The 57,671-nt window shown below is 43.2% G+C and carries 50 protein-coding genes, 1 tRNA gene and 1 riboswitch (2 of these 52 running past the window's edge); of the genes, 29 read left to right on the top strand and 22 right to left on the bottom strand.

Annotation, left to right across the window (positions count from 1 at the left end; genetic code table 11):
* From lolA to lrp, 3 genes are all read right to left on the bottom strand, one after another.
* Positions 1-546: the 5' portion of an outer membrane lipoprotein periplasmic chaperone LolA gene (lolA, locus tag M0C34_RS08490; protein WP_248715200.1), read on the bottom strand. 60 nt of this gene lie to the left of the window's left edge; only the first 546 of its 606 coding nucleotides appear in the window; it begins with the start codon at positions 544-546; its stop codon lies beyond the left edge, outside the window.
* 10 nt (positions 547-556) lie between these two features.
* A complete protein-coding gene (locus M0C34_RS08485) occupies positions 557-3,037 on the bottom strand; it encodes a DNA translocase FtsK (RefSeq protein WP_248715615.1) in 2,481 nt (826 codons plus the stop codon).
* 187 nt (positions 3,038-3,224) lie between these two features.
* A complete protein-coding gene (gene lrp, locus M0C34_RS08480; RefSeq protein ID WP_248715199.1) occupies positions 3,225-3,713 on the bottom strand; it encodes a leucine-responsive transcriptional regulator Lrp in 489 nt (162 codons plus the stop codon).
* A gap of 421 nt (positions 3,714-4,134) precedes the next feature.
* Here lrp and trxB point away from each other — a divergent pair, with 421 nt between their 5' ends.
* From trxB to infA, 4 genes are all read left to right on the top strand, one after another.
* On the top strand, positions 4,135-5,091 hold the full coding sequence (trxB, locus tag M0C34_RS08475; protein ID WP_248715198.1) for a thioredoxin-disulfide reductase: 957 nt from the start codon (positions 4,135-4,137) through the stop codon (positions 5,089-5,091).
* A 105-nt stretch (positions 5,092-5,196) separates the two neighbouring features.
* Positions 5,197-5,904: a leucyl/phenylalanyl-tRNA--protein transferase gene (gene aat, locus M0C34_RS08470; protein WP_248715614.1), complete on the top strand. Its 708-nt coding sequence runs from the start codon at positions 5,197-5,199 to the stop codon at positions 5,902-5,904.
* Positions 5,889-6,572, top strand: coding sequence for an arginyltransferase (locus M0C34_RS08465; protein ID WP_248715197.1), 684 nt, complete (start codon positions 5,889-5,891; stop codon positions 6,570-6,572). Before aat ends, M0C34_RS08465 begins: the two co-directional genes overlap by 16 nt.
* An 83-nt stretch (positions 6,573-6,655) precedes the next feature.
* Positions 6,656-6,874, top strand: coding sequence for a translation initiation factor IF-1 (gene infA / locus M0C34_RS08460; protein ID WP_016401030.1), 219 nt, complete (start codon positions 6,656-6,658; stop codon positions 6,872-6,874).
* Positions 6,875-6,939: 65 nt separating this feature from the next.
* On the opposite strand, the gene clpA is transcribed toward infA, so the two are convergent.
* Positions 6,940-9,189 carry an ATP-dependent Clp protease ATP-binding subunit ClpA gene (gene clpA / locus M0C34_RS08455; RefSeq protein ID WP_248715196.1) on the bottom strand — a complete coding sequence of 750 codons (2,250 nt, stop codon included), beginning with the start codon at positions 9,187-9,189 and terminating at the stop codon, positions 6,940-6,942.
* A 35-nt stretch (positions 9,190-9,224) separates the two neighbouring features.
* Positions 9,225-9,542: an ATP-dependent Clp protease adapter ClpS gene (gene clpS / locus M0C34_RS08450; RefSeq protein ID WP_248715195.1), complete on the bottom strand. Its 318-nt coding sequence runs from the start codon at positions 9,540-9,542 to the stop codon at positions 9,225-9,227.
* Between the two features lie 194 nt (positions 9,543-9,736).
* Between clpS and cspD the strand changes: the two genes are divergently transcribed.
* The gene (gene cspD, locus M0C34_RS08445) at positions 9,737-9,952 is read left to right on the top strand and encodes a cold shock domain-containing protein CspD (protein WP_137674740.1); all 216 of its coding nucleotides are present in this window, start codon (positions 9,737-9,739) and stop codon (positions 9,950-9,952) included.
* A gap of 153 nt (positions 9,953-10,105) precedes the next feature.
* Here cspD and M0C34_RS08440 read toward each other — a convergent pair whose 3' ends face one another.
* A complete protein-coding gene (locus tag M0C34_RS08440; RefSeq protein ID WP_248715194.1) occupies positions 10,106-12,328 on the bottom strand; it encodes an NADP-dependent isocitrate dehydrogenase in 2,223 nt (740 codons plus the stop codon).
* A 212-nt stretch (positions 12,329-12,540) separates the two neighbouring features.
* On the opposite strand from M0C34_RS08440, the gene M0C34_RS08435 reads away from it, so the two are divergent.
* From M0C34_RS08435 to M0C34_RS08410, 6 genes are all read left to right on the top strand, one after another.
* A complete protein-coding gene (locus tag M0C34_RS08435) occupies positions 12,541-13,173 on the top strand; it encodes a pseudouridine synthase (protein WP_248715193.1) in 633 nt (210 codons plus the stop codon).
* 76 nt (positions 13,174-13,249) lie between these two features.
* Positions 13,250-14,353 (top strand): tRNA 2-thiouridine(34) synthase MnmA, encoded by a 1,104-nt coding sequence (gene mnmA, locus M0C34_RS08430; protein ID WP_248715192.1) that lies wholly within the window; start codon positions 13,250-13,252, stop codon positions 14,351-14,353.
* A 5-nt stretch (positions 14,354-14,358) separates the two neighbouring features.
* Positions 14,359-14,985: a high frequency lysogenization protein HflD gene (hflD, locus tag M0C34_RS08425; protein WP_248715191.1), complete on the top strand. Its 627-nt coding sequence runs from the start codon at positions 14,359-14,361 to the stop codon at positions 14,983-14,985.
* A gap of 18 nt (positions 14,986-15,003) precedes the next feature.
* Complete coding sequence (purB, locus tag M0C34_RS08420) at positions 15,004-16,371, top strand: adenylosuccinate lyase (RefSeq protein ID WP_248715190.1); 1,368 nt, start codon at positions 15,004-15,006, stop codon at positions 16,369-16,371.
* Positions 16,372-16,673: 302 nt separating this feature from the next.
* Complete coding sequence (rhtB, locus tag M0C34_RS08415) at positions 16,674-17,291, top strand: homoserine/homoserine lactone efflux protein (RefSeq protein WP_248715189.1); 618 nt, start codon at positions 16,674-16,676, stop codon at positions 17,289-17,291.
* Positions 17,292-17,394: 103 nt separating this feature from the next.
* On the top strand, positions 17,395-17,865 hold the full coding sequence (locus tag M0C34_RS08410) for a CreA family protein (protein ID WP_248715188.1): 471 nt from the start codon (positions 17,395-17,397) through the stop codon (positions 17,863-17,865).
* A gap of 95 nt (positions 17,866-17,960) precedes the next feature.
* Here M0C34_RS08410 and nagE read toward each other — a convergent pair whose 3' ends face one another.
* The gene (gene nagE / locus M0C34_RS08405) at positions 17,961-19,403 is read right to left on the bottom strand and encodes an N-acetylglucosamine-specific PTS transporter subunit IIBC (protein WP_248715187.1); all 1,443 of its coding nucleotides are present in this window, start codon (positions 19,401-19,403) and stop codon (positions 17,961-17,963) included.
* 286 nt (positions 19,404-19,689) lie between these two features.
* Between nagE and nagB the strand changes: the two genes are divergently transcribed.
* The 4 genes from nagB to M0C34_RS08385 all read left to right on the top strand — a co-directional run bounded on the left by nagB (position 19,690) and on the right by M0C34_RS08385 (position 24,526).
* Positions 19,690-20,487 (top strand): glucosamine-6-phosphate deaminase, encoded by a 798-nt coding sequence (gene nagB / locus M0C34_RS08400; RefSeq protein ID WP_248715186.1) that lies wholly within the window; start codon positions 19,690-19,692, stop codon positions 20,485-20,487.
* A gap of 10 nt (positions 20,488-20,497) precedes the next feature.
* Complete coding sequence (nagA, locus tag M0C34_RS08395; protein ID WP_248715185.1) at positions 20,498-21,634, top strand: N-acetylglucosamine-6-phosphate deacetylase; 1,137 nt, start codon at positions 20,498-20,500, stop codon at positions 21,632-21,634.
* Positions 21,635-21,645: 11 nt separating this feature from the next.
* Positions 21,646-22,869, top strand: coding sequence for an ROK family protein (locus tag M0C34_RS08390; RefSeq protein WP_248715184.1), 1,224 nt, complete (start codon positions 21,646-21,648; stop codon positions 22,867-22,869).
* Positions 22,870-22,981: 112 nt separating this feature from the next.
* Positions 22,982-24,526 (top strand): EAL domain-containing protein, encoded by a 1,545-nt coding sequence (locus tag M0C34_RS08385; RefSeq protein WP_248715183.1) that lies wholly within the window; start codon positions 22,982-22,984, stop codon positions 24,524-24,526.
* Positions 24,527-24,578: 52 nt separating this feature from the next.
* Here M0C34_RS08385 and M0C34_RS08380 read toward each other — a convergent pair whose 3' ends face one another.
* The 3 genes from M0C34_RS08380 to M0C34_RS08370 are packed head-to-tail and all read right to left on the bottom strand — an operon-like array spanning position 24,579 to position 27,287.
* Positions 24,579-24,824, bottom strand: a complete 246-nt coding sequence (locus M0C34_RS08380) for a FeoC-like transcriptional regulator (RefSeq protein WP_248715182.1) — start codon at positions 24,822-24,824, stop codon at positions 24,579-24,581.
* On the bottom strand, positions 24,805-27,063 hold the full coding sequence (gene feoB / locus M0C34_RS08375) for a Fe(2+) transporter permease subunit FeoB (RefSeq protein WP_248715181.1): 2,259 nt from the start codon (positions 27,061-27,063) through the stop codon (positions 24,805-24,807). The genes M0C34_RS08380 and feoB overlap by 20 nt, the downstream gene beginning before the upstream one ends.
* Positions 27,060-27,287, bottom strand: coding sequence for a FeoA family protein (locus tag M0C34_RS08370; RefSeq protein ID WP_248715180.1), 228 nt, complete (start codon positions 27,285-27,287; stop codon positions 27,060-27,062). The genes feoB and M0C34_RS08370 overlap by 4 nt, the downstream gene beginning before the upstream one ends.
* A gap of 189 nt (positions 27,288-27,476) precedes the next feature.
* Between M0C34_RS08370 and yciH the strand changes: the two genes are divergently transcribed.
* From yciH to M0C34_RS08355, 3 genes are all read left to right on the top strand, one after another.
* Positions 27,477-27,809 carry a stress response translation initiation inhibitor YciH gene (gene yciH, locus M0C34_RS08365; protein ID WP_248715179.1) on the top strand — a complete coding sequence of 111 codons (333 nt, stop codon included), beginning with the start codon at positions 27,477-27,479 and terminating at the stop codon, positions 27,807-27,809.
* A gap of 44 nt (positions 27,810-27,853) precedes the next feature.
* Positions 27,854-28,030, top strand: a riboswitch (yybP-ykoY riboswitch).
* 4 nt (positions 28,031-28,034) lie between these two features.
* Positions 28,035-28,589 (top strand): TMEM165/GDT1 family protein, encoded by a 555-nt coding sequence (locus tag M0C34_RS08360; protein WP_248715178.1) that lies wholly within the window; start codon positions 28,035-28,037, stop codon positions 28,587-28,589.
* A gap of 66 nt (positions 28,590-28,655) precedes the next feature.
* On the top strand, positions 28,656-29,015 hold the full coding sequence (locus M0C34_RS08355) for a glutaredoxin family protein (RefSeq protein WP_248715177.1): 360 nt from the start codon (positions 28,656-28,658) through the stop codon (positions 29,013-29,015).
* A 54-nt stretch (positions 29,016-29,069) separates the two neighbouring features.
* Here the strand turns inward: M0C34_RS08355 and fadR are convergent, their stop codons facing one another.
* Positions 29,070-29,786 (bottom strand): fatty acid metabolism transcriptional regulator FadR, encoded by a 717-nt coding sequence (gene fadR / locus M0C34_RS08350; protein ID WP_248715176.1) that lies wholly within the window; start codon positions 29,784-29,786, stop codon positions 29,070-29,072.
* Positions 29,787-30,031: 245 nt separating this feature from the next.
* Here fadR and nhaB point away from each other — a divergent pair, with 245 nt between their 5' ends.
* From nhaB to M0C34_RS08335, 3 genes are all read left to right on the top strand, one after another.
* On the top strand, positions 30,032-31,603 hold the full coding sequence (gene nhaB, locus M0C34_RS08345) for a sodium/proton antiporter NhaB (protein WP_248715175.1): 1,572 nt from the start codon (positions 30,032-30,034) through the stop codon (positions 31,601-31,603).
* Positions 31,604-31,656: 53 nt separating this feature from the next.
* Positions 31,657-32,175 (top strand): disulfide bond formation protein DsbB, encoded by a 519-nt coding sequence (dsbB, locus tag M0C34_RS08340; RefSeq protein ID WP_248715174.1) that lies wholly within the window; start codon positions 31,657-31,659, stop codon positions 32,173-32,175.
* 882 nt (positions 32,176-33,057) lie between these two features.
* Complete coding sequence (locus tag M0C34_RS08335) at positions 33,058-33,753, top strand: PilZ domain-containing protein (protein ID WP_248715173.1); 696 nt, start codon at positions 33,058-33,060, stop codon at positions 33,751-33,753.
* A gap of 95 nt (positions 33,754-33,848) precedes the next feature.
* Here the strand turns inward: M0C34_RS08335 and M0C34_RS08330 are convergent, their stop codons facing one another.
* The 5 genes from M0C34_RS08330 to yejK form a co-directional block, all read right to left on the bottom strand.
* Positions 33,849-34,985, bottom strand: a complete 1,137-nt coding sequence (locus M0C34_RS08330; protein WP_248715172.1) for an ABC transporter ATP-binding protein — start codon at positions 34,983-34,985, stop codon at positions 33,849-33,851.
* 87 nt (positions 34,986-35,072) lie between these two features.
* Positions 35,073-35,963 carry a maltose ABC transporter permease MalG gene (malG, locus tag M0C34_RS08325; RefSeq protein WP_248715171.1) on the bottom strand — a complete coding sequence of 297 codons (891 nt, stop codon included), beginning with the start codon at positions 35,961-35,963 and terminating at the stop codon, positions 35,073-35,075.
* Positions 35,964-35,975: 12 nt separating this feature from the next.
* Positions 35,976-37,604, bottom strand: a complete 1,629-nt coding sequence (gene malF, locus M0C34_RS08320; protein ID WP_248715170.1) for a maltose ABC transporter permease MalF — start codon at positions 37,602-37,604, stop codon at positions 35,976-35,978.
* An 86-nt stretch (positions 37,605-37,690) separates the two neighbouring features.
* On the bottom strand, positions 37,691-38,872 hold the full coding sequence (malE, locus tag M0C34_RS08315) for a maltose/maltodextrin ABC transporter substrate-binding protein MalE (RefSeq protein WP_248715169.1): 1,182 nt from the start codon (positions 38,870-38,872) through the stop codon (positions 37,691-37,693).
* 287 nt (positions 38,873-39,159) lie between these two features.
* On the bottom strand, positions 39,160-40,164 hold the full coding sequence (gene yejK / locus M0C34_RS08310; RefSeq protein WP_248715168.1) for a nucleoid-associated protein YejK: 1,005 nt from the start codon (positions 40,162-40,164) through the stop codon (positions 39,160-39,162).
* A 75-nt stretch (positions 40,165-40,239) separates the two neighbouring features.
* Between yejK and M0C34_RS08305 the strand changes: the two genes are divergently transcribed.
* From M0C34_RS08305 to M0C34_RS08295, 3 genes are all read left to right on the top strand, one after another.
* On the top strand, positions 40,240-40,458 hold the full coding sequence (locus M0C34_RS08305) for a YejL family protein (protein WP_248715167.1): 219 nt from the start codon (positions 40,240-40,242) through the stop codon (positions 40,456-40,458).
* 29 nt (positions 40,459-40,487) lie between these two features.
* Entirely contained in the window at positions 40,488-42,299 is a 1,812-nt protein-coding gene (locus tag M0C34_RS08300; RefSeq protein WP_248715166.1) for a DUF3413 domain-containing protein, read from the top strand.
* Positions 42,300-42,385: 86 nt separating this feature from the next.
* Positions 42,386-42,462 (top strand) — tRNA-Pro (locus tag M0C34_RS08295).
* A 96-nt stretch (positions 42,463-42,558) separates the two neighbouring features.
* Here M0C34_RS08295 and M0C34_RS08290 read toward each other — a convergent pair.
* Both M0C34_RS08290 and M0C34_RS08285 read right to left on the bottom strand, forming a co-directional pair.
* Positions 42,559-43,971, bottom strand: coding sequence for an esterase/lipase family protein (locus tag M0C34_RS08290; protein ID WP_248715165.1), 1,413 nt, complete (start codon positions 43,969-43,971; stop codon positions 42,559-42,561).
* A 215-nt stretch (positions 43,972-44,186) separates the two neighbouring features.
* Positions 44,187-45,872 carry a sodium:solute symporter family protein gene (locus tag M0C34_RS08285; RefSeq protein WP_248715164.1) on the bottom strand — a complete coding sequence of 562 codons (1,686 nt, stop codon included), beginning with the start codon at positions 45,870-45,872 and terminating at the stop codon, positions 44,187-44,189.
* Positions 45,873-46,631: 759 nt separating this feature from the next.
* Between M0C34_RS08285 and M0C34_RS08280 the strand changes: the two genes are divergently transcribed.
* The 3 genes from M0C34_RS08280 to M0C34_RS08270 are packed head-to-tail and all read left to right on the top strand — an operon-like array spanning position 46,632 to position 51,351.
* Positions 46,632-48,554, top strand: coding sequence for a PrkA family serine protein kinase (locus M0C34_RS08280; RefSeq protein ID WP_248715163.1), 1,923 nt, complete (start codon positions 46,632-46,634; stop codon positions 48,552-48,554).
* A gap of 18 nt (positions 48,555-48,572) precedes the next feature.
* A complete protein-coding gene (locus M0C34_RS08275) occupies positions 48,573-49,844 on the top strand; it encodes a YeaH/YhbH family protein (protein ID WP_248715162.1) in 1,272 nt (423 codons plus the stop codon).
* A gap of 7 nt (positions 49,845-49,851) precedes the next feature.
* Positions 49,852-51,351: a SpoVR family protein gene (locus tag M0C34_RS08270; protein WP_248715161.1), complete on the top strand. Its 1,500-nt coding sequence runs from the start codon at positions 49,852-49,854 to the stop codon at positions 51,349-51,351.
* Positions 51,352-51,408: 57 nt separating this feature from the next.
* Here the strand turns inward: M0C34_RS08270 and nhaD are convergent, their stop codons facing one another.
* Together nhaD and M0C34_RS08260 are read right to left on the bottom strand one after the other, a co-directional pair.
* Positions 51,409-52,824 carry a sodium:proton antiporter NhaD gene (gene nhaD / locus M0C34_RS08265; protein ID WP_248715160.1) on the bottom strand — a complete coding sequence of 472 codons (1,416 nt, stop codon included), beginning with the start codon at positions 52,822-52,824 and terminating at the stop codon, positions 51,409-51,411.
* A 55-nt stretch (positions 52,825-52,879) separates the two neighbouring features.
* Positions 52,880-54,040, bottom strand: coding sequence for a GGDEF domain-containing protein (locus M0C34_RS08260; RefSeq protein WP_248715159.1), 1,161 nt, complete (start codon positions 54,038-54,040; stop codon positions 52,880-52,882).
* Between the two features lie 105 nt (positions 54,041-54,145).
* Between M0C34_RS08260 and M0C34_RS08255 the strand changes: the two genes are divergently transcribed.
* Both M0C34_RS08255 and M0C34_RS08250 read left to right on the top strand, forming a co-directional pair.
* Positions 54,146-55,360 carry an aminotransferase class V-fold PLP-dependent enzyme gene (locus M0C34_RS08255; RefSeq protein ID WP_248715158.1) on the top strand — a complete coding sequence of 405 codons (1,215 nt, stop codon included), beginning with the start codon at positions 54,146-54,148 and terminating at the stop codon, positions 55,358-55,360.
* Positions 55,353-55,760 carry a SufE family protein gene (locus M0C34_RS08250; RefSeq protein ID WP_248715157.1) on the top strand — a complete coding sequence of 136 codons (408 nt, stop codon included), beginning with the start codon at positions 55,353-55,355 and terminating at the stop codon, positions 55,758-55,760. The genes M0C34_RS08255 and M0C34_RS08250 overlap by 8 nt, the downstream gene beginning before the upstream one ends.
* A gap of 491 nt (positions 55,761-56,251) precedes the next feature.
* Here the strand turns inward: M0C34_RS08250 and M0C34_RS08245 are convergent, their stop codons facing one another.
* Both M0C34_RS08245 and M0C34_RS08240 read right to left on the bottom strand, forming a co-directional pair.
* Positions 56,252-56,692 (bottom strand): hypothetical protein, encoded by a 441-nt coding sequence (locus M0C34_RS08245; protein WP_248715156.1) that lies wholly within the window; start codon positions 56,690-56,692, stop codon positions 56,252-56,254.
* A gap of 160 nt (positions 56,693-56,852) precedes the next feature.
* Positions 56,853-57,671 carry the 3' portion of a sodium:solute symporter family protein gene (locus M0C34_RS08240; RefSeq protein WP_248715155.1) on the bottom strand. It continues 918 nt past the right edge of the window, so 819 of the gene's 1,737 nt are visible here — the last part of the coding sequence; its start codon lies beyond the right edge, outside the window; it ends in the stop codon at positions 56,853-56,855.

Here is a 57,671-nt window from a genome sequence, read left to right as displayed (position 1 = left end):
TAACTTAGGGTTGGCTTTAAAGGCTTGCAAACTAAATTCACTGCGTTGGCCTGTACTCTCAATAATATCGAAACGAGAAATACTATTGTCAGCATCGAGTTTCACCCAAAATGCCGCTTGTAAGGGGTCAGTTTTAGATTTAACCAAGTAGCCTTGTTGTACTTTTTCAACCTGATACTGAGCCCAGCTTTCAGCTCTGTCGTCGGCTAATAAAATGATCGGCGACTGGCTGGTCGCTTCTGCCGCATTCATAATAGTGACTTGTTCAACAAACGGACTGTAGTACCAAATAGTGGTGCCGTCTGACACCATCATATCTTGCTCAGGTGCAACCTGCTGCCAATTTAATTTTGCTGGTCGAGCTAAGCTAAGCTTGCCTTCAGCTTCATGAATGTTTACTCCATCGGCATCTACTACCACCTGTTTAAACTCGGCTTGGAAACTATTTAGCTTGGCTAAATGTTGCTTCAATTCGCTGGCGGCATCATTTGCAAAAGCACTGAACGATACTAATAGCAGCGTCGCTATTTTTATTATTGTTTTCATAATCAACTCTTTAATCAATTCGCACTGGCGGCGGCGCAATAACCTCACGGTTACCATTATGTCCCGGTGAACTAACAATACCTTGGACTTCCATCTGTTCAACAATTCGAGCAGCTCGGTTATAACCAATTTTAAATTTGCGCTGTACGCCAGATACCGAGCCACGGCGAGTTTCGGTGACATGCATAACAGCTTGGTCGAATAAAGCGTCGAGTTCTTCATCTGATTCGGCCACCTCACCGGGTAGCATTGCGTCTGGCCCTGCTTCTCCATTTAAAATTTCGTCAATGTAATCAGGTTCACCACGCTCCTTCCATGCGGATACAACAGCATGGACTTCATGGTCATCAACAAAAGCTCCGTGAACCCGGGTAGGCACCCCCGTACCCGCAGGAAGGTATAACATATCTCCCATACCTAACAGGGTCTCCGCACCTTGTTGATCCAAAATAGTTCTAGAATCGATACGACTAGATACCTGGAAGGCCATTCGGGTTGGAATGTTAGCTTTAATCAAACCGGTTATCACATCAACCGAAGGACGCTGAGTGGCTAATACTAAATGTATCCCTGCAGCACGCGCTTTTTGGGCAATCCTGGCAATCAGCTCTTCTACTTTCTTACCAACAATCATCATCATGTCGGCGAATTCATCGATAACTACCACGATATGTGGGAGTTTATCCAACGTTGGCGCTATCTCCGCCATGCTATCTTCGGGTTTCCACAAGGGGTCTACTATCGGGTTACCAGACTCAATGGCATCGAGTACCTTTTGGTTGTAACCCTTTAGGTTACGAACCCCTAACGCCGACATCAATTTATAACGACGCTCCATTTCTCCGACACACCAACGCAAAGCGTTGGCCGCTTCTTTCATATCGGTCACCACCTCTGACAACAAATGTGGAATCCCCTCGTAAACCGATAGCTCCAACATTTTGGGGTCAATCATGATTAACCGAACATCTTCTGGCGTTGATTTATAAAGCAGGCTCACGATCATGACATTTACGCCAACTGACTTACCAGAACCGGTGGTACCGGCGACAAGCAGGTGAGGCATTTTAGCCAAATCAACCACCACAGGCTGGCCAGCAATATCTTTCCCCAAAACCATTGTTAATGGTGATTTAGCTTGATGGAAAACCGGACTGTCTACCACTTCACTTAAGTAAACAATCTCTCTAAATCGATTAGGCAACTCTAAACCAATCACCGACTTCCCAGGAATAACCTCTACCACTCGTACGCTGATTGCAGATAGTGCTCTGGCTAAGTCTTTTGAAAGGTTAGTAATTTTACTCACCTTCACACCCGGCGCTAAATCTAATTCAAAGCGGGTAATGACGGGGCCAGGGTGCACCGCGACCACAGAAGCTTGAATATTAAAATCGAGTAACTTGGCTTCAACCAAACGAGACACTTGTTCTAACTCTTCGGCTGAAATAGGATTTTCTTTTTTGTTCGGCCTGTCTAATAAATTCATGTCGGGCAAGCGGCTTAACGTCGGTTGAACAGCCTTAGCGGGGGTAACAGCAGGCTTTACCACTGGCTTATGCGCCACCGGTACCGATTCGCTATCAAAAGGAATGTCGGGCATGGGTTCGGGGGGTGTTTGATCGATAATAACACTGGGAGGGTCTATCGCTTCATCTTCAAACGCAAAGTCAACCTCATCTTTGGCATTGGCTAACTCTTGCTCGAAATCAGACTCCACTGAAAAGTGCGGCTCTTGAGGCTGGTAACTTGCAATATCACTATCAAGAGGCTTAGCGTCGATAACACTTTCTGAATAATCTTGGTACTGACTAAGGTCGGTGTCTGGTTCACGCAACTCTTCAGGCGCTGACTCAGCGCTAATGCTAGGTTCACGCTGAGAGCCAACTGCTGTATCGGCATCAAAGTCACGCATTAATACGTCTTTTTCGATCTCAGCTTGTTTATTCTGTTTGATACTTTGTGGCAAAGATATCAATGAGTTGAACATTGAGTTCAAGGTAGCGCCTAACTTTTCGACGATTTGAACCCAAGAAACGCCGGTGAATAAGGTAACCCCACCGGCAAATACCGCTAACAAAATGATACTAGTGCCTAACAGGCCAAACACTGGAATCATCAGCTGAGTGAATACATCGCCCACTAAGCCTCCTGAAGAAAAATAATAAAAGTCATCAATATGAATGCTCGACAAAGTCGTTAAACTAGCAAAAGTAAAAACAAAGCCGATAACACGCAGCCCTAAAGTAAAAAAATCTATCTGCGCAATCGGACATGGCCGCCAAAATAACGCCCAAGCGAGCAAGCCACAAATAATGGGTACGCTATAAGCGACAAAGCCAAAACTAAATAGCAGTAAATCAGCAAACCAAGCACCAGAGCTTCCTCCTGCGTTGGCTACTGTTTGCTGAACGGCTGTTTGTGACCAGCTAGGGTCACTAGGGTTAAAGGTTAATAAGGCTACCATTAGGTACACACCTAAAGCGCCCATTGCGATAGCACAGACCTCCGCAATTCGAGCAAAGCCAGACAATCTGTTGTCTGTTAAATCAGTCACAAGCGATCCCTTGAACTAGTGGTATTCCAATTAGTGTTTTATTTTGGCTAAAAACAAAACAAGCGGCACCAGCCGCTTGTTTTACTTTATCAAAAATGAATTGGAGGGGGAAACCGCTCAGTTAAGTTTTGATAACTAATCGATTACTCTGCTTCACTTCTTCCATTACTACATAGGTTCGCGTGTCATTAACACCCGGCAAACGCAGTAAGGTTTCGCCCAATAATTTACGATATGCAGACATATCGGCCACTCGGGTTTTTAATAGATAATCGAAATCACCTGAGACTAAATGACACTCTTGAATTTCTTCTAGCTGCTGAACAGCATGATTGAATTGTTCAAATACGTCAGGCGCGCCACGGTTTAGTGTAATCTCAACGAAAACCAACAATGAGGCATCTAAATACTGCGGATTTAAAATTGCAGTGTAACCGGTAATGTAACCTTGGCGCTCAAGGCGTCTAACCCTTTCTAAACATGGCGTAGGGCTAAGACCTACCCGTTTCGAAAGTTCCACATTTGATATGCGGCCATCTTTTTGCAACTCATTAAGTATGTTGCGATCAATACGATCCAGTTCCTTCATTGGTCGACCTTTTGCTTCCATTAATGGTGATACGTATGTTGTCCCTAATACACCAGCTTGTTACTGACTATTCATGCACAAAAATCAACGCAAATTGCATAATTTTTATGGTAATCCTTTCCATCACAAATAAGTCATTCCAAGCAAGATGCAGAGCTAAAACCCAAGTGAACAAACTTTTTTAAACTTTTGTTTTATCCCTGAGCATTATTTATTCCACAAAATCCACGTACTATCAAGTAAAAAGCCGAATTAATGGCTAGATAAATACGCATATCCATATAAAGTTTTAGTATTTGGAGGGATTAAACAAGCCTATTATGCTGTAGCTAACAAAACTTCTGCTCTTGAGTAGATAACAAGTTTTTAACTACTGGGCGCTTGATATTAAGATTTATACCCTCATATACCAAGCAAGAACTGTAAAGGAATTGTAGCAATCATGAGTAACGCGAAGCACCACAAATTAGTCATTCTAGGCTCTGGGCCTGCTGGATATACTGCCGCTGTTTATGCAGCAAGAGCTAACTTAAGCCCGGTATTAATTACCGGAATTCAGCAAGGTGGCCAGCTGACCACCACCACTGAAGTTGAAAACTGGCCAGGTGATGCTGAAGGCCTCACAGGGCCTGCACTAATGGAGCGCATGCTCGCTCATGCAGAAAAATTTGAAACAGAAATTATCTTCGACCATATCAATGAAGTAGATTTCAAACAAAAACCGTATCGCTTAAAAGGGGATAGTGGTGAATACACCTGTGATGCACTCATCATTGCGACCGGAGCTTCAGCAAAATACCTAGGTTTACCCTCAGAAGAAGCCTTTAAAGGCAAAGGGGTATCGGCATGTGCTACCTGTGATGGTTTTTTCTATCGCAATCAAAAGGTGGCCGTTGTTGGTGGTGGCAACACCGCCGTTGAAGAAGCCTTGTATTTGTCCAATATTGCTTCCGAAGTCCATTTAATTCATCGCCGCGAAGAATTCCGCAGTGAAAAAATCTTAACCAAGCGATTAATGGATAAAGTCGCTAACGGTAATATTGTTCTTCATCTAAACCAAACCTTAGATGAAGTTTTGGGCGATGAAATGGGTGTTACGCATGTGCGAACCAAAAGCACTGTAGATGGAAACACGAATGACATAGAAGTTATGGGCGCATTCATTGCTATTGGCCATCAACCCAATACCGGCATATTTGAAGGTCAATTAGAAATGAAAGATGGCTACCTAAAAGTTCAGTCAGGAACCGAAGGGAACGCCACTCAAACCAGCATACCCGGTATTTATGCGGCCGGTGATGTCGCTGACCATATTTACCGCCAAGCTATCACCTCAGCGGGTGCCGGCTGTATGGCTGCTTTAGACGCTGAACGTTACTTAGATAGCGTAAACGACTAGTTTTACTTGAATCAAGCCGGTAGCTTTATCGGCTTGATTGTTTGTTACTGTTTAAACTAAGTTTTTTGCTATAATCTAAGGCTGATTATCACTCATCATGTCGACATCGTGCAGCCAATAATAATTGAAGGCAACTCTCCCTTTCCTTCCCCTGAACGCGCCTTAAGCGAGCCCAATGGTTTATTAGCCATCGGGGGAAGTTTAAGCCCTGACAGACTAATATCAGCCTATTCAAACGGTATATTCCCTTGGTTTAGCGACCACCAGCCTATTTTATGGTGGAGCCCAGACCCTAGAATTGGTTTAGCTCTGGAAAAACACGCCATTAGTAAAAGCATGCTTAAATTCATTAAGAAAACCTCTCTCACGGTTACTCTTAATCACAGTTTTGAGCAGGTAATCCGTCACTGTGCGGAGCTGCGAGTAGACGAAACGTGGATAACTCAAGATATGATAAGTGCCTATCTGAGATTACATCATTTAGGTCACGCCCACTCAGTCGAAGTGTGGCAAGAACAAAAGCTCGTTGGGGGCTTATACGGCGTTGCCGCAGGCAGTGTATTTTGTGGCGAGTCTATGTTTCACACTGTTAGCAATGCCTCTAAGCTGGCTTTTCACGTTTTTTGTCGGCACTTTAAACATTGGGGAGGCGACTACATTGATGGCCAAGTAGAAAACCCTCATCTATTAAGCCTTGGCATGCAGTCGCTACCCAGAGCAAGGTTTTTAAGGCTGTTAAAAGATTCGCAAGAAAAGCAGATTGATAAGGTATGCTGGCAACAACAAGGGCTAGATTTATGCGCTTATCTTTAGGCCTCAGCCCTGCCAATACTTGTCCCTATCTACCCGAACAATTTGAGCAGTTGTGCTTCACCTTGTGTACTACCGAAGAAAAGCAGCTTTATTATTCACAGTTATTAACGATGGGATTTAGACGAAGTGGTGATGAACTCTACCGCCCTCATTGTAGCCAATGCCAAGCCTGTGAATCTCTGCGCGTAAATGTGAAGGACTTTCAGCCTTCTCGTTCTCAGAAACGCATACTAAGTAAGGCAGTTGATGTACAAGTTAGCTGGGGAAACAGTTTAAGCGAACAAGATTACCAACTGTTCGCACGTTACATTGAGGCCCGCCATAAAGATGGTTCAATGTACCCAACCAGTGAAACCTCATTTCATCAATTTTTAAGCTGCCAATGGTCAAATACTCAATATCTTCGTTTGTATTTAAAAGACCGTTTAATCGCAGTGTGTGTCACCGACATTCAAAGCAGCGGTTTTAGTGCGGTATATACTTTTTTCGAACCTGAGCTAGCATCCTTGTCGATCGGTACCTTAGCGGTATTGAAACAAATTGAGCAAGCTAAGTTACAAAACACACCATGGATTTACCTAGGCTATCAAGTCGATCAATGCCAAAAAATGAACTACAAACAAAACTATACACCCCATCAACGATTTATTAACGGTAAATGGCAATAGATTTAGAGGATAAACTTTACACAAGGCACTAAATCTGGCATTCTCCCAGCGTTTTTATAAGTGCGTGTCAAACAGAGGACTCAATGGCGAAAGAAGACAATATTGAAATGCAAGGCACAGTGTTAGACACCTTGCCTAACACAATGTTCCGTGTAGAACTAGAAAACGGACACGTTGTAACTGCCCACATTTCTGGAAAAATGCGTAAGAACTACATCCGCATTCTTACCGGAGATAAAGTTACGGTACAACTAACACCGTACGACTTGTCAAAAGGGCGCATTGTTTTCCGCGCGCGCTAATTGCTAGAAAATCGCAATTAAGAAAAAGCCAGCTAAAGCTGGCTTTTTTAGTGGTTTAATAAAATCTAGGCTTCGGCGACTTCATCTTCATACTGAAATTCTAGCTTACCGTCTTTCAAGGCAATACCCACATGTCCACCTTGATTTAAACGGCCAAACAAAATTTCGTTCGCCAAGGGTTTACGCAGTTGCTCTCGGATCACTCGAGACATTGGCCTCGCGCCCATAGATCTGTCGTAACCTTGCTCAGATAACCACAATCTAGCATCCGCATCCACTTCCATTGAAACACCGTTAGCGTCCAATTGAGCTTGTAGCTCCACAATAAACTTATCAACCACTTGTTCGATGATTGTTTCGTCTAAATGGTTAAACCAAATAATGTTATCTAAACGGTTTCTAAACTCTGGAGCAAAAATCCTATTGATTTCTGCCATCGCATCAAAGCTTAAATCTTGCTCTTTAAAGCCAATCGATGAACGATGAGTCTCTTTAACACCTGCATTACTGGTCATCACCAAGATCACATTGCGAAAATCGGCGTGACGACCGTTGTTATCAGTCAGGGTGCCGTGGTCCATCACTTGAAGTAACAAGTTAAACACATCTTCGTGAGCTTTTTCTATCTCATCGAGTAATATGACGCAATGTGGGTGCTTCATGGCCGCATCAGTTAGCAAACCACCTTGATCAAATCCCACATAGCCTGGAGGTGCGCCAATCAAACGAGATACCGCATGACGCTCCATGTATTCAGACATATCAAAGCGGATTAACTCTACGCCCAAGGCTTTTGCCAACTGCTGAGTAACCTCGGTTTTACCCACTCCGGTTGGACCGGCGAATAAGAACGACCCTACCGGTTTTTGTTCAGCACCTAAGCCAGAGCGATTGAGTCGAATCGCATCAACCAGCACATCAATGGCAGGATCTTGACCAAACACCACCATTTTCAAGGTTTCGTTTAAGCCACGTAATGTTTCGCGATCTGAAGATGAAACCTTAGTTTCAGGAATTCGAGCAATCTTGGCCACAATGGCTTCGATGTCTCCAGTACCAATGGTTTTTTTCCGCTTGCTCACCGGCAACATTCGCATGCTAGCCCCCGCTTCGTCGATCACGTCAATCGCTTTGTCAGGTAGGTGCCGCTCGTTAATGTACTTAGCCGCTAGCTCAGCGGCGCTGCGCATAGCTTGCTTAGTGTAGCGTACGTCATGGTGTGCTTCATAACGGCTCTTCAAGCCCATCAAAATCTTGGTCGTGTCTTCGACGGTAGGTTCTACTACATCAATTTTTTGGAAGCGACGCGCCAACGCACGGTCTTTCTCAAAAATCTGATTATATTCTTGGTAAGTGGTTGACCCCACGCAGCGCAATAAGCCATTGCTTAATAATGGTTTGATTAAGTTTGCCGCATCAAGTTGACCGCCAGAGGCCGCACCTGCACCAATAATGGTATGGATTTCGTCAATAAATAGAATGGCGTTTTCTGCATTTTCAAGCTGCTTGAGTAAGGCTTTAAAACGTTTTTCAAAATCGCCTCGATACTTAGTACCAGCCAATAAAGAGCCGATATCTAAAGAGTAGATGGTGGCGTCTTTAATTACGTCAGGCACGTCTTCGTGAACGATACGGTAAGCAAGCCCCTCGGCGATGGCGGTTTTACCCACACCGGCCTCTCCCACCAAAAGCGGGTTGTTTTTGCGGCGGCGACATAATACCTGAATGGTACGGGATAATTCTTTATCACGACCAATTAAAGGGTCAATTTTGCCTTTAAGTACAAGGTGATTAAGGTTGCTGGCAAAGCTTTCTAGTTGCTTGGTATCTTCAGACTGAGCTTCAGTCTCTGCAGGGCCTTGCTCAGCACTTGGCTCGTCGTCTTTACGAATGCCATGGGAAATGAAATTAACCACATCTAAACGGCTAATATCCGCCTTTTTAAGGAAATAAACAGCTTGGCTTTCTTGCTCACTAAAAATAGCGACCAATACATTAGCCCCACTGACTTCACTATTACCGGATGATTGCACATGAAATACAGCGCGTTGCAGAACCCGCTGAAAACCTAAAGTAGGCTGGGTTTCTCGCTCGCCATCGTCTTCTGGAATAACAGGCGTGGTTTGTTCAATGAAACTACTCAACTCTTGATTAAGTTGATTGAGGTTAGCCCCGCAAGCCACTAGGGCTTCTTTTGCGGCGGAATTATCTAATAAACCCAGCAACAAATGTTCTACAGTCATAAATTCGTGTTGCTGCTGTCTCGCTTCTTTAAACGCTTGGTTTAAAGTTTGTTCCAACTCTTTATTTAGCATGCATAGGCCCCCTAAAGACAATCAATACTACTTAGCTATGCTTTCTCCATGGTACACATCAATGGATGGTCGTTTTGTTTGGCATAGCTATTAACTTGTGCAGCTTTTGTTTCAGCTACTTCGGCCGTAAAAACTCCGCAGACTCCTTTACCTTTGTAGTGAATGGTCAACATAATTTGAGTTGCTTGGTCTAAGTCCATATTAAAAAATAACTGCAACACCTCAATAACAAACTCCATAGGAGTATAGTCATCATTATTTAAAACCACCTTATACATCGGAGGCGGCGCAGTAAGATTCTTCGCCTCTTTGGTGATTTCTTCAACATCTAGCCAATCAGATAATTTGCTCATATAAAACTATTGTAGTGAAAACGCGTCTCTGTTCTCAACATAACCGCTTTGACTTAACAAGGCTAGTAGAAAAATGCCCTGAAAACTTGACTGTAGTAAATATTTTACTAAATTGTTAAACAGCTGACTTAAAGTTGTGTCAAAAATGACCAATCTAGTCAGTTTGGTAGATAAATTTTATAGGGAAATGTGGTATGCCAAACGGAACAGTTAAATGGTTTAACAACGCAAAAGGATTTGGTTTTATTTGCCCGGATACAGGCGGAGAAGATATTTTTGCCCATTATTCGACAATTCAAATGGAAGGGTATCGCACCCTGAAAGCAGGTCAACCTGTCCAATTTGAAACCCAGCAAGGCCCTAAAGGGAGCCATGCTGTGAGTATCGTTTTTGACGATAGTCAGCAATGACCTTTTGCTAGCAAAGCTCTGCTAAGCCAAATGCCAGTCATCACGACTGGCATTTTATTTTGTAAAGAACCGCAACTCATCTCCCCCCGATCAAAACCTTGGGCACAAAAAAACCGGTGACATGCACCGGCTTAATCGTATTTAGGCTAACGGTTAGCGTAAACCATCAACAATCTGATTAAACAGAGTGCTTGGACGCATCGCTGCTGCAGCTTTAGCTGCATTGGGTTGGTAGTAGCCATTTAGGTCAACTGCAGGGCCCTGAGCAGAGTTTAACTGCGCTACAATTTCAGCTTCGTTGGCGCTTAGCTTCTCAGCGACAGTTGTAAAAGTAGCTTTTAGCTCGGTGTCGCTATCTTGAGCGGCTAAACACTGAGCCCAGTACATACATAAGTAAAAGTGACTGCCACGGTTATCTAGCTCTTTAACTTTACGTGAAGGCGATTTGTTCTGGTCTAAAAACACCCCCGTCGCTTTATCTAAAGTACTGGCTAGCACAGCCGCCTTGGCATTATCTGTCACTTGACTTAAATGCTCTAGCGAGGCAGACAACGCTAAAAACTCACCTAAAGAATCCCAACGTAAGTGGTTTTCTTTTTCAAATTGTTGCACGTGTTTTGGGGCAGAACCACCAGCACCCGTTTCAAATAAACCGCCGCCATTCATTAAGGGAACAATCGACAACATTTTTGCTGATGTACCCAACTCAAGAATTGGGAACAAATCAGTAAGATAGTCACGTAATACATTACCGGTGACTGAAATAGTGTCCAAACCTTGCTTAACTCGTTCAAGAGAGAATTGAGTCGCATCGTTAGGTGACAAGATCTTAATTTCAAGACCCGTGGTATCGTGTTCAGCGAGATAGCTTTCAACTTTGGTAATTAACTGTGCGTCATGAGCGCGTTGGCTGTCTAACCAAAATACCGCTGGCGTATCACTTAAACGTGCACGGTTTACCGCCAGTTTCACCCAATCACGTATCGGTGCGTCTTTCACCTGACACATTCTGAAAATGTCACCCTGATTAACCGTTTGGCTTAATACAACTTGCCCATTGCCATCAATGACTTCAACAGTACCCGCAGCAGGAACCGCAAACGTCTTGTCGTGTGAACCATACTCTTCCGCTTTTTGTGCCATCAAACCCACGTTCGCGACAGACCCCATAGTGGTTGGGTTGAACGCACCGTTTTCTTTACAAAAATCGATAGTTTGTTGGTAAATACCCGCGTAGCTGCGATCAGGGATCACTGCTTTTGTATCCTGTTGCTTGCCTTCGCTATTCCACATTTGACCAGAAGCACGAATCATCGCAGGCATAGACGCATCAATAATCACGTCACTCGGTACATGTAAGTTAGTAATGCCTTTATCCGAGTCAACCATGGCCAAAGCAGGACGTTGCGCATACACCGCTTCAATAGCCGCCTTAATTTCGTCTTGCTTGGCACTGTCTAAGCTTTGGATTTTGGCATAAACATCACCTAAGCCATTGCTTACATCTACACCCAACTCGTCAAATAATTCGCCGTATTTAGCAAATACGTCTTTAAAGAATACTTTAACCACATGGCCAAAGATGATCGGATCTGACACTTTCATCATGGTGGCTTTCATATGCAATGAAAACAATACACCTTTCGCTTTAGCATCTTCAATCTCAGCGTCAATGAAACAAGCTAACTCAGCAACATTGAGTGCTGCAGCGTCGATCACCTCACCCGCGAGTACAGGAAACGCCTCTTTCAACACTTGTACTTCACCCGTATCCGTTTTCAACTGGATAGACACGGTACCGGCTTCTTTAATCGTTGCAGACACTTCGCTGCCGTAAAAGTCGCCTTGGCTCATGCTAGCAACATGGCTTAACGAATCTTTCGCCCATGCGCCCATCGAATGCGGGTTGTTGCGGGCATATTGTTTAACAGAACCAGGGGCGCGGCGATCAGAGTTACCTTCGCGTAACACGGGGTTAACCGCACTTCCTTTCACTTTGTCATATTTTGCTTTAGCGTCTCGTTCTAGATCGCTAGTAGGCTCTTCTGGGTAATCGGGTAAAGCATATCCTTGCGCCTGCAGCTCTTTAATCACGGCTTTTAGCTGCGGCACTGAAGCACTAATGTTAGGCAACTTAATGATGTTAGCTTCTGGCTTTTTAGCCAGCTCGCCGAGTTCAGCCAATGCGTCTGAGATTTGTTGTTGCTCTGTTAATAGCTCAGGAAAGCTGGAAATAATACGACCCGCTAGTGAAATATCACGAGTTTCTACGTTTACACCAGCGGCATTAGTAAATGCTTGTACAATCGGTAACAATGAATAAGTGGCTAAGGCTGGCGCTTCGTCCGTTAAGGTATAAATAATCTTTGACGTCATGTCGGTCCCTAAAGTTGTGGTTGCTCTCGCTACGGCCGCCATTTCTTGCATTAATGGTCGAGTCCGTGAGGTGGCTAGTAACAAACAAAGAATGAAACACGCTCTATTTATCTACTGGCCGTCCAATAATTCGGCCAAAATAATAAACCATTTACAAACGCATTAACATTGTTTTACTAGTGGTACATCCAATAGCTGTTACAATTGGCGCCATGAAAAAGTTAACAAACACCCCAAAGCCGCGCCGTTTTAAACGAAAGGCTGAAGCTAATCCTACAAAACCATTGAATGGCCCACGCCGTTTAGTTTTGTTCAACAAACCCTTTGATGTACTAAGCCAATTCACCGATGGACAAGGTCGCTCGACCTTAAAAGACTATATTGATATCGCCGACGTTTACGCTGCCGGCAGACTCGACCGTGATAGCGAAGGCCTACTGCTATTAACAAACGACGGTAAGTTGCAACATCAATTAGCCAACCCTAAGGCCAAAACCAGTAAAACCTATTGGGTTCAGGTTGAAGGCGTACCTAGCGATGAAGATTTAGCCCCTTTGCGTAAAGGGGTTGAGCTAAAAGATGGGCCATGTTTACCGGCTAAAGTTAAACCGATAAACCCACCCGATTTATGGCCACGCACCCCCCCCGTACGCGAGCGTAAAACTATTCCAACCAGTTGGTTAAGCATTACCATCAAAGAAGGGCGCAATCGGCAAGTAAGACGCATGACCGCAGCCATCGGCTTTCCTACTCTGCGCTTAGTACGCTACCAAATTGGCGAATACACCCTTAAAGGGATCGCAAACGGTGAATACCAGCAATTAGTCGACGACCAGATAGCATAAACTGGCCGTTTGAAATGCTGTTTTCATCACAGAATTTCTGGTAGAATTCGCCCCAAATTTTTTCCAACAAGTTAGCATGAACTCAAACAACACTAAAAAAGTGATTGTCGGTATGTCCGGCGGCGTTGATTCCTCAGTTTCAGCCTACTTGCTTATACAGCAAGGCTATCAGGTTGAAGGTCTTTTTATGAAGAATTGGGAAGAAGACGATAACAGTGAATACTGCGCAGCGGCTGAAGACTTAGCCGACGCACAAGCTGTATGTGACAAATTAGGTATTAAGCTACATACCATTAACTTCTCAGCGGAATACTGGGATAACGTATTTGAACACTTCTTAGAAGAGTACAAAGCGGGTCGCACGCCAAATCCAGACATTATGTGTAACAAGGAAATTAAGTTTAAGGCATTTTTGGAATTTGCCGCAGAAGAACTGGCAGCAGATTACATCGCAACGGGCCATTATGTGCAACGCCGCTTTCAAGACGGTCACTGGCAAATGTTACGCGGTTTAGATAGCAATAAAGACCAAAGCTATTTCTTATACACATTAGAAGAAAAGCATATTGCCCAAACCTTGTTCCCAGTAGGCGACATTGAAAAGCCAGACGTTCGCCGTATTGCCGAAGAGCAAGATTTAATTACCGCCAACAAAAAAGATTCTACCGGGATCTGTTTTATTGGTGAGCGCAAGTTTACCGACTTTTTAGCTCAGTATTTACCGGCTCAACCCGGTGATATAGAAACCTGTGAAGGCAAAGTCATTGGTCGCCACCAAGGATTGATGTATCACACTCTTGGTCAGCGTAAAGGCTTAGGCATTGGCGGCACTAAAGACGGCAATGAGACCCCTTGGTATACGGTCGATAAAGATATCGAACGTAACGTACTGATTGTTGGCCAAGGTCACGACCACCCACGGCTAAAATCTCAAGCGCTGATTGCAGGCCAATTACATTGGGTAGACCGCAAGGTGATAACCGAAGAGCTGCGCTGTAGCGTTAAGATTCGTTATCGCCAGCAAGATGTTCCGTGCACCATTATTCCGCAAGCTAACGACGAAATTAAAGTGGTATTCGACCAACCACAAATCGCCGTGACGCCCGGCCAATCAGCCGTATTTTACTTAAACGAAGTCTGTTTAGGTGGCGGTATCATTGAACAGAAAATTGGCATATAAGCGCTATGAGTAATTCACTATCTAACCGTGTCATCGCTTTCGCCGGTATTTGCCAAGCAGCGAAATTAGTCCAAGATGTAGCGCGTACTAGCACCTGCGAAGAAGCCGGCCTAAGTACTTGCCTTAACAGTATTTTGGTCACCGATCCTAAAGAAACGGTAGATGTGTTTGGCTCATTAGCCGAGCTTAAATTAGGCCTGGGCGTAATGAGCGCTCAGCTCAACAGCCAACAAGAGAAACGTAACGCCGAGATAACCCGTTACTTGGTCAGTTTACTCGCGCTTGAACGGCGTTTAAATAAACGTCCTGATCTTATGGGCATGATGGGCGAACGTATCACCCAACTAGATCGACAGTTGCAGCATTTCGAATTGTTAGACCAACAGGTACTTGGCGGCATTGCCGACATCTACAGCGATATAATTAGTCCTTTAGGTCCACGTATCCAAGTTGCAGGCAATGTTAGTCACCTGCAGCAACCGGTTGTTCAACACAAAGTTCGCGCCTTACTGTTAGCCGGAATACGCGCCTGCGTATTATGGCGACAATTAGGCGGCCAACGTAGGCAACTACTGTTTTCTCGAAAGAATTATTTACAGCAAACCACACAACTTTTAAACACCATTGATTAGTTAATTTAGGAGATCACCATGGAACTGTCGGCATTGACAGCCATTTCCCCGATAGACGGACGCTACGGGGACAAAACTTCTGAACTGCGCAGTATTTTTAGCGAATTCGGCTTAATTAAATATCGCGTAAGGGTAGAAATTCGTTGGTTACAAAAACTTGCCCAGCAGCACAACATCGCAGAAGTGCCTGCCTTCTCTCCTGAAGCCATTGCCTTTTTGGATAGCATTAACGATAACTTTAGCGAAGCTGATGCTGCCCGCGTTAAAGAAATCGAACGCACCACTAACCATGACGTAAAAGCGGTTGAATACTTCTTAAAAGAGAAAGTCGCCGGCAACGCAGAGTTAGACGCGGTTTCTGAATTTATTCACTTTGCGTGTACCTCAGAAGACATCAACAACTTGTCGCACGCCTTAATGCTAAATGAAGCGCGCAACAAGGTATTAGTGCCTTACCTACAAAAGTTGATTGACGCGATTACCGAGGTGGCAAAAGAACTACGCGATACGCCTTTGCTTTCTCGCACCCACGGCCAACCAGCATCGCCCAGTACCATGGGCAAAGAAATGGCTAACGTAGTGGCACGCTTACGTCGTCAGCTTACCCAAATTGAAGCCGTAGAAGTACTGGGTAAAATTAACGGTGCAGTAGGTAACTATAACGCCCATATATCTGCTTATCCAGAAGTTGACTGGCACACATTCTCAGAAGAGTTTGTGACTAGCTTAGGCGTTCAGTGGAACCCTTACACCACTCAAATTGAACCGCATGATTACATCGCAGAATTGTACGATGCTATCGCTCGTTTCAATACTATTTTGCTAGATTTCGACCGCGATATTTGGGGTTACATTTGCCTAGGCCACTTTAAGCAAAAAACCATTGCTGGTGAAATTGGCTCTTCAACCATGCCACATAAAGTTAACCCAATTGATTTTGAAAACTCAGAAGGTAACTTAGGCATCGCTAACGCACTATTTGGCCATTTGGCGGCTAAATTGCCTGTATCTCGTTGGCAGCGTGACCTTACTGATTCAACGGTTCTCCGTAACTTAGGTGTTGCTATGGGTTACTCACTCATTGCTTATCAGGCGACCCTAAAAGGCGTCAGTAAGTTACAGATAAACGAAGCTAACCTACTCAGTGATTTAGACAGCAACTGGGAAGTATTGGCCGAGCCAGTACAAACCGTTATGCGCCGCTACGGTATCGAGAAGCCTTACGAGAAGCTTAAAGAGTTGACCCGTGGTAAGCGGGTAGATGCTGAAGCCATGCGTGAGTTTATCGACGGTTTAGACATGCCTGAAGCAGCAAAAGTCGAACTGAAGAAAATGACCCCTGCCAATTACATTGGCGATGCGGTTAAGTTGGTAGACCAACTATAATCGACAGCCTTCCTTGCTAGGTAAATTTACCAAAGCCGACTTAATCGTCGGCTTTTTTGTGTCAGCAGTACTCTCACTATTACCCGCGCTTGCTAACGCCATGCAATAATACCGAACGGCGATCGCTTGGCCGCTGTTTTAATCGCTGACATATCCGCAACTTAATTAGCCTTGTTTTCAGCGATGGACAAAGAGCCCTAGCTTGTTCGATATTTATAGTATGAGCATTAACACCGAACTAGACAAACTCATCAGATTTCTGCGATATTGCCAATCACCGCCTTTTGTTTATGGGATTATTTATGTTGTTTAGCGTTTGGCTCACCTTTGTCGTTGCCTGTATCATTTTTAGCTTATCGCCAGGCGCGGGGGCAGTAGCCACCATCAGTCATTCTTTGAGCGGCGGCTTTCGGCAAGCTTGCAAAAACATCGCGGGCTTGCAGTTGGCGCTGATTGTTCACCTAGTAGTGGTTTCTGTAGGGCTTGGCGCTTTATTAGCCTCTTCAGCCATAGCTTTCACTTTGATTAAGTACTTAGGGGCAGCCTATCTACTCTACCTAGGCTTGAGTAAATTTTTCGACAAGCCTAAACGTTTACACACTGGGCGAGATACCATTAAATCCAGTTCGGAGTTAATCAGACAAGGTTTCATTGTTAATCTAATGAACCCTAAATCGATCATTTTCTTGGCTGCGTTTTTACCTCAATTTGTAAGCCCCAATAACGAACTAATTAGCCAGTACTTATTACTGGGATTAACCGTGGTATTGATCGATTGTGCGGTTATGTTCAGTTATGCAACCCTCGCTACAGCAGCTAAACCATGGCTAGGAAAAGCTCGCTTTATCGCCTTACAAAATCGCGTGTTTGGCTCGTTATTCATCATGATGGCTGTGGTCTTAGCCCGCGTAGAGCGATAACCTGAAGTAAATAGCGCTTTAACGCTCTAATTATTCATTGCTAATTAAGGCTAAGCACAGTAGCGTAAATCTAACAATGAGTGAACAACAGAGAAGCAACGCAATGAAAAACACCCTAGCCATTTTATTGGCCAGCAGCCTTTTAGTCGCTTGTGATAGCAGTGAAGTCGCTGACGTATCACTTGGCTTGTTTACCACCAAAGATATTAAAATTAGCGTACTCAATGATCCGTTAATACCAGGGGTGACTTGTCACATTGCAAATGTTGAGGCGGATTTAGACTTTGCCGACCCTAGCGATGCCTCTATTTCCTGCCGCCAAACAGGCGAAATAACAGCCGCTATGCTGACCAATATCGATACCTCAAAATCTGGCGAAGTCGTCTTTAAAAAGTCAAAGAGCATTCTGTTTAAATCACTAAAAATTCGCCGTATATACGATCTTGAGTCACAAACGTTGATGTACTTGTCGTACTCCACTAAAGAAACCTCGGGGAGTTACAAACACAGTTTATCAACGGTACCGCTTTGGGGAACTCAAGCCTACCAAGAGCCAAGCCTTGTCACTCCCTAATCTAGCAATACTCGGTTTTACTCTACCACCATAAAAAAGGCCCTCCAAGGAGGGCCAAACAGTACAATGGTAACAACAGTTCTTGAGCTTTGCGTTTATTTTGCAGCCAGTATTTTTAATTCACTGGCAACAAACTCAACATGTGGACCAATTACAACTTGTACCGCTGTTTTGCTCGGTACAATCACACCTGGCACATGTTTTTTGAGTTCTTTTACATTAACTTGGCCACTGTCTTTCACTTCTAAGCGAAGACGGGTTGCACAGTTATCTACCAATACAACATTATCTGTACCACCTAGCATGGTAAGCACTAAGCCTGCCACCTCTGCATGCGAACCACCAACACTTAAGGTCGTTTCGTCTTCGTCAGCTTCTTCACGGCCCGGTGTTTTCAAGTTCATTTTGATGATCATGGTTTTGAAGACGAAGTAGTAAATTGCAAAAAACACTAAACCTTGTGGGATTAACATATACCAGTTAGTGGCTAATGGGTTACGTGAAGACAGCACCATATCGACCAAACCCGCACTAAAGCCAAAGCCAGCCATCCACTGCATTGAGGCGGCAATAAATACCGACACCCCGGTAAGTAGAGCGTGCACCACATAAAGTACCGGGGCGACAAACATGAAGGCAAACTCTAGTGGCTCTGTTACACCCGTAAAGAAAGACGCCGTTGCCGCTGCAATCATAATTGACGCAACTTTACTTTTGTTTTCTGCTTTAGCTGTATGATAAATAGCCAGCGCTGCACCCGGTAGACCAAACATCATAATAGGAAAGAAACCCGCCATGTATCGGCCTGTTTCACCTGGTACGGCATCCGCAGCCACACTCAAAAATTTACCTAAATCATTAATGCCCGCCATATCAAACCAGAACACAGCGTTTAATGCATGGTGTAAACCCACCGGAATAAGGATGCGGTTGAAGAAACCATAGATGCCGGCCCCTACAGATCCTAGACCGGTAATGCTTTCACCAAAGGTGACTAAACCTCCAAAGATAAGCGGCCAAAGATACATCAGTACAAAAGCCATACCGATACCTGCCACTGAAGTAAGAATAGGCACTAAACGCTTGCCACTAAAGAATGACAACGCTTTGTGCAGCTCAACTTGGTAGAAGCGATTATATAGCTCGGCAGCCATAATACCGCTGATAATACCAACGAACTGATTATTGATTTTAGAGAAAGCCAAAGTACTAGACTCATCTAAGGCCACTAGTCCGATTTGCTCTACCGCGCCTGGCGCTAGCAAAGTAGTAATCACCATGTAACCAATGAAACCGGCCAAGGCTGCTGCGCCGTCTTTATCACGAGACATGCCGTAAGCAATACCAATAGCAAACAGTACCGACATATTGTCAATAATAGCGGCACCAGACTTAATTAAAAATGCCGCTAATGCACTGTTCCCACCCCAACCGTTGGGGTCTATCCAGTAACCAATTCCCATTAAAATGGCCGCTGCAGGTAATACTGCAACGGGTACCATTAAGGCTCGTCCAATCTTCTGTAAATAGGTAAACATAGTATCCCTCTTTATGGCTATCATTAACCAAATTCAAATTTATTAGCGGCAATTGCCAATTCGACCTTAGTGTTCCAATACACAGCGAGTCTTGCTAAACGTTCCACCAAGAACTTAATTCGCAGTGTAAATAATTAAATTCTCCACGCAAATAAAGATTGGGTAAATATGTGATCAATACGTTACTAAATTATTTTTAAACTGCTACTAATCACATTTTTAACGAAACTTATTTCTCGACGAGAATTAAACTGCTAAGATAAATCAAAACTTGCGGAGAAAAATCATGAGACTGATACCTTTACTAGACAAAGAACAAGTAGGACGCTGGTCTGCACTTTATATCGCAGAGAAAATTAAGTCCTTCAAACCTACCGCTGACAAGCCTTTTGTTCTCGGTTGCCCTACTGGTGGCACCCCGCTCACCACTTATAAACACCTTATAGAACTACACAAACAAAAACGGGTTAGTTTTGAGCATGTTGTGACTTTCAATATGGATGAATATGTCGGGATCCCTAAGCAACATCCGGAAAGCTATTACAGTTTCATGCATAACAACTTCTTCTCACATATTGATATCAAAGCTGACAACATCAACCTACTCGATGGTAACGCTGAAGATTTAGAAGCCGAATGCGCCCAATATGAAGCAAAAATTAAGCAGTACGGTAAAATTAACTTATTTATGGGTGGCGTTGGTGTAGATGGTCATATTGCATTTAATGAGCCGGCATCATCATTGGCTTCACGCACGCGAGTTAAAACCCTTACAGAAGATACTCGTATGGTTAACTCGCGCTTTTTCAACAACATCGAAGAAGTCCCAAAACTGGCCTTAACTGTTGGTGTAGGTACCCTCTTAGATGCTGAAGAAATCCTTATACTGGTGACCGGACACAATAAGGCGCAGGCCCTACAAGCAGCCGTAGAAGGGAGCGTTAACCATCTATGGACTATATCTGCGCTACAAATTCACCCTAAAGCAATGGTAGTATGCGACGAGCCTTCAACCATGGAACTGAAAGTAAAAACAGTTCGTTACTTTCAAGAACTTGAAGCCAACAACATAAAAAATATTTAGGAAAATCGGAATGATGTATGCCCTTACCAATGCTCTAGTTTTTGATGGTTGCGAATTGTTAAATGGCTATTCCGTATTAATTGAAGACGGCCAAGTCAGTTCGGTAGTTCCTAACCAACAAGTATCACCACAGATCAGTAGTATCGACCTCAATGGCGCGGTGTTATGCCCAGGTTTTGTTGACCTGCAGCTAAATGGTTGCGGAGGGGTGATGCTCAATGGCGAATTTACTGCCCACAACCTGGAGGTTATGCATAACAGTAACCTTAGAAGTGGCACCACGAATTTCATGCCGACACTTATCACTACCAATGATGAGGAAATGGAGCAAGCGGTAGAAGTATCGCGCGCACATCAACTCAGCCATGGTACGGCCAACTTGGGCTTACATTTAGAAGGCCCCTACCTCAGCGTGGATAAAAAAGGCATACATAGTGAAGCGCTTATTCGCCAACTTAACCAACAGCGCTTACGCTTCTTACTAGATAACAATGACGCGATTAAAAAAATCACCTTAGCACCCGAACATGTCAAATTAACCACCATTTCGGCATTAAAAGAAGCAGGCATATTAGTCTCATTGGGACATACCAACGCCAGTTATCAACAAGCCAGTGAAGCAATCAACGCAGGGGTAGGATTTGCCACCCATTTGTACAACGCCATGAGCCCAATGACGGGGCGTGAACCCGGCGTAGTCGGTGCAATTTATGACCATAACCTGTTCGCTGGTATTATCGTCGACGGCCACCATGTTGCCGACGCCAATGTACGCATCGCCAAGCGTTTACTTCGCCACAAATTGTGTTTGGTAACCGACGCCACTGCTGCTGCTGGAGCCGATATAAGTAGCTTTGATTTTGTGGGACGCAAAATTACCGTACAAGATGGGATTTGCTTTGGTGATGATGGTACACTCGGCGGTTCTGCTCTAACAATGATTGGGGCAGTAAAAAACTGCGTACAATCAGTCGGTTTGTCTATGAGAGACAGTTTAAGAATGGCTTCTTTGTATCCAGCAACTGCAATCTCACGAGACGATAGATTTGGCCGAATCAAAGCAGGTTATAGCGCAAACTTAACCGCATTTGACCAAGATTTTAATGTCACTTTAACGATTAGCGATGGCCAACTCACACGGTTTTAAGCAACAAAAGCATGAATAACAAACTTATTGTCAACGTAGATAAAGTTAAACAGGTAAACACTGCAGCAGTATACGGAATGATAGATCAATTAGGTCCGATTTCACGTGTCAAAGTCGCTGAAGAAAGCCAATTGGCTCCGGCCAGTGTGACTAAAATCACTCGTCAGCTGATCGCTACAGGCCTAATTAAAGAAGTGGCTCAGCAAGCGTCTACTGGCGGGCGTAGAGCTATTTCTTTAATGACAGAACAAAGCCACTATTACTTTATTTCGGTGCGTTTAGGTCGTGGAGAAATGGATATTTCGCTATTTGATTTAAGCGGAGAATCTCATGCTCACAATAAGCTTGTTATTGCAGAAGTAGAGCAGCAACCCTTAGTAGATACCCTGCTTAGCAACATTGATGCTTTTATTAAACAACAAGTGAGTGCTTCTCAAAACCTAATCGCAATTGCCATAACCCTTTCTGGTTTGGTTAATCCCGGTGAAGGCTTGGTAGTATATACGCCGCATTATCAGCTTCGTGACTACCCTCTCGCATCCATCATTGAACAACGCTTTTCACTCCCCGCTTATATCGGTAACGATACCCGAGCCATGGCGCTCGCTGAGCACTACTTTGGCTCAACCAGAGACTGCTTAGATTCAATTTTAATTACCGTTCATAACGGGGCCAGCGCAGGTATCATTGTTAACGGCCAAGTGTTTATGAGCCAAAACCGCGATGTTGGAGAAATAGGACATATTCAAGTTGATCCTTTGGGGGACCGCTGCCAATGCGGTAACGTAGGTTGCTTAGAAACTATTGTATCTAATAGTGCCATTGTAGAGCGCCTAAAGACCTTAATTAGCCAAGGCTGCCCTTCGATATTGCAAGGTGACTTTGGTATTGAAGATGTATGTTTCGCTGCCAATCAAGGGGACATGTTATGTCATCAAGTGTTGCACCGCGTAGCAAAAATGCTCGGCAACAGTATCGCTATTACCATTAACCTATTTCATCCAGAGAAGATCGTCATAGCGGGTGAAATAATGGCGGCACAGAGCATACTGTTACCGACCATCAAACAATGTATCGACCACCAAGCACTAAGCTCTTTTGCCCACGGTTTACCTATTGAAGCTGCGCATTTTCAGAAAAATCCTACTATGGGTGGCTTGGCGCTCGTGAAACGGGCCTTACTAGACGGAAGTTTATTGATCCGTTTAATCAACGAAAAGTCACAAGCGCGTTAGCCACGCCTAAAGCTAATAATGACTATAAATGTAATTAGGCGCTTGTAAATTATAGCTTTTAGTCGGTTTTTTGTGCTTTAATCAGATGATTGGAGCATAAGGAATTAGCTGGATGCGAGTCGTTACCCAACGTATTATTGTGATAGCCAGTGGACTAAGCGCCTGCTTAGCGGTGGTGATAATAGCCTTGCAACTACTCTCATCTGAAATCACTCAAGCTCAGCGACATATTGCTCACAGCACACTTAATCTTACTCAATCGGTTATTTATGATTCACTTCAATCCTTAGATGACCTCAGTCACCTCGACATCGAAGACTGTAGCGACAGCGCGTTATTAAAAATGCGCCAAGTGGTTTTTTTAAGTGATTACATCAAAGATGTAGGTTTTATTCAAAATGAACGCTTGGTATGCACCACCACCGGCGGCGCTCTGGCTAGCCCGATGGAATTGGAACCCCCCACATTTAGTACTGGCTTGGGCTTTGATTTATGGTTAAACCAGCAACTAGTAGTATTTGATAATCTGCTCTCAGGCGTGGTTTTACGCAAAGGCGATTTTAATGTTGTGGTGAACAACAATACCTTTGGAAACTTAGAATTTGGTGATAATCAATGGGAGATAGTCAATCGTTATAATAACCAAATCACCCATTTAATTGGTACCCCAGGTATTTTCAAACAAGCCCAGTTAAACGAATATGAAGAAGCCAACGATAACTTTCACTACTTTCATCGTTGTAGTGAAAACTATGAGTTTTGCGTAGCATTAAGCCTTTACAATTACACCCTTATTAGAAACAAATTGGCCTTTTTAGCCTTTTCGTTATTGTTTAGTTTTGCTTTTGGCATCATTACGAGTATCTGTTCTGAAAGCTTAATCAGGCGTCATGTTAGCGTGGGTTCACGGCTACGCCGAGGCTTGAAAAAAGGCTATTTCTCTTATCAAATACAGCCTTTGGTTGATCTAAAGACTAAACGAATTATTGGCGGCGAAGTGTTAGCTAGGTTCGAAGATCAACATGGTCGGCTGTTCCCTGATGAATTTATTCCTGAAATACGCCGTTTACGCCTCACTTGGCCCTTTACCCAACATATTATTGAAACCGCTCTGCATGAATTACAAGCCAGTAAAGTGATACAGAAAGACACCAAGATCAGCTTCAACATTTTTCCTAACGATGTTGAGAGCAATCAAATAGCGGCCCTTAGTGAGCTTGTTGAAGTGAAACAGTTCGATGGAAACATCACTTTAGAAATCACCGAAGATTTACAACTAGACAGCTTAAACGCGAACCGCAATATCAACCACATCATCCAACAGGGTTTCGAAGTCGCCATTGATGATTTTGGTACCGGATATTCAAACCTTAAACAGCTTAAAAACTTCCGTTGTCAGTACCTAAAAATCGATAAAAGTTTTGTATTCGAATTAGAAGCAGGCGCCATTCGTTCATCTTTGGTGCCGCACATGGTGGATATAGCGCATAAGTCGAACTTAAAAGTAATCGCTGAAGGTATAGAAAATGTCATGCAATCGAAGGCATTAGAGCTGCTAGGTGTTGAATATGGGCAGGGTTGGATGTTTGGCAAGCCCATGCCAATTGATGTATTCATAGAGAAGTACCTCGCATCTCAGCAAGATAACAAGTCCTGAACTGACAAAGGCTGAATACATTCAGCCTTTTCAACACCTGCAAAGCTCCCCGTTAACAGGTGATTCCAATCTTATCTTCTGTTTGCCAATAAAGTTGCCATTGTTCGTCACTCGCCGCCGCACAACCACACCCACCCGAGCATGATGCTAACTTTACCAACTTTAAACGATGGCGTTTTAACCAAGGCTGGAGCATTGCTAAGGCCGCCTCATCAGTCAGCGAAAAATGCTTGGCTACTTGGTTAAGCATCACGCCAGGGTTAGCTTCAATATATAGCTTAAGCGCTTGTAATATCATAATGCTCTGCCTTTTTCCGCTTTAAGAACAGTACCCAAACACTCAACATGACTACCATAGCAAACAACAATACGCTGGCAGACACCGGTGCTTGCTGCCAAGTAGCCAACTGATAATAAATAGTGGCGGTACTGTAGGCCAATAACGTAGACCATACCGCTATTAAGCGCGCCCATTTCATCCCTAGTTCTTTTACCAAGGCTCCCATTGCCGCCGCACAAGGCATGTACAATAAAATAAACAACATAAATGACACCGCAGATTCAGGCGTAAAGTGCTTCTCTAACTGAGACATGGTAGTTATGTCTACTTCATTCAGTTCGGCTGCGGCCGCTAAGTTATCAGCGGTTTCAATCCCAATACCTAGTGGGTCGTCGTAACTTAAGTCGTTAAAGTTGTCGATAATACTTTGCCCCGCTTCTTGGAAGCGCCCCAAGTATGTCCATTCTTCAGCGTCTTCTGACGGGTCTGCATATAAGCTATTTAATGTACCGATTACCGCTTCTTTGGCAAACAAACCAGTGACAATACCGACGGTTGCAGGCCAGTTATCTTGTTCGATTCCCATTGGACCAAATACCGGGGTAACAAACTGGCTGGCTCGACTTAGTAAAGAGTGCTCTTGGCCTTCAGCGTCGAGTTCACCGCCAGTGCCAATGTGATTTAAAACGCTTAATATTGCCACTACTAGTACAATAGTTTTACCCGCTCCAACAATGAAACCTCGCACCTTTTGCCAGGTTAACAGTAACACCCCAAATGCCGTGGGTAATTGGTAATCAGGAAGTTCTAGCACTGAATCTTGAGCGCTACCGGGTAACAATGTGTACTTAAGCAATAGCCCAGTAACAATAGCGGCAACGATACCAATTAAATACAACGCAAAAACCATGTTTTGCCCTTGATTAGGGAAAAATGCCGCAACAAATAAAGCGTATACCGGTAAACGAGCACCGCAGGACATGAACGGACTCATGGCAGAGGTTAATACCCGCTCACGGTGCTTTTCTAATACTCGAGTAGCCATGATAGCGGGAACTGTACAACCAAAGCCCATTAGCATTGGTACAAAAGCTTTGCCCGGCAAGCCAATCATTTGCATCGCTTTATCTACAACAAAAGCAGCGCGGGCCAAATAACCTGAGCTTTCTAACAAGGCTAAGAATAGATACAAACAAGCAATCACAGGGATAAAGGTCGCCACCGTTTGAATCCCTACGCCTACGCCGTCGGCTAATACTAGGCCTACCCAATCAGGCGTACCAATAAGACTCAGTAGCTGATTGACCCCGTCGACAAAAATGGTCCCTGCAGCGATGTCGAAAAAGTCGATGAATACAGCACCGCCATTAATGGCAAACATAAACATTAGGTACATTACGCCCAGAAAGGCAGGGATCCCGAACCATCGATTTAATAACACGCGGTCAATGAGGGCTGAATAGTCTCTGTTTAATTGGCCTTTTTTGGCGATACAGCTTTGAGTAAGCTCATAGATAAAATTGTAGCGACTAGCGGCTAACTCTAAATCGATGTCCACAGCTGAAAACGTCAGCAAGGCTTGTTGAAGCGCTCGTTGTTGATCGCCGTCTAGCGTTTCAGTTAACCAGGGATCTAGTTCCAGTAAGCGTAATACTTGGCCTTTATTCAAATCCAGACTTTGCTGCCATTCGGCTGCAAAGTGTTCTATCTGTGAAGAGTACTGAATATTCAAGGCCGAGCTTTGTTGTGCCTGAAGCATTAACTGAGGCAGGTTTTTCTTAAACGCTTCAACTTGCTTTTTAGACGTGGCAGATAAACACACTAAAGGAAGATTGAAGCGCTCGCTAAATTGTTTCACTTTAATGTTAAGCAGTCGGGCTTTGGCGGTATCCATCTTGTTCAGCACAAGCACAACGGGTAAGCCCAACTCTTTCAATTGGATAGTCAAATACAAACTGCGTTCTACTGAACTGGCATCAACAACATTAATTATCAGGTCTAAAGGCTCTGATTGTAAAAACTCACAAGCGATACGTTCATCGATAGAGCTTTTATCTAGTTGCGGGTCAATATTGTATACCCCCGGCAAATCAATTACTTCTGCCTGCCAATCCGGGTGGCGGATCCAGCCTGACTTTTTGTCTACAGTAATGCCGCTAAAATTGCCTACTTTTTGTTTACTGCCAGTAAGCGCATTAAATAAGGTACTTTTACCGCTATTTGGGTTACCAACGGTGGCAATCATATGTGTATTCATAGGGCTTGTACCTCAATAGCTTTAGCTTGCTTAGCACTTAAGGCCAAATTGATTCCGGCTGCGCTAATTTGGATCGGATCACCCAGCGGAGCGCGCCTAACAATGGTTAAGGTTGAATCAGGCAAAATGCCCAATGACATTAATTTTTTACGATTGGCCCTTGGTAAGTGTTGTAAACTTAACACCAAAGCTTGTTGGCCTATGGCTATTTCATCCAATGACATGCTATCTCCTGGGCTCAATTCTAAATAGTAATGATTTTCATTTAGTAGATTGTGCGTCACCCGTCACAAAACAACAATGATCTAAATCAAGCTGGGGTTTATAGGTTTTTATTTTTGTGAGGTATTTTTTTGAAACTAGCTAAACAAATACGCTACCATCATCGCAACTACAATTAAGGTAAATTGAAGATGTCATTCAAAGACCAACTCTCTCAACTTGTTTATTCCACCGATCAAGGCCGCATAGAGCCAGAGCAACAAGAAGAGCAAATACCAAGCAGTGATGGTTTCGTTAAACTGCGCCGTGAAACTAAAGGTAGAAAAGGTAAAGGAGTCACCTGCTTAAGTGGTTTTGGCCTTGATGAAACAAGCCTAAAGAACCTATGCAAAGAAATGAAAAAGCACTGTGGCGTAGGCGGTAGTGTTAAAGACTACGTTATCGAAATCCAAGGTGACCAGAGAGACAAGTTAGAAGCTTGGCTAAAACAACGCGATTACAAAACTAAGCGTATTGGCGGATAAACGCATTGATTATTTATGGTGACTTAGCTATATTCAGCGCGCTTTTGGGGAGTAGCCGCCAATAACCTTAGGGTTAACGGGCATTCATCAACATACTTAGTGCAAAATCACTATGGTGAATGCAGCCTAAACAGGCCTGGCAAGACCAAATGCACATTAACGCTATAAAGAGGTGAGCGGCGTTGTGTGCATTGGTTTATTTGCTCGCCTCATTAAGAGATATTAATGGAAGCCCTATTTACTTCAATCACCGCTGTTGCTATCGCCGAAATTGGCGACAAAACCCAACTACTGGCCTTATTATTAGCCTGCAAGTTTCGTAAACCCTTACCCATTATTGCTGGCATTATCATTGCCACTTTACTCAATCACGCCGCCGCAGCGTGGTTTGGCTCTTTTGTGCAAACGTGGTTCAGCCCAGAGATATTGCGTTGGGTGTTAGGGTTGTCATTTATTGCTATGGCTATCTGGGTGTTAATTCCAGACAAAGTGGATGACCTAGAAAGTGGTATGCTCAAGTATGGCCCCTTTGTTGCTTCTCTCATACTGTTCTTTATTGCTGAAATTGGCGACAAAACTCAAGTAGCCACGGTGATCTTGGCGGCAAAATACGACTCGCTGTTTATGGTCATTATGGGAACGACCATTGGTATGTGTTTAGCCAATGTACCAGTAGTACTCCTTGGGAAGCTAGGTGTTGATAAACTACCGATGGCCTTAATCCACCGTATTACCGCTGTATTATTTTTGGTGTTGGGTGTAACTACATTGCTATTTTAGCTTGGGCTTAAGCTTTAACTAATTTATGTTACACTCTGGCAAAATTTGTTAGCAAGGTTGTGAAAGATGAAAGTAATTCGTTGGATTTTAGGCCGTATTATATTGTTACTAAATGCGGTTTTTTCTCCCAAATCAGTGATACGCAGTAGCGAAGATCAAGCAGCCATTGATCAAAAGTTACAAGGTTTAGACCTTTATCAATTGGCGGCATGCCCTTTTTGCGTAAAAGTAAGACGAGCCATGAAACGTAACGGTATTAATATTGGCTTACGAGATATTAACGCTCAGCCTAAATACCTCGAAGAACTGGTAACTGGCGGCGGCTCACGAAAAGTTCCTTGTTTGCGCATAACTCAAGGCGACCAAGTAGAATGGTTGTATGAATCAAATGATATTATTCGTTATTTAGAACAGAAAGTTGCATAAATAAGTCAACAAAAAAGCTCCGTCATGCGGAGCTTTTTTTCATTCGCCGCACAGTTAGTCTACGTCCATAATGTCACTTGGCATTGTCTCACGTAATCGCTTCCATACTTCACTACTAGCAATACCGTAATTACGTACCACTTGTAGCGCTTTATCGTGCTCGCCAGACTCAGCAAGAACAATGAGATCATCGTAGAACTTATCAACCAGTTGGCGTGAAACCGGGTCTTCAAAATAATATTTGCCTACACTTTGATACATGCCTCTAAATCCATTTAGGATTAATGCGTACAAAGGGTTACCAGAGGCAAAAGATAGGCCATGCAACACTTGATAATCAAACTCAGCGTAGGCTTCTCCGGTTTGTTCTAAGAGCTTATATTGCTCAATAAGCTGACGGCTTTTCTCAGGATTATTTTTTAAAGCACCGCGAATGAAAATAACACTAATATTGGTTCGAGCAGACAACAGTTGTTCGAATAACTCTGGAACCCCCTCGGTATCTAATCGAGCCAGCGTCGCTAGAATATTCAGCCCGGCCGTTTCCCAGAAATTATTCACCTTGGTAGGTTTACCGTGCTGAATGGTTAGCCAGCCGTCGCGAGCTAAACGCTGCAATACTTCACGTAACGTGGTTCTTGTTACCCCTATTAACTCTGATAATTCTCTTTCAGCAGGCAATATGGTGCCGGGAGCAAAGCGATTATTCCAGATAGATTCAATAATGTACTGTTCTGCAAATCCCGCTGGGCTTTTTGCTTTAATTACCATTTTTTACTCAGTCTATTTTCGTTTTTATTCATTGGATAATAACAAACCATTAACTAAAGCTAAAGTAAGTGGTTTGAGCTCAAACCTCCAGTTTTGCAAATCCAATAACATTTCTTTTCAGTTATTGATTAAATTTGATGATTTCGCACGTTCAACTACCAAAACTGCTTGATATCACATACAATCGCGGCGAGTTTCCGTAGGGGAAAACTCGTCCCGCATTTGAACAACAATGAGATTTCAGGATGAATACAAGTCTTACCAGTGCTTTTGCTAAGAATTTTCTTGGTAATGCACCTCTTTGGTATAAAAAAGCCATTGTTTTATTTCTAATTATTAACCCCATCGTTTTTTATATTAACCCCTTTCTCGCGGGTTGGTTGCTGGTTATTGAGTTCATTTTCACTTTAGCGATGGCCTTAAAATGTTACCCTCTTCAACCTGGTGGTTTGTTGGCTATTGAAGCGGTAGCCATCGGTATGACATCCTCTGAAACCGTAAAACATGAATTAGTGGCCAATTTTGAAGTAGTACTGTTGCTAATCTTCATGGTGGCAGGGATCTTCTTCATGAAGCAGTTACTGCTTTTTGTATTCACCAAGATGCTAATAAAAATCAAAGACAAGGCTATTTTGTCTTTGGCCTTCTGTGCTGCTGGCGCTTTTCTATCAGCTTTTCTAGACGCCTTAACCGTTATTGCGGTTGTGATCAGCGTTGCCATAGGTTTCTACAGCATCTACCACAAGGTAGCTTCAGGCAAAGATTTTCATCAAAAGCACGATCATACCAATGATGACTTAAGCAGTAATGACCTAGAAGGCTTTCGAGCGTTTTTACGTAGTTTAATGATGCACGCGGGTGTAGGTACTGCGCTGGGTGGCGTTTGTACTATGGTCGGTGAGCCACAAAACCTCATCATTGCCGACCAGTCAAGCTGGCAGTTCTTTGAGTTCTTCTTGCGTATGTCTCCAGTGTCGATACCAGTACTCATTTTTGGTTTAGCCACTTGTGTGCTGTTAGAAAAAGTAGGTAAGTTTGGTTACGGAGGAGAACTTCCTCCCAACGTACGAAAAATTCTTACTGACTATGATAAGTTTGAAGACGAGAAGCGTAATAATCGCGATCGCGCCAAGCTAATCGTACAAGCGCTAATTGCAGTATGGCTAATTGCCGGTTTAGCCTTACACTTAGCCGCCGTGGGCCTAATTGGTCTGTCGGTGATTATTTTAGCCACTTCGTTCACGGGAATTACAGAAGAGCACCAATTAGGTAAGGCCTTTGAAGAAGCCCTGCCATTCACCGCTTTGTTAGCCGTATTTTTCTCTATTGTTGCTGTAATTATTGACTTAGAGTTGTTTAAGCCCGTTATTCATTGGGTGTTGTCTATTGAAGAAGAAGGCCAGTTAGTCGCCTTCTATCTGGCTAATGGCTTGCTTTCGATGGTAAGTGACAACGTATTTGTTGGTACGGTTTATATAAACGAAGTCAAAACTGCTTGGAACGAAGGTCAAATTACCCGCGATCAGTTCGACATGCTTGCGGTGGCTATTAATACGGGTACGAACCTACCTTCAGTGGCGACGCCAAATGGTCAAGCCGCATTCTTATTCCTACTCACCTCTTCATTGGCACCTCTGTTACGTTTGTCATACGGACGAATGGTGTGGATGGCATTGCCTTATACTGTTGTATTGGCTGGCGTAGGTTTGCTTTGTGTTGAATATGCCTTAGTGCCTGCGACCCAATACTTCTATGATATGGGATGGATTACCCATCACGTTGCGGGTGCAGCGTCAGCGGTTTCTGCTGGACATTAAAATTAAAAACGGCGATGCTTGCATCGCCTTTTTATTTATAGGAGTTATTGAATATGCTCAACTTTTTAAGCAGTATGCCGCACCAACGTAAACCTTGGTTTCTGCTTTTTGTTGGTAGCTTGTCACTTGAATTATGTGCGTTGTTCTTTCAACACGTGATGAAGCTTGATCCCTGTGTCATGTGCATCTACGAACGCGTAGCTATGTTCGGTTTGATGGCTGCTGGCTTAGTGGGTTGCATTGCACCCAAGTACCTAATTGTTCGTTTGGCCGCCTTTGGCTTGTGGTTGGCTAGTGCTGGTTGGGGTTTGCAACTGGCGATTACCCACACTGATTATCAGATGAATCCAAATCCTTTTGCCACGTGTGATTTTTTTGCTAATTTCCCTGAGTGGATGCCGCTAGATAAATGGATCCCATGGCTATTTAATCCAACCGGTTTTTGCGACGAAATCTCTTGGATGTTCTTTGGCTGGTCAATGCCGCAATGGCTAATCGCGATATTTGCCATTTTCCTCTGCGCCGGCGTAGTGTTTTTCGCTCTACAGTGGCGTAAAAAACCCACCTATTAAGCGAACAAATTAGAGCAACATCCGTTGACCATTTGGTCATCGGATAAGGGCTTAGCGGCTCTCCGCTCAGTAACGTTATGAACGCTAAATAGGGAATAAATAACCTTCAATTTAGCGTTTATCAACTCAGTGATTCAATAAGCACTTCTGAAATAGCGCCCTTGCCTACCTCTTAATAAGCGATAACGTGTAAACGGTGACCATCCAATACACCAGACAGGGTTGATACAATGCCAGCGGCTAAACCATTCACTGTCACAGGCCTTGTCCCAATAAAGTTCTCGCCATTTTATCGCCTAACAGAGTCGCTAAATCAATATTGCTTTCACCATCGAGCATTATTTCGAAAGTAGAACGGTAGCATTGGGCGTTTCGTTGGCAATGTCTATGATGCTTTAAAGGCCGCGACTAGAGTAATAGTCAGCCCCGTCAATGATTTCATGCGCAAGATACTATTTTTATCAATACTGTTCGTTGGCGGCCATTCCAACAATGTATCTTTTACAAAAAAACTAAAGAACCTGCGCTACTCGGTTGCCGCTAGTTTGAGATCAACTTTTTGGTCGGTTACGGGTTTGTGACATAATTTGTTTGACCAAAACTAAGCAATAAATCTAGAACATTAAGTGACACAGCTAACGCTATATTAACCCACCAACGCTCCCACATTAAGCCTCGAACGGGCCAGTTAAGTTGAGTCAATTACCACTAAATCGTTTACACATCATTTCAAGATTAAGGCCGAATCAGTTATGCGAGATATTTTAGCTACAGCTTGAAAGATTAATCAGCGGCTTCTAACAGAAGAAATATCCCCCCCCCCCCACAAACTCGCTAATTATGATAAGGTTAAGCCATACTTTAGAATATTTTGATTACGCCGTGGACCCAATTGCCCCTGAATTACTAAAAGAGTTTAATGCACTACCTTGTCAAACTGAGGTGCATCTACAAATTCCCACTGCGACGACCCCTTTGCGCTTACGTAGTCGATTAATCGGTATTGAACCCGGCATGTGTATAATTCTCTCTAGGGGAATGGACCAGCAATGGGATGCAGCCAAAGAGCTGATTCGCGAAGGCCAGTCGATTGTGGTTCGAATCGTCAATGAAGGGGATCCCGACGCAACTATTTTTGCTTATCGAGGTTCCATTTCTAAGCTGATGAGTAGCGTTGGTCGTTGGGTAGTATTAGATTATCCACGCAGCATTCAGAAAATCAGTTTACGACAACATAGTCGCTTACCCGTCTCTTTACCCTGCCAATTAATCACCGAAGGAGACAAACCCGAAACGCTGATTGGTTTACTAAAAGACTTGTCGTTAAATGGCGGTGGCTTTGTTAGTAGCCCTATCCCAATGCCACTAAGCCAACAAAGCTTTACTTTAAGCCTAGCCATCGAGAACCAAGAGGCACTTACAATTAAAGCCAGTATTTGTAATCAACACCTAGAACAACGAGCGCCTGAAAAAGTACATTATGGTTTGAGTTTTGGAGGCACAGAAAAAGAAAAACAGCTTTTTGTGCAGACTGCACTACTAGAAATTTTACAAAAAGAAAATAAGACACCAAGCTAAATAATCGATTAATCGAGTATAAACGCTTTTACTGGCTGTATTTCAATGCACAAAAAAAGCGACCCTAGGGTCGCTTTTATATTAATGGTCAACTTCTAGTCTTTGTTGTACTTGGCAGTACGTGGGAACGCAATGCCATTACTATCAAACAAGTAACCCGCGTTAGTTGGTAAACCTACACGTAGTTGATCGCCATTGTTAGATGGGAATTCGCTACGTGCTTTAAAGGTGAAATCGAAGCCTTTAACGTCCATATAAACGTAAGACTCAGCACCTAAGTGTTCAGCAACTACAACTGTACCTGTAATGAAGTTCTCTGCATGAGCATGGGTATCTTCAACCAAGTGCTCAGGGCGGCAACCAAACTCTACAGTATCGCCAACGCTAGCGCGGCTAGTGTCAACTGCTGCACTGATGATATCGCCAGTTACCAATTTAATCTTACTGTGTTGCTCACCCGATTCAATAAGTTCGCCTTCAATGAAGTTCATTTTAGGAGAGCCAATAAAACCAGCAACAAATTTATTTGCAGGGTTATGGTAAAGCTCTAACGGAGAACCATATTGCTCCAAGTTAGACCCTGCATTTGGATCTAATGGGCTTAGCACAACAATTTTGTCAGCTAAAGTCATCGCTTCCACTTGGTCGTGGGTAACGTAGATAATAGTTGATTGAAGTTCTTTGTGCAGTTTAGCAATCTCGATACGCATTTTCACACGAAGCGCAGCATCAAGGTTTGATAAAGGCTCATCGAATAGAAATACACCTGGTTGTTGTACAATACAACGACCAATAGCAACACGCTGACGTTGACCACCACTTAATTCTTTTGGTTTACGATCAAGTAACGGGTCTAAGCCCAAAATATCAGACGCATTGTTTACACGTTTCTCGATAGTCTCTTTGTCAACCTTCTTCAATTTAAGGCCGAAAGACATGTTTTCGCGTAGATCCATGTGTGGGTAAAGAGCGTAAGACTGGAATACCATACCTACATTACGCTCTACTGGTGGAACATCATTCATGAAGTTACCACCAATTTGAAGTTCACCACTAGTGATGTCTTCTAGGCCAGCGATCATACGTAAAAGCGTTGATTTACCACAACCTGATGGACCAACAAATACAACAAATTCGCCATCTTGAATGTCTAAGTTAATGTCACGCAAAGTGTCTTGGTGAATTGCAGGATCATAGTTCTTACGTACATTTTTTAGAATTACATTAGCCATTATTAGCTCCAAACTGAATAAAGTATTCGCTTTATTCGCAATCAATCTTGTTTTGCGTAGCCGCATCTGCGGCTACGCCCAAATAACTTAACCTTTAACACCACCAGCCGTTAACCCGCCGACCAACCAACGTTGGGCCATTAGGAACACTAGCGTGATAGGGAATCCAGACAATACTGCTGCGGCGGCGAAATCGCCCCACAAGTAGTTTTGCGGATAGAGATATTGTTGAGCACCTACTGCAAGCGTGAGTTTATCTACGTCTTGCATCAATACAGAGGCCATTGGCACTTCAGTAATTACCCCAATAAACGCGAGGATAAATACTACTGCCAAAATAGGTACAGAAAGCGGTAACAATACCAATCTAAACGCTTGCCATGGAGTTGCGCCGTCAATAGCCGCAGACTCTTCAAGCGCAGGGTCAATAGTTTCGAAGTACCCTTTAATCGTCCACACGTGCAGTGCGATACCACCAAGGTAAGCGAAAATAAGACCACCATGAGTGTTTAGACCCAACCAAGGAATGTATTCACCAATCTTGTTGAACAAGGCATAAATTGCTACCAAGGCCAATACAGATGGGAACATTTGGAAAATTAACATACCGTTAAGAATGGTTGCTTTACCCTTAAAACGCATACGCGCAAACGCGTAAGCACTTGTAGTAGATAAGGCCACAATTAACAGTGCTGAAATACCCGCAACTTTAATTGAGTTCCACAACCAAGTTAGTACAGGGAATGGTGGTGGTGTCAAAGAACCATCTGGGTTTACAACTGTAATCCCTAAGGCTAAACGCCAGTGGTCCAGAGTTGGGTTAGATGGAATAAGTTCGCCTACCGCAAAGTTACCAGTACGGAACGAAATAGTAATAACCATCAATAATGGGAATATAATCAAACATAGAAATAAACATAACACTACGTGAGTAGCTAGTTTTCTATATTTCAATGACTTAGCTTGAACCATTGCCATAGTAGCTTCTCCTTATGCCTTGTCAGCTTTAGTTAATTTCAAGTTAATCAAGGCAAGCGCACCAACCACTAAGAAGATTAGCGTTGCAATTGCACTGGCGAGACCGTAATCCTGACCACCATCGCCTTGGAAGGCAATACGGTAGGTATAACTTACGAGTAAGTCAGTTGTACCTGCAGGAGTAGAAGCACCGATAATGTCTGGACCACCATTGGTTAACAACTGAATCAATACAAAGTTGTTAAAGTTAAAGGCAAAAGAGGCTACCAACAACGGGGTTAGAGGCTTCATCAGCAGTGGTACAGTAATGTTGAAGAAATTATTGATTGGACCTGCGCCATCCATTGCTGAAGCTTCATACAAATCTTCAGGGATAGACTTAAGCATACCTAAACATAAGATCATCATGTACGGATAACCTAACCAAGTATTCACGATTAGAATCATCGATTTGGCCATAACAGGATCGGTAAACCAATCCGGCTTAATACCAAATAGCGATTCCAAAATACCGTTAATTTCACCAAAGTTTTGGTTAAATAAACCTTTGAATACCAAGATAGAGATAAAGGCAGGGATAGCGTAAGGAAGAATTAGAACCACGCGATAAATAGCGCGCCCTTTAAGCTCTTCCCACTGAATTAGACAAGCTAACACCATACCAATAGCCAAGGTAAAGGCTACTGAAGCGGCAGCAAAAATAACTGTCCAAATAAAGATTTCGATAAACGGTTCTTTAATACCTTTGTCGGTAGCAACGCGCTCAAAGTTTTTCCAGCCTACTTTAACTGTAAAACCCGGAGCAAGGCGATCACCAACAAACTCACCGTCGCCATCGATATACTGAAAATAACCCGTTTCCATATTTGGCAACATTAATTCGCCAGTTTGGTTATTTCGTAAGATAGAAGGACCTGGAAGAATAGCGCCACTTTCTTTAAGAACTACACCGTCAGCGAGACGAGTGTATAGAGGCTTCATCGCTGAGAATTTGCGCAGGCCATTCATAACCAGTTCATCACCGTTAGGGGTAACAAGAACGATATTATTGAAAAATTGGCGATGCGAGATAATTTCTTTTATCGGCGCGATAGCACTAGTAGGCAAAGCATCTACTTGTTTAAGCCTAAAACGTTCAGTTTCAAGCGTAAGCCGTTTAGTACGAACATCGGCGTTAGAGATAACTTCAACAGGAGAAGTGACAAAAAGATCTTCATCTTGTGAGAGTGCCAAGATGTATTTACCTTCAGCCGCTTGATGCAACTGAAAAGCAAATGAACCACCTTTAGCCATGTAGGTTTTTTGGGTATGCAATTGCTCAACACGTTCCAACGATAACAAGTTTGTTCCGCTGTAGTTGGTAAATGCAATACCAATGGTATACGCCAAGGGAAAGATGATAAAGACCACCATTCCGGCAATACCGGGGAAGATATATCGGTGCGCATACATTTTTTTAGTAGTAAAAACATACACACCAGTAGAAACAACAACAAGGGTGAGCAATGCAAATGCATATTCACCACCTGCATACATCAAAACAATTGCGTAGCCGTTAAGCAATACAATCGCCGTGATCAGCAGCAGTTTTAGCCAAGCATATTTGCCCTGCATAAAACCTGGAGAAGCAGAAAGACCCATCTTATGTACAACCTTTGATTTGACCGAAATTAACTAAGAGGAGGATAGACCAATATCCTCCTCCTAACCGAAATAATATGACCGTATTATTTCGCTATACGACGCGCTGCCGCGTCTAGTGCTTTCTCTAGAGGTTGACGACCACTAGTGATGTTGGTTAGTGATGTTGCCATCGCTGACCAGAATTTACCCATAGCAGCTACGTTAGGCATTGGCTCACCATCTTGAGCGTTTGCGAAAGTTGCAGCGATGCGAGGGTCACTTGAAAGCTCTTCCATGTACGACTTAAGTGCTACAGCACCTAGAGGTACATCGTCATTCACAGATTTCAAGCCTTCATTAGTAACAAGGTAGTTTTCTAAGAACTCTACCGCTAAATCAGCATTTGGTGACGCAGAGTTAATTGCACCCGCTAATACACCAACCATTGGCTTAGCTTTGTTACCGTTGATAGTTGGAATGTAAGTTACACCGTAGTTGATGCCACTTTTTTCCATGTTATCCCAAGCCCAAGGGCCGTTGATAACCATGGCTACTTCGCCTTTGTTGAAGGCAGAATCCATTACACCGTAGTCAGCGCCTTTTGGCATATGACCATTTTCGATTAAATCTTTAATAACTTGAGCGCCCATTTTTGCGCCGTCTGTCGCTACACCGGTGTCTTTAACATTGTAAGAACCGTTTTCGAATTTAAAGATGTAACCACCATTCGCAGCCAATAGAGGCCATGAAAAGTAAGTGTTATTGTAATCCCAAAGGATTGCGTGCTTACCAGACTTTTGTAGTTCGGTGTCTAGTGCAGGAATTTCTTCCCAAGTTTTAGGAGGGTTAGGCACTAAGTCTTTGTTGTAGATAAGACCAATAGCTTCGATAGCAATTGGGTAACCGTAAACTTTGCCATCTAGTGTTACTGCATCCCATGCAAAATCTTCAACTGCTGCTTTTTTCTCTGCGCTTGGCTTAACCTCAGTTAATAGACCTGCGTCAACCCAGTCACCAAAACGGTCGTGAGCCCACAAGAAAATATCAGGACCTGAGCCAGTAGATGCAGCTTGTTGGAATTTACCAGGGGCATCGTCTGGGTGTGCAACACTTACTTTAACACCAGTATCAGCTTCAAAGCGTTTACCTACTTCAGCCAAGCCGTTGTAGCCTTTATCGCCATTTACCCAAATGGTCAATTGGCCTTCTTCAATCGCAGCAAAAGCATTAGATACCATGCCTAAAGAAGCAACCGCTATAGCAGATGCAAGAATTGTCTTTTTCATTAGCCTTTCCTTAACTGTCGTTATGATTATATTTTTAGGTCGCAAGGGTAACTTGCTGGGCTTGATTCTAGCCCATATGGTTGCTTTCGCACATGACTTAGCTCGCACTTTTGAAATTATACTACAAACGGCCAAACCAAGGCCACATGGGCCTTGGGAGGCCACTTAAGCAACAAACAGTGGTAATAAAACAACATTATCAACCATGTTAACGCTTGAAAACCTTTCCATGTGGTAATAAAACTACATTTAAGTTTTTGATAAGCTTTTCAGAGCTCACAATTAACTTATTTGTTATTTTTCAACTGTTCTCTTAAGTTAGGAGGGATCCCGACAATCGTCAATGTATCTGTCGATTCATCGTAAAAAACGCGATCCCCCAACAATTTTTGTTCAAAACTAACCGATACTCCTTTTCCTTGACCAAAACATTTAGCCAGTTTTTTCAGGGCGGTACGGTCAGCTGGAAATTGATCTTCAAGGGGATAGTTTTCAGCCGCAAATTGATAAAAGTCGACATTATCTTCAGCGGTAGGTAAGGCCTTGGCTAATTCTCCTACGATGATTTCCTCACCGTCTTTTAACTGTTGTTCACAGTAAGATTTTACTTCACCTTTATAGGCTAGCTTTTCTTCTTTATCTAATTGCGTTGCTTGGCAGTAATCATCCACCGCTTGCATCAACACTGCATTTTGTACTTTTACATCCAAGCCGTCATCGCACCCCAAATACTCGACAAAAAAATCAGCTATTTTACGCCCAGCCCTGCCTTTAACATAAGAGACATAGCGCTTAGACTCTGGGTTACGTTGCATATCGGTGATATCAATCCTAGCCGCTAATTGAATGGAACTTGTCTCAAGATAACGGCTAGCAGTTAGCTCTAAGCTCTCGTTCACAGCAGGAGAGGTTTTATTCTCGAGCAACATGATTAATAGATATTCACCTGCAACATGTTCATAGTTAGCCAGCAATAACACGCCCTGCTCAATAAACTCATACTTTTTTAGTTCTTCAATTAATACCGTGCCGCTATCGACACTGTATCGATGAAAATCGATGTCTTGGTTTAGTAAAGCATCTAGTTGCGTCTTGAAGGGACTACTATTGTCTTCATTATAAAAGCCAAACCCTTTAGCGGCACGCCCACTGTAATTGAGGTGTAGACTCTCTATTAAGCTAAGTGCAGCTTCACTATGAGCCATCTCGTCGGCGCGAGCTTGTAGGGCAATAGTGCCGTCTTCGGCCAATTCTAATGAATGTAAAATAAGGTGTTTTAATGAAATGCTCATGGTCTCTTACTGTTAGTGTTTACTGACGAGGTGGGTTATTATACGCGTCTTTATCAGTAAATTCTTAGTGAAGTAATGGCAATAATTTCAAAATATTCTAATGAGCAAGTGGAACAATTACTTAATGATGTACTCAAAGTAGTCGACAACCATAATATCACCACAGATTTAGCACTGATGGTGTTAGGTAATGCGACCACATGTTTGATTAATCAGCGGGTTGCGCCTGAACAACGGAAAAAGCTCACTGAAGGTTTTAGCAAGGCGCTTAAAAGTTCGATCAACGAAAAATAATAAAATTGGAAAGGATCCATTAACTCGCAATGGTAAATAACTCAAAACAGTACCGTGACAAAGTGTCTCAACTCATTAGCTGGGGCCATTGGTTTTGTTTGTCTAACATTATTCTAGCCTTAATCGTTGGCTTGCGTTATTTGGTGTTAGCCGCCCCACCTGAAACTTTTTTAGGTCAAAGCTATTTACTGATTAGTTGGATCGGACAGTTTTCTTTTATCGGTTTTGTTATCTTCTTATTGACTCTGTTCCCACTGAGCTTTGTCATTCCGAGTAACCGAACCATGCGTTTTGTCGGCGCACTGATTGCGACTATCGGCATCAGCCTATTAATCGTAGATACCGAGGTATTCGCTACTTTTAACTTGCACTTAAACCCCGCCTTATTGCAACTATTAGTAGATGAGGATCAAAATAGCCAAGCCAACACACTTAACCTGTTGTTTGTTGCAGTGCCGTTCATTTTCTTATTAGAGTTATGGTTAGCTAGGTTGTGTTGGAAGTACTTACGGAGACTAGAACATAAGCACCTAGGTGTGCCTGTCGCTGCTCTATTGTTTGTATGTTTTTTACTTACCCATTTTATTCACGCATGGGCTGATGCCACTAACTATCGGGTGGTCACCCAACAGAAAAACAACTATCCCCTATTCTACCCTCTCACCGCGCGTAGCTTTTTACAGCAACAGGGCATTTTTGATGTCGATGCCTATTACCAACAAGTAAAAGCTAGAGAGTTAAAACAACAAGGCGAGCTGCGTTACCCCATTTCACCCATCAAATATGGCAATGTTGAGCAACGCTATAATCTAATGGTAGTGGTGGTTGAAGGCCTACGTTGGGATATGCTCAATCAGCAAGCGATGCCGAATAGTTGGCGACAAGCTAAAAGCTCTAGTCAATTTTTTAGCCATTTCAGCGGCAGCAACAAACCTCAAGAAGGTTTATTTAGCTTACTGTATGGGCTCCCAACGACTTACTGGCCAACCGTTAAGTCTTCACATCAAAGCCCGGTGTTAATCTCTGCCTTGCAAGACAATAATTATCAAATAGAGTTATTTAGCAGCCGCGGCTTAAACCACCCCGAGCTGGCAAGCACTAGCTTCTCGGCAGTCAACAGCCTTGATATGACGTCTTCATTAGGAGGAGCAAAAGGGGATGAGCGAGCCATACAAGAGTGGCTTATGTGGCAACAAAGCCAGTATTCGCAACTGCCTTGGTTTAATTTTTTGTATCTTAATGGCGTCGCTAATTTTGACAACGGAAATGAGCATCAAGCAAAAATAACGACTGATAGCCTAGGCCCTTTGTACCTTGAAGCCGCTCAGAACTTAGATAAGCAATTAGCGGAAGTATACCAACAGTTGGCTCAAACCGGTCAATTGGAGCGCACGGTGCTTATAGTGACATCTGATTACGGCACTCAGCTAAACGATAACAATAGTAATTACTGGGGTAACAACAGTAATTTCAGTCGCTACCAAACCCAAGTGCCGATGTTCATTCATTGGCCGAATAAAGCTCCGAGTTTACACCATGGTGATACTAGTCATAACGATTTAGTACCCACCATCTTAGAGGGGCTATTCGCTGTTTCTTCAAAGAGTTCCAATTACAGTACTGGCCAGAATATCTTTAGAAAACGTAAGCGCGATTGGCTATTAATTGGCAACCAAGAGCAACAAGCGGTGGTTCAGAGTAATCAAATAACCTTGTTTAATGACACTGGAAGCTACCAAGTGTTTGATCGTGACTTAGAACCCAGTAATGCGCAAGTTTCAGTGCCTATGCTGGTGCAAGTTTTAAATGAATTAAACCGTTTTTATCAGCCGCAGCAATAATTTGCTCAATCCATGAGCACTTGGCCTTGAAAACACAGCTAACGTATTGACACAGGTGGTATAGCTAAGTAAATTCATTTCCTATTCGGGGTATAGCGCAGCTTGGTAGCGCATTTGTCTGGGGGACAAAGGGTCGCAGGTTCAAATCCTGCTACTCCGACCAATTTAGAAAAACCTATAGCTTATTCAGCTATAGGTTTTTTTTTACTCTGACGAAGACGGTGTAATACTGTCCGAGAGTCAAACACCCGAGGGTTTGCTAAGTGGTAATGTCACCCGATGGTTTTACATTCTTAAAGCTGCTTCTTGGTTTGTTAGCGCCGTCGAACCTGAATACATTTTTATCAACATCTCGGTGAATCGTAATGTCGATATAAGTGGTTTGATTAGCCGCGCACACCTGATCGATAGCCATTCCCTCAGAGCGAAACTGAGTATTTTGATAAAAAGAAAACCCTTTATTTGGCCTCGCCATCACTTGAATACCAAAACAGTTGTCTTTGATTTTAGACATTTTCTCAGCATCGATGTAATACACTAAGCTATGAGTATTGCTATTCATTTGCTTATCAACAAAGAAACCTTCAGGCAATTGATGCGGTTTGTACCCTTTACCTGCTAACAACAGGATATCGTAGTCTTGGTTGTTGATATGCTCACCCAATTGGTCTTTCACTCGAATCACCAACATACAATACTTACCGATTACTTGTTTTTTACCTTCAGGAACTTTTGCCTGTTCAATGCGGCTGAACTCGGCCATTTGCTGCCCCCTCTTTTGGTATTCGCTACCAGAATTCACTGTTAAACAAGCCAACACCTGCTCGATAATAATATGGTGATTATTCGAACTGGGTTTATTCGCCATGATGCCCATCTTGTTACCTGAGTGACTAAACTCACTGAACACAGCCATAGGCACAGCAGCGGGTTTTCGTATCGGCTCTATTTCACTGGGAGTTAACCGATAAACTTTACCGCCAACGCCATTTATCTGCTCCTCAGATTGCAGCAAAGCTATATAGCGATAGTTCATATTGGCACCAGCAACACGCACCACCCCATCAGAACCCGATTCAACCAGATAGCCATTTAGAAAGTCGTAAAACTTGCTATCGATTCCTTGACCGATTAGCACAAAAGGAAAAAAGTTATTCTCAGCATTTTGGTAAGACATACTGTTTTCGTTCAGTGCCCACTGCCCCTCACTCCCTAAGGACAACCAATCTAAGACTCGCTGGCCTGGCTCTACTCCAGAAAACCAAGACTTAATCCGCCCTACTCGCTGCTTACCTAATACGGCCAAACTTGAGCCGTGATTGGCTGGCGCGAGCATCACCAAGTGCTGTAATGGCAGTGATGTTAAACCACTGGCCCCGTAGTATTTATCGATCCATGAACGCACGACTGGGCCGCCCGTTGAATGAGTAATACACGAAAAGGGCTGAATGCTGGATTCATTGCCGGGTAAGTCCCGCAAAGCTTGTTCTAACGCTCGGGCTATATCATCCATTGACACTTCATCATGGAAACTGACATATTTCCCCAAATAAATATGGTCAATATCAAGATTGAGATTAGTTGAAGCAGCTTTAGAGACTAGAGATTGTGGTAACTCTCCATAGGTGTTGGTGTGGGTAACACTCCATCCGTGTACAAAAATCAATTTCATATTATTACGTCCATGTGATGAATTGCAGAAATAAGCTAGACTCGGCCAAATGCTAGCCCCAGTTAGCAACAAACAAATTGCAAACTGATTATTATCGATGTTGATAGAGCTTAGATGGAGAGTTAACCGCTGGCAAAGTTAACAAGAACTTTACTTAAAACAATTGGATATCAGTGTATTGATATCTGGACGATTAGTGGTCAATCATGCAAGGCTTAAGGTTGTGGTTTACGAAGATTTATCACCATCGCTTGTATAGATTGAGGGGCATCGGTGCAAAAGCGCTGAACCGTAAGCGCCAGTAAAAAGTTCAGTAGCATGCCAAAGGCGCCGATTCCCTCTGGAGAAATACCGAATAACCAGTTCTCACTCAGGTTGGCGGCTGGATTAACAAACTTAAAGTACACGATGTAACTCAAGGTTACGCTGATACCTAACAGCATGCCACTGATAGCCGCGGTACGGCTTAGTTTGGCAACAAATATCCCTAGAATTATCGCAGGAAATAGTGAGCTAGCAGCAAGACCAAAAGCAATCGCCACGACCTCAGCCACTAAGACTGGAGGGTTAACACCTAAGTACCCAGCCACGATAATAGCTAGCACAGCGCTAATTCGCGCTAACTTTAGCTCTTGTTTATCGGTTAGATTTTTCTGCCAAGTCTGCTTAATAACATCATGAGCAATGGCGCTAGAAATAACCAATAACAGCCCCGCTGCAGTAGACAGTGCTGCCGCTAAACCTCCAGCGGCCACCAGCGCGACCACCCAGTTAGGCAACTGGGCCATTTCGGGGGATGCTAAAACCACAATATCTGGATTTATCACCACTTCGTTACGTTCATCCCCAGAATAAAATAAGCGCCCATCATGATTAATATCCTGCCATTCAACTAAGCCTGACTGCTGCCAATTTACAAACCACTCCGGGCTATATTCAGCCAATACACCTTTATGATCTGAACCATTAATCGACTCGATGATATTTATTTTGGCAAATGCGGCAACGGCCGGCACAGCTGTATAAAGTAAGGCTATAAAAAGCAGCGCGTAACCGGCAGATTTTCGAGCATCATGCACTGTTGAAACAGTTAGGAAACGTACAATAATATGCGGTAAGCCTGCGGTTCCCATCATAAGCGCAGCGGTAATAAAAAAAGTATCTACCAGCGATTTATCACCACGGGTAAAAAGCTCAAACCCTAAATCTTGCGATAGGCCATCCAGCTTATCTAGCAGGTATAATTCTGTACCATTGCTCAAGCTGCTACCTAAGCCTAGCTGCGGGAACACTTGCCCAGTCAACGCAAATGAAGTGAATATGGCGGGAACCAAAAAAGCAAATATGAGCACACAATACTGGGCAACTTGCGTATAGGTAATGCCTTTCATCCCCCCCCATACTGCGTAGACAAAAACGATGGCCATTCCTAATAAAATGCCTAAGTTAACATTTACATCTAAGAAACGCGCAAATACCACGCCTACGCCACGCATTTGCCCAGCCACGTAAATAAAGGAAATAAAAATAGTGCAGGCAACGGCCAGTAAACGAGCGCTTTTACTGTAATAACGCTCTCCAATAAAATCGGCAACGGTATATTGGCCAAAGCCTCTTAAGTAAGGAGCCAAACACAAGGCAAGTAATACATAGCCCCCTGTCCAACCCATTAAATACACCGCTCCGTCATAACCGGCAAATGAAATGATCCCCGCTAATGAAATAAAAGATGCTGCTGACATCCAATCTGCAGCGGTCGCCATGCCATTAGTAACGGGATGTATTTGAGCGTTAGCAATGTAGAAGTCTTGAGGTGATTTGGCCTTCGCCCAAACTGCAATAATCATATAAAGAGTGAAACTAGAGGCGATAAAAATTGATGTCCATGTTTGTATATCCATGCTTTCGCCTATGTCACATCTATACTTCGCTTTGCCACAGCAACTTATTCATGAGTCGCAAAGCCAAACACATAAGTTAATATTTTGTTACATCAAATTAGAGGCTTATTGATAGAAATAAACTTAGACTTTGGTATAGATGAGAGCATCACTAGATGAAATGAGACATCACTTTGGAGAGATCGTGATAACACACTGAAAATTAAGTTAAAAAACCACTGCCACTCAACTAATCCTTTAGTCGAATGTAGATGGGTAATCCTTGAAAACTTAGGGATTTAGCAAAAAAAATGCTCTTGCAATGCAAGAGCTAATGGAAACGTGCTTATATGATACCTCCAACACTACTCCCCTCGATGTAGTGCTCGCCGACCAAAGCTAGAAGGTTCAAGCTACCAACTTAAATTAGCATGTTAAAAGCGAAGGTCAACGCAAAATTTTACATTTTGTTAACTTTTTGTGAGCCGCCTAACATGCATTCAAATCACACAAATTGCGATCTATTTACATATTTACTGCGTAAACAAGATAATTGATGGCTTAACAGCCCAAATATGTTGATTTAGGTCATGAATTGATTTTTATAGCCAGATAAACAACTGTTTACGAAATCAATAAACAGCAAGATTTACAAAAAAAAGGCTTATTTTTTATAAATTTATTTTAACAATGGTATAAGCTTATTTTAACGCTTCATGAAATCTTTTGTTTCCAAATTCTGTCTTTATTAGGGATAGCTTGTTTTAGGAGGCCTAGGCTATGAGTATTTTTGACCACTATCAACAGCGTTACGAGCAAGCTCAGGAAGAAGAGCTATCGCTTGATCAGTTTCTCACTCAATGTAAAGAAAACCCCAGTATTTACGCCAGCGCAGCAGAGCGACTTTTGCATGCCATAGGCGAACCGGAAATGGTAGATACCTCTAAAGACCCCCTTCTGAGCCGATTATTTTCCAATAGAGTTATTGCTCGCTACCCCGCATTTAAAGAATTTTATGGCATGGAAGACAGCATAGAGCAGATAGTCTCTTATCTAAAACACTCTTCTCAAGGCTTAGAAGAGTGCAAGCAAATACTCTATTTACTCGGCCCGGTAGGGGGGGGTAAATCATCGTTAGCTGAAAAACTGAAAGCTTTAATGCAATTAGTTCCTATCTATAGAATTAAGGGCTCTCCGGTTAACGATCATCCGTTCTGTTTATTTGACCCGGACGAAGATGGTGGCATATTGCAAAGTGAATACGGTATTAGCTTACGACACCTTAAAACCATCATGTCGCCTTGGGCCGCCAAGCGATTGAGAGAATATGGCGGTGATATTACACAATTCAAGGTGGTAAAATCCTACCCTTCTATTTTGAATCAAATTGCGGTCGCAAAAACCGAGCCTGGAGATGAAAATAACCAAGATATTTCATCGCTAGTAGGTAAGGTAGATATTCGACAATTAGAGCATTATGCGCAAAATGATCCCGACGCTTATAGCTATTCAGGCGCACTGTGTAGAGCCAACCAGGGTTTGATGGAGTTTGTAGAGATGTTTAAAGCACCCATTAAAGTGCTGCATCCTCTATTAACCGCCACTCAAGAAGGCAACTACAATGGCACAGAAGGATTATCAGCCATTCCTTTCGAGGGTATTATATTGGCTCACTCTAACGAGTCAGAGTGGCAAAGCTTTAAGAATAATAAGAATAACGAAGCATTCTTAGACAGGGTTTATATCGTTAAAGTCCCTTATTGTTTACGAGTCAGTGAAGAAATCAATATTTATCAGAAACTGCTCGATAACAGTGAACTTAACACCGCTAAATGCGCGCCCAGCACTTTAGAGCTGTTGGCGCAATTCACCGTATTATCACGTCTTAAAGATCCTGAAAACTCTAGTATCTACTCGAAGATGCGGGTTTATGATGGCGAAACCCTCAAAGATACCGATCCTAAAGCGAAGTCTTACCAAGAATATCGCGATTTCGCTGGCGTAAATGAAGGAATGGAAGGCTTATCCACGCGTTTTGCATTTAAAATCTTATCGAGAGTGTTTAACTTCGATACCAGTGAGGTAGCAGCAAACCCTGTGCACCTTTTCTATGTATTAGAACAGCAAATAGAACGCGAACAATTTGGTCAAGAAGTCGCCGATCGTTACCTTGAACATTTGAAAGGTTATTTAATCCCCAAATACGTCGACTTTATCGGTAAAGAAATACAAACCGCATACTTAGAGTCTTACTCTGAATATGGGCAAAATATATTCGATCGTTACGTGGTGTATGCCGACTTCTGGATTCAAGACCAAGAGTTTCGAGACCCCGATACGGGGCAGCTGTTTGACCGCGCCGCGCTCAATGCTGAACTAGAAAAAATTGAAAAACCCGCAGGGATCAGTAACCCCAAAGACTTCCGTAATGAAATCGTTAACTTTGTATTGCGTGCTAGAGCAGGAAATGATGGCACCAATCCTAGCTGGACCAGCTATGAGAAACTGCGCACCGTGATTGAGAAGAAAATGTTCTCAAATACCGAAGACTTGTTACCGGTTATTTCTTTTAATGCTAAAACCTCGGCCGATGATCAACAAAAGCACGATGACTTTGTGGCGAGGATGATGGAGAAAGGCTACACCCGTAAACAAGTTCGCTTGTTATCTGAATGGTATTTACGCGTTCGTAAATCTTCATAGATTTGATGGAGGGCGCCTATGGCACATTTTATCGATCGACGTTTGAATGGTAAAAATAAAAGCGCGGTAAATCGCCAGCGCTTTATACGCCGCTATAAAAGCCAAATCAAGCGGGCCGTTAACGATGCGGTTAACCAACGGAGTATTCAAGACTTAGAAAATAGCGAAAGCATTAGCATTCCGCATAAAGACATCACTGAACCCTTTTTTCATCAAGGCGAAGGAGGACACCGCCAACGCACGCTTCCTGGCAACGATCAATTTGGTACCGGTGATAAAATTGAGCGACCACCACAAGGCGAAGGAGGTGGAGGGTCGGGTGATGGCGAAGCCAGCGACCAAGGAGAAGGCACTGAAGAGTTTCAGTTCAACATCTCCAAAGATGAATATCTTGATATTTTATTTGACGATTTAGAGCTGCCAAACCTTCAAGAAACTGATGTTGAAAGCATTGTTGAATACCAAACCTCTAGAGCAGGCTTTACCAATGAAGGTGTGCCAGCCAATATCAATATAGTGCGTTCTTTACAAAACTCTCTCGCACGACGCATCGCCATGGGAGGAGACAAAAGAAGACAACTTAAGCGCTTAGAGCAAGAGCTTGCAGAGAAACAAAGTGATCCACTGATACCTCAATCCCACATTGAGCAATTAAAAGCAGATATCGAACAACTAAAACAACGCTTAGCCAATATTCCGTTCATCGACACGTTTGACCTAAAGTTCAATAACTTCGCTAAACACCCCATACCAAGTAGCCAAGCGGTGATGTTTTGCCTTATGGATGTTTCAGGATCAATGGACCAAGCGACCAAAGACATCGCCAAACGTTTCTATCTGCTACTGTATTTATTCTTAACCCGCAGTTATGAAAAGATCGAAGTGGTATTTATTCGCCACCACACCCAAGCCAAAGAAGTAAACGAACATGAGTTTTTCTATTCCCAAGAAACGGGTGGCACCATCGTATCTAGCGCACTAAACCTAATGGAAAAAATCATCCAAGAGCGCTACCCCCAACAACAGTGGAACATTTACGCCGCCCAAGCTTCTGATGGTGATAATTGGGCAGATGATTCACCCAAGTGTCGCGATTTACTGGAAAACAGTTTACTTCCGTCTAGTCGTTATTATACCTATATTGAAATCACCAGCCGCGCCCACCAAAGCTTATGGCACGAATACGAACAGCTGAGTGAGATATTTAGCAACTTCTCTATTCGTCATGTGAAAAATGCCGATGAAATACTCCCGACCTTTAGAGACCTTTTTAAAAAAACCACGCAGTGAGGCCCACATGAGCAAAACCAAGATGTTGCCCGATGGACCAGATTGGACCTTTGAGATGCTAGAGCTCTACCATCAAGAAATCGCTAAGGTGGCAGAGCACTATAAACTTGATACTTATCCAAACCAAATTGAGGTCATCACCGCCGAGCAGATGATGGACGCCTACTCAAGCGTAGGTATGCCTATTGGTTACCACCATTGGTCTTATGGCAAAAAGTTTATCCAGACAGAACAAACCTATAAACGCGGGCAAATGGGTTTAGCCTATGAGATTGTTATTAATTCAGACCCTTGCATTGCCTACTTAATGGAAGAGAACACCATGCCAATGCAGGCTCTAGTCATCGCCCATGCATGCTTTGGCCACAATAGCTTCTTTAAAAATAACTATTTGTTTAAAACCTGGACAGACGCAAGCTCAATTATTGATTATTTGGTATTTGCTAAAAACTACATCAGCAAGTGTGAAGCACGCCATGGGGTGCAAGCGGTAGAGGATTTACTCGACTCTTGTCATGCACTGATGAACTATGGTGTGGACCGTTATAAGCGCCCTAGCCCAATATCGATGGAAGAAGAAAAGTCTCGCCAAGACGCTCGAGCGGAGTATTTACAGAGCCAGATAAACGAACTTTGGAAAACCATACCAACCAAAGAGAGTCATGACGTACAGCAACGCCAGCGGTTTCCACCCGCTCCAGAGGAAAACATTCTCTACTTTATTGAAAAACATGCGCCGTTATTAGAAACATGGCAACGCGAAGTGGTACGTATAGTTAGAAAAATCAGTCAATACTTTTACCCGCAAAAACAAACCCAAGTGATGAACGAGGGCTGGGCCACATTTTGGCATTACACCATCACTAACCATCTGTTTGATCATGGCCAAGTGAGTGAACGTTTCATACTTGAAATCCTTCACAGCCATACTAGTGTGGTAATGCAACCTGCCTATAACAGCCCGTACTTCAATGGCATCAATCCCTATGCACTAGGCTATGCAATGATGACCGATATACGACGGATTTGCGAAACGCCCACTGATGAAGATCGCCAATGGTTTCCCGATATTGCGGGGAGTGATTGGTTGGAAACTCTGCACTTTGCCATGGCAAATTTCAAAGATGAAAGCTTTATCAGCCAATACTTATCCCCTAAAGTAATCCGAGATTTAAAGCTATTTACACTTGACGATAATGAAAGCAAACCCTACCTAAAAGTAAACGCAATTCATGACGATTCGGGCTATCAAAAAATAAGAGAAGCACTCAGCTCACAATACAATCTCAGTAATATCGAGCCCAACATTCAAGTTTATAATGTTGACCTGCGGGGTGACCGTTCTTTAACCCTTCGTTATGTTCCTCATCAGGGGATCCCCTTAGGTAAAACCAAAGACCAAGTAATCAAACATTTACATCGTTTATGGGGGTTTGACGTTATTCTTGAACAAGTAGACGACAACGGGCTAGCACAAACAATTAGCCGCTGCCCAGTCGTCGACTAATAGTTACAATTTGCATAAAAAAAACCACCCTTAGGTGGTTTTTTCATTTAGGGCTAACTAAAACAATGAGGCATTCACCATCAGGTGGCAAAAAATTGAAGCCACATAACCTAAAGCAATCACAGGGGCCCAACGTAAGTGACTGATAAAGGTATAATGCCCTCTTGCCTGTCCCATCAACGCGACACCCGCAGCCGAACCAATAGACAACATGCTTCCCCCGACACCTGCGGTTAAGGTAACCAATAACCACTGCCCCAAAGACATACTCGGTTCCATGGTAAGCACCGCGAACATAACAGGGATGTTATCAACAATCGCACTGAGTACGCCCACCGCGACATTAGCGTAAGTAGGATCCCAATTCAAATACATCAAATTGGAAGCAAGCTCTAAATATCCAATAAAGCCTAAACCGCCAACACACATCACCACGCCGTAGAAAAACAGTAAGGTGTCCCATTCGGCGCGAGCGACCCGGTTGAAGATATCAAAAGGGACAACACTGCCCAAAGCTTTTAAGCGCGCATCATTTCGATGCTCGATGGCATCAATCGCTTTTTTGTGGAGGCTAGTCGCCAAGGTTTTACGCAAGAAGAAACCAAAAAATTGCAGGTAACCTAAGCCCATCATCATGCCTAATACGGGCGGCATATGATATAAACTGTGACCTAGCACTGCAGTGGCAATGGTAATGAGAAACAGACCCACAATTCGCCTAGCGCCCCGTTTCAGTTCTACGGTTTCATTTTCTGCGGTAACCAAATCATTCGACACAAAAAATGACATAATGAAGGCAGGCACAATAAAATTAACAAACGAAGGTAACAATAGATCAAAAAACTGCCCGAAGTGGACCAAGCCTTTCTGCCAAACCATTAAGGTGGTGATATCGCCAAACGGACTAAATGCGCCACCAGCGTTAGCACCAACCACAATATTAATACAAGCCAAGTTAATGAAACGGCTATTTCCATGGGCCACTTTAGTGACCACTGCACACATCAGTAACGCCGTTGTCAAATTATCAGCCACCGGGGAAATAACGAAAGCAAGGCAGCCAGTTAACCAGAATAGTCGCCGGTAACTAAGATTCTTACTCACTAACCAAGCACGCAAAGCGTCAAACAGTCGTCGCTCTTCCATGGCGTTGATATAAGTCATCGCTACCAATAAAAACAACATTAACTCTGAGAACTCAAGTAAGTTATGACGAAACGCGTCCGTCACTAACTCTTCTTGGCCCGAGCCGCGATAATAAATGGCGATTAGGAACCAGATTAGGCCCGCCCCGACCAATACCGGTTTAGATTTGCGTAAATGGATAACTTCTTCACTCATCACCAACAAATAGGCGAAAGCAAAAATAACTAAAGCACTCGTTCCAACCCATGTATCAACGAGGCTCCCACCTTCAGAGGCAAAACAAGCAGAAGAAAAAAAGACTAATAGAAAAGACAACAATATACGCATCAAATCCCACTCCTTTAGGCGAATGCAATGGTTGTTAAACTTGTATTGTGCAGCGCTAACGGCCGTAACTTAAGGCAATAGCACTGCGATGATTATTCATTGCATTCTCTGCTTTGGCTAATAGTTGCTCTATGTCGGTCACAGTATTATCAACACAAGCAACACCAAGCCTTGAACCTAAATCTAAGTCTTCTGGAAATGTAAGCCAAAACTCGTTATCTAAGGTCTCTTTGATTCGCTCAGCGGTATCCAGCGCTTGGTAAAGGCCAGATTCAGGTAAACCGATCACAAATTGGTCAGCCTGAGTTCGTGCTAAGAGATCGATTTTTCGTATCTGAGATTGCAAAAAATTAGCGAGACTAGTCAGTAACTTATCCGCGTCATCGTCGCCCAATTTATCATGATAATTAGAAAAATGATTGACGTTAATCAAAACAATGGAATAGGCATTTTGATAACGAGAGCTACGTTCAATTTCTGTTTCAGAAAATTGCTTAAAACGAGCATAATTAGCAAAACCCGTCAAGCTATCCACATACATGGCTTGCTCGCCAGAAGGAGTGTTGTGCAGCGTGGATTGGTCCTGCTGGTCAGCAACTAAGTGTTGTGCGTAAGCATGGCGCCAAACCAAATGCAATAATGACTGAGCAACTAACAATAAAGCGACATAGCTTAGGTTGCTGGAGAGTACAGCCATAAATTGCTGATGGTCTGAAGAACCATAGGCCAAATAACAAGCCGTTGTAGCGCTTATTAATAACCAAAAAATGACGCTAAAAATGGGGAGATAGATAACACAAAGTAATACAGGCAAACTGTAAACAAACCATGAAGACATGACCACATCATACCATTGAGGCAGTAACACCATCAGTAGAGCAACCATAACAAAATGCTGAGTTAAGATGCTGTTTAAAAAAAGCCTCCCGGCCTTAGCCGATTCTATTTGCAGGCCAAACCAAGTCATCATTGCTTGAGTAAATAACCAAAGCCCCAGACACGCGATAGCTTGCCAATTTAGCGCTTGCCACCAGATCTCTGCGACACCCAATTGAACAAAGAAAATCAGACCAAAACAACAATAAATGGTTTGCACCCATAATAAACGAGCACTTTGTTGCTGCCATAGTCTTGCACAGAAATGCTGTTCTTGGCTCCCAGGGGAAAAGCCCTTATAAATAATTTTCCAACTATTTAATTCATCTTGCTGTTGCATCCCACCCTTAACTCCAGTTGTTAAATCGAAGAGAACACAGATAGGGCTAGTGCTGATTAGTCCCTACCGCTACAATATCCATTTATTTGCTATATAAGAATACTCGTGACTTCAGTTAAGCATAATACTTACCGCCAATTTTTCCCGTCCTTAAACGGAAATAATCAAGATGTCGTTTATCTAGATAGTGCAGCATCAACACAAGTGCCAGAGGCGGTGTTATCGAGTATTCAACAATACTACAGCCAAGGCCACGCTAATGTACATAGAGCAAGTCACCGCTTTGCTAGGCAGTCGACAAATGCTTTTGAATTAGCTAGAAAAACGATTGCAGAATTTATTGGCGCAAAAGCTAGCAATGTTATTTTGACTAGCGGGTCGACTCAGGCTAGCAACATCATCGCCAGTGGTTTAAGCAATACAATACAGGCCGGCGATGAGATATGGGTGAGTGAGTTAGAGCACCACTCTAACTTGGTGCCATGGCAACAGTTAGCCTTGAGATGCAAAGCGATTATTAAACCGATACCCGTGCTTGAAAACGGCGATATTAACTTAGATTTCTTGCGTGAGAATATAAATGAACGATGCAAAATTATTGCAATCGCGCATGTCTCTAACAGTATTGGCGCCATGTTACCGGTACCCGAAATTTGCCGCTTAGCCCATCAATACGGGGCTAAAGTGGTGGTTGACGGCGCTCAAGCAGTAGCGCATTTAGATGTCGATGTTAAGCGATTAGGCTGCGACTACTATTTTTTCTCCGGCCACAAACTCTATGCCCCCACAGGAATAGGAGCACTCTACGGCACTACTGAAGCGCTAGAGAGTTTAGCGCCTAGTATTTTTGGTGGCGAAATGATTAATCATGTGAGTATGCAAGAAAGCAGCTGGAATAGCCTACCTTACAGACTAGAGGCAGGAACCCCCAATATTGTTGGCGCAATCGGCTTAGCTGCTGCCGTTGATTTTTTGGCGCAATTTCCGATCAAGGAGCGTTTACAGCATGAACGCAGCCTACTAAATTACACGCTTCAACAACTTAGCCAGCACCCGAGTGTTGAACTCGTTGGCAAGCCAATGATGCGAGTAGGCTCGATTGCATTTAATCTAACAAATATCCACCCTCAAGATGCAGCCACTCTATTCGACCAATATAATATTGCGCTGCGCTGTGGTCACCATTGTGCCATGCCACTAAACGCAAAGTTGGCTCCACAAGGGAGCATTCGATTATCTCTAGGCATATATAATTCTGTTGAAGATATTGATTTAATGCTCAGTTCCATTGACAGTTTAGTGGAGCTATTTGATGAATAACACGCCGCAAATTGCTTTATCACTAGCACAAATCGAACAACGCTTTAGCAACTGTAAAGCTTGGGAAGAAAGCTATCGTCAATTATTACTGCTCGCCAAGCAACTCCAAGCCATCGATGAGCAGTTTAAAACTCCTGATAATAAAGTTATCGGCTGTGAAAGTGAGGTGTGGCTGCTCGTTTCAAAAGACCAACTATTTCTCGATAGTAATGCCAGAATTATTAGAGGTTTAATCGTGGTGATTTTAGCCTGCCTGCAAGCTCTGCCGCAGCAAATAGAACCGGCTGAGGAATTATTCAGACAAACCCTCGATAAGCTTGGTTTAGCGCATCACCTCAGCCAATCAAGAAACAACGGCATTACTGCAATATGGGACAGCATAAAGTCTTACGAAGACTAAACGCTTAGTTATTCTTCAGTAGGGAGAGTGTAGACGCGACGCTTCTTGGTTTTGATAACGACTTTTGGTTTATTGGCACCTCTCTCTTCCATGACAGCTCGGTATTCACTTCTTGGAATTGAGGATTCAACCGGGGCTGACGAAACAGGTTTGGTCGCTGCCGGAGGTCGGCTAACTACAGTATATTTAAAGCCACAATCTACACAGGCCATTAACGCTGGTTTATGGCCACCACATGATGGGCATTTTTGATTCACACTCACAACTTAATCCTTTACCAACAAGGTTGAAATACATTCACTAAGCATAAGTGTATTTGATCAGGGACATTTAATCACAATAAATTAAATATTTAATGATCCAGCCAGCTAATTCAGTTAAAAACACCCGCCGAGCCCCAACGTTTAACAAGTAGATGTTAGCCTGTAACGCCAAACGACACTAAATACCAAACCCTGCTAACAGTCACAAATAATGGTAATAAAAATCAATTAACGCACCGTTTGGCTATAAAACTCACTGATGTACTTACCGCCTTTAATATTAGCAATAACACGCAATTTGTAACTATCACCCTGGTTAGGGATCAAGCTGCGTAATGCGGTAGCACTTTGCCAATAATAAGGGCTATCAAGCATACCGAGTGGATAACTGGTCGCTTGGTTCGAGCTGTTCACTAAAAACAAGGTGGCACTATCGAGCGGAAAGGTCGAATTAAGCTGAGTGATTCCAGCCTCATCGGTAATATTGAGTTGAAAGTCGCCCGACTCCAAAATGCATTTTTGGTTGATAATGTCACAATGCCCATAGGTGCTTAATTGAAAAATGCGGTCTTTACTCGCGTCATGTTCCATATACACATCGGATGCGATGTATCCGCCTACAGCTAAAAATGGCATAACCAATAGCGCCAATTTAGTATGTTTATTCATCCAATCTACTTCCTGTATAAAAACGAAATATTCAACTTACTATTTATAGCGTCCACAAAACTTATATTTCATTGAATAATAACAAAAATAATTAATTTTTGACAAAAAAAGGCTCCATTTTTGGAGCCTTTACATTGCGTTATTTAATCAATACTCAAATCTAGTGGTCGTGTGCTGCACCCGCACCATGTGGTACGCGGAAGTTATCAACCATATCTTGAATATGCTGTGGCGCTGGCCCAGTGACTTGGCATACTGCGAAAGCAACACCGAAGTTAACTAATGCACCCACCACACCAAAGGCGTTTGGCGAAATACCTAGGAACCAGTTTGGACCCATGTCACCTAAGAATGACGTTCCAGGGATGAACATGATGCCCTTATGCTGGAATACATACAGCATTGTTACACCAATACCCGAACACATGCCGGCTACAGCCGCGGTGCCACTCATTTTCTTAGCAAAGATCCCCATCATTAACGCTGGGAAAATAGACGAGGCAGCCAAACCAAATGCCAAGGCTACGGTACCTGCAGCAAAGCCAGGCGGATTTAAACCAAGATAGCCAGAGACTAGAATAGCAATAGTCATTACGATTCGTCCCGCCAATAACTCATTTTTATCCGAGAGGTTAGGCGTTAGTACCCCTTTCATCAAGTCATGCGATATCGAGGACGAAATAGCTAACAATAAGCCTGCTGCGGTAGACAGTGCTGCAGCTAAACCACCCGCGGCTACCAGTGCAATAACCCAGTTAGGTAAGTTTGCGATAGCAGGGTTTGCCAATACCATAATGTCTCGGTCAACTTTGACCATTTCATTCGCGTCTTTATCAGCAACATATTGAATTTTGCCGTCGCCATTCTTGTCTTCAAACTTAAGCAGGCCGGTTTTTTCCCAATCTTTAAACCACTGAGGACGCTCATCATAAACAAGGTTGTCACCGGCAGATGGAACAATAGTGTTCATCAAGTTGAA

The organism is Agarivorans sp. TSD2052, assembly GCF_023238625.1.
In the GTDB taxonomy this organism is placed as follows: domain Bacteria; phylum Pseudomonadota; class Gammaproteobacteria; order Enterobacterales; family Celerinatantimonadaceae; genus Agarivorans.
Note: the sequence above shows the minus strand (reverse complement) of the source record. Positions and strands in the feature narration are given on the sequence as shown.

Coding starts and splice junctions, on each gene's coding strand:
- nhaB (WP_248715175.1), top strand. CDS start 30,032: ATGAATACAAGTCTTACCAGTGCTTTTGCTAAGAATTTTCTTGGTAAT.
- nagA (WP_248715185.1), top strand. CDS start 20,498: ATGATGTATGCCCTTACCAATGCTCTAGTTTTTGATGGTTGCGAATTG.
- trxB (WP_248715198.1), top strand. CDS start 4,135: ATGAGTAACGCGAAGCACCACAAATTAGTCATTCTAGGCTCTGGGCCT.
- M0C34_RS08370 (WP_248715180.1), bottom strand. CDS start 27,287: ATGTCATTGGATGAAATAGCCATAGGCCAACAAGCTTTGGTGTTAAGT.
- M0C34_RS08305 (WP_248715167.1), top strand. CDS start 40,240: ATGGCAATAATTTCAAAATATTCTAATGAGCAAGTGGAACAATTACTT.
- M0C34_RS08390 (WP_248715184.1), top strand. CDS start 21,646: ATGAATAACAAACTTATTGTCAACGTAGATAAAGTTAAACAGGTAAAC.
- M0C34_RS08275 (WP_248715162.1), top strand. CDS start 48,573: ATGGCACATTTTATCGATCGACGTTTGAATGGTAAAAATAAAAGCGCG.
- M0C34_RS08355 (WP_248715177.1), top strand. CDS start 28,656: ATGAAAGTAATTCGTTGGATTTTAGGCCGTATTATATTGTTACTAAAT.
- M0C34_RS08245 (WP_248715156.1), bottom strand. CDS start 56,692: ATGAATAAACATACTAAATTGGCGCTATTGGTTATGCCATTTTTAGCT.
- nhaD (WP_248715160.1), bottom strand. CDS start 52,824: ATGCGTATATTGTTGTCTTTTCTATTAGTCTTTTTTTCTTCTGCTTGT.
- M0C34_RS08435 (WP_248715193.1), top strand. CDS start 12,541: ATGAAAAAGTTAACAAACACCCCAAAGCCGCGCCGTTTTAAACGAAAG.
- yejK (WP_248715168.1), bottom strand. CDS start 40,164: ATGAGCATTTCATTAAAACACCTTATTTTACATTCATTAGAATTGGCC.
- cspD (WP_137674740.1), top strand. CDS start 9,737: ATGCCAAACGGAACAGTTAAATGGTTTAACAACGCAAAAGGATTTGGT.
- M0C34_RS08285 (WP_248715164.1), bottom strand. CDS start 45,872: ATGGATATACAAACATGGACATCAATTTTTATCGCCTCTAGTTTCACT.
- fadR (WP_248715176.1), bottom strand. CDS start 29,786: ATGGTAATTAAAGCAAAAAGCCCAGCGGGATTTGCAGAACAGTACATT.
- yciH (WP_248715179.1), top strand. CDS start 27,477: ATGTCATTCAAAGACCAACTCTCTCAACTTGTTTATTCCACCGATCAA.
- mnmA (WP_248715192.1), top strand. CDS start 13,250: ATGAACTCAAACAACACTAAAAAAGTGATTGTCGGTATGTCCGGCGGC.
- malE (WP_248715169.1), bottom strand. CDS start 38,872: ATGAAAAAGACAATTCTTGCATCTGCTATAGCGGTTGCTTCTTTAGGC.
- M0C34_RS08360 (WP_248715178.1), top strand. CDS start 28,035: ATGGAAGCCCTATTTACTTCAATCACCGCTGTTGCTATCGCCGAAATT.
- M0C34_RS08380 (WP_248715182.1), bottom strand. CDS start 24,824: ATGATATTACAAGCGCTTAAGCTATATATTGAAGCTAACCCTGGCGTG.
- clpA (WP_248715196.1), bottom strand. CDS start 9,189: ATGCTAAATAAAGAGTTGGAACAAACTTTAAACCAAGCGTTTAAAGAA.
- rhtB (WP_248715189.1), top strand. CDS start 16,674: ATGTTGTTTAGCGTTTGGCTCACCTTTGTCGTTGCCTGTATCATTTTT.
- M0C34_RS08465 (WP_248715197.1), top strand. CDS start 5,889: ATGCGCTTATCTTTAGGCCTCAGCCCTGCCAATACTTGTCCCTATCTA.
- M0C34_RS08270 (WP_248715161.1), top strand. CDS start 49,852: ATGAGCAAAACCAAGATGTTGCCCGATGGACCAGATTGGACCTTTGAG.
- malG (WP_248715171.1), bottom strand. CDS start 35,963: ATGGCAATGGTTCAAGCTAAGTCATTGAAATATAGAAAACTAGCTACT.
- dsbB (WP_248715174.1), top strand. CDS start 31,657: ATGCTCAACTTTTTAAGCAGTATGCCGCACCAACGTAAACCTTGGTTT.
- M0C34_RS08385 (WP_248715183.1), top strand. CDS start 22,982: ATGCGAGTCGTTACCCAACGTATTATTGTGATAGCCAGTGGACTAAGC.
- M0C34_RS08485 (WP_248715615.1), bottom strand. CDS start 3,037: ATGGGCGCTTTAGGTGTGTACCTAATGGTAGCCTTATTAACCTTTAAC.
- M0C34_RS08260 (WP_248715159.1), bottom strand. CDS start 54,040: ATGCAACAGCAAGATGAATTAAATAGTTGGAAAATTATTTATAAGGGC.
- infA (WP_016401030.1), top strand. CDS start 6,656: ATGGCGAAAGAAGACAATATTGAAATGCAAGGCACAGTGTTAGACACC.
- lrp (WP_248715199.1), bottom strand. CDS start 3,713: ATGGAAGCAAAAGGTCGACCAATGAAGGAACTGGATCGTATTGATCGC.
- nagB (WP_248715186.1), top strand. CDS start 19,690: ATGAGACTGATACCTTTACTAGACAAAGAACAAGTAGGACGCTGGTCT.
- M0C34_RS08300 (WP_248715166.1), top strand. CDS start 40,488: ATGGTAAATAACTCAAAACAGTACCGTGACAAAGTGTCTCAACTCATT.
- M0C34_RS08410 (WP_248715188.1), top strand. CDS start 17,395: ATGAAAAACACCCTAGCCATTTTATTGGCCAGCAGCCTTTTAGTCGCT.
- M0C34_RS08290 (WP_248715165.1), bottom strand. CDS start 43,971: ATGAAATTGATTTTTGTACACGGATGGAGTGTTACCCACACCAACACC.
- hflD (WP_248715191.1), top strand. CDS start 14,359: ATGAGTAATTCACTATCTAACCGTGTCATCGCTTTCGCCGGTATTTGC.
- clpS (WP_248715195.1), bottom strand. CDS start 9,542: ATGAGCAAATTATCTGATTGGCTAGATGTTGAAGAAATCACCAAAGAG.
- feoB (WP_248715181.1), bottom strand. CDS start 27,063: ATGAATACACATATGATTGCCACCGTTGGTAACCCAAATAGCGGTAAA.
- purB (WP_248715190.1), top strand. CDS start 15,004: ATGGAACTGTCGGCATTGACAGCCATTTCCCCGATAGACGGACGCTAC.
- nagE (WP_248715187.1), bottom strand. CDS start 19,403: ATGTTTACCTATTTACAGAAGATTGGACGAGCCTTAATGGTACCCGTT.
- M0C34_RS08330 (WP_248715172.1), bottom strand. CDS start 34,985: ATGGCTAATGTAATTCTAAAAAATGTACGTAAGAACTATGATCCTGCA.
- M0C34_RS08250 (WP_248715157.1), top strand. CDS start 55,353: ATGAATAACACGCCGCAAATTGCTTTATCACTAGCACAAATCGAACAA.
- M0C34_RS08280 (WP_248715163.1), top strand. CDS start 46,632: ATGAGTATTTTTGACCACTATCAACAGCGTTACGAGCAAGCTCAGGAA.
- malF (WP_248715170.1), bottom strand. CDS start 37,604: ATGGGTCTTTCTGCTTCTCCAGGTTTTATGCAGGGCAAATATGCTTGG.
- M0C34_RS08440 (WP_248715194.1), bottom strand. CDS start 12,328: ATGACGTCAAAGATTATTTATACCTTAACGGACGAAGCGCCAGCCTTA.